The sequence below is a fragment of the Sphingomonas melonis genome (genome assembly GCF_013409985.1).
Taxonomy (GTDB): domain Bacteria; phylum Pseudomonadota; class Alphaproteobacteria; order Sphingomonadales; family Sphingomonadaceae; genus Sphingomonas; species Sphingomonas melonis_A.
On the sequence record NZ_JACCBY010000001.1, the window covers coordinates 220636 to 276558 of the forward strand.

Annotated in this window: 53 protein-coding genes, 1 tRNA gene and 1 pseudogene (2 of these 55 cut by a window edge); 20 read left to right on the plus strand and 35 right to left on the minus strand. The window is 68.0% G+C overall.

Features of this window, described 5'->3' with window-relative positions; genetic code table 11:
• Positions 1 to 41, plus strand: partial view of an MAPEG family protein gene (locus HD841_RS01150; RefSeq protein ID WP_179507059.1) — the final stretch only. The gene continues 481 nt to the left of window position 1, outside the view; only the last 41 of its 522 coding nucleotides appear in the window; the start codon falls outside the window, past its left edge; it ends in the stop codon at positions 39 to 41.
• 147 nt (positions 42 to 188) lie between these two features.
• Here HD841_RS01150 and HD841_RS01155 read toward each other — a convergent pair whose 3' ends face one another.
• Both HD841_RS01155 and HD841_RS01160 read right to left on the minus strand, forming a co-directional pair.
• Positions 189 to 653, minus strand: coding sequence for a DUF4126 domain-containing protein (locus HD841_RS01155; protein ID WP_179507060.1), 465 nt, complete (start codon positions 651 to 653; stop codon positions 189 to 191).
• Between the two features lie 133 nt (positions 654 to 786).
• Positions 787 to 1212: an organic hydroperoxide resistance protein gene (locus HD841_RS01160; protein WP_179507061.1), complete on the minus strand. Its 426-nt coding sequence runs from the start codon at positions 1210 to 1212 to the stop codon at positions 787 to 789.
• 116 nt (positions 1213 to 1328) lie between these two features.
• Between HD841_RS01160 and HD841_RS01165 the strand changes: the two genes are divergently transcribed.
• Complete coding sequence (locus HD841_RS01165) at positions 1329 to 1787, plus strand: MarR family winged helix-turn-helix transcriptional regulator (RefSeq protein WP_179507062.1); 459 nt, start codon at positions 1329 to 1331, stop codon at positions 1785 to 1787.
• Between the two features lie 10 nt (positions 1788 to 1797).
• Here the strand turns inward: HD841_RS01165 and HD841_RS01170 are convergent, their stop codons facing one another.
• Entirely contained in the window at positions 1798 to 2028 is a 231-nt protein-coding gene (locus HD841_RS01170; RefSeq protein ID WP_179507063.1) for a hypothetical protein, read from the minus strand.
• A 123-nt stretch (positions 2029 to 2151) separates the two neighbouring features.
• On the opposite strand from HD841_RS01170, the gene HD841_RS01175 reads away from it, so the two are divergent.
• Positions 2152 to 2520 (plus strand): nuclear transport factor 2 family protein, encoded by a 369-nt coding sequence (locus HD841_RS01175; RefSeq protein ID WP_179507064.1) that lies wholly within the window; start codon positions 2152 to 2154, stop codon positions 2518 to 2520.
• Between the two features lie 54 nt (positions 2521 to 2574).
• On the opposite strand, the gene rpsU is transcribed toward HD841_RS01175, so the two are convergent.
• Together rpsU and HD841_RS01185 are read right to left on the minus strand one after the other, a co-directional pair.
• Positions 2575 to 2775 carry a 30S ribosomal protein S21 gene (gene rpsU / locus HD841_RS01180; RefSeq protein ID WP_037535892.1) on the minus strand — a complete coding sequence of 67 codons (201 nt, stop codon included), beginning with the start codon at positions 2773 to 2775 and terminating at the stop codon, positions 2575 to 2577.
• A gap of 34 nt (positions 2776 to 2809) precedes the next feature.
• Positions 2810 to 3694, minus strand: coding sequence for a hypothetical protein (locus tag HD841_RS01185; RefSeq protein ID WP_179507065.1), 885 nt, complete (start codon positions 3692 to 3694; stop codon positions 2810 to 2812).
• Positions 3695 to 3930: 236 nt separating this feature from the next.
• Between HD841_RS01185 and HD841_RS01190 the strand changes: the two genes are divergently transcribed.
• Complete coding sequence (locus HD841_RS01190; RefSeq protein ID WP_179507066.1) at positions 3931 to 7173, plus strand: PAS domain S-box protein; 3243 nt, start codon at positions 3931 to 3933, stop codon at positions 7171 to 7173.
• 211 nt (positions 7174 to 7384) lie between these two features.
• On the opposite strand, the gene HD841_RS01195 is transcribed toward HD841_RS01190, so the two are convergent.
• A tRNA-Gly gene (locus HD841_RS01195) sits at positions 7385 to 7459 on the minus strand.
• 153 nt (positions 7460 to 7612) lie between these two features.
• Between HD841_RS01195 and HD841_RS01200 the strand changes: the two genes are divergently transcribed.
• From HD841_RS01200 to HD841_RS01210, 3 genes and pseudogenes are all read left to right on the plus strand, one after another.
• Entirely contained in the window at positions 7613 to 8386 is a 774-nt protein-coding gene (locus HD841_RS01200; protein ID WP_179507067.1) for an ImuA family protein, read from the plus strand.
• Positions 8280 to 9848, plus strand: coding sequence for a Y-family DNA polymerase (locus HD841_RS01205; RefSeq protein ID WP_218845341.1), 1569 nt, complete (start codon positions 8280 to 8282; stop codon positions 9846 to 9848). Before HD841_RS01200 ends, HD841_RS01205 begins: the two co-directional genes overlap by 107 nt.
• 22 nt (positions 9849 to 9870) lie before the next feature.
• A pseudogene (locus tag HD841_RS01210) lies at positions 9871 to 13205 on the plus strand (error-prone DNA polymerase).
• 107 nt (positions 13206 to 13312) lie between these two features.
• Here the strand turns inward: HD841_RS01210 and HD841_RS01215 are convergent.
• Positions 13313 to 14218, minus strand: coding sequence for a prephenate/arogenate dehydrogenase family protein (locus tag HD841_RS01215; protein WP_179507068.1), 906 nt, complete (start codon positions 14216 to 14218; stop codon positions 13313 to 13315).
• Positions 14218 to 15309 (minus strand): histidinol-phosphate transaminase, encoded by a 1092-nt coding sequence (gene hisC, locus HD841_RS01220; protein WP_179507069.1) that lies wholly within the window; start codon positions 15307 to 15309, stop codon positions 14218 to 14220. Before hisC ends, HD841_RS01215 begins: the two co-directional genes overlap by 1 nt.
• A gap of 61 nt (positions 15310 to 15370) precedes the next feature.
• Here hisC and metX point away from each other — a divergent pair, with 61 nt between their 5' ends.
• The 4 genes from metX (at position 15371) to HD841_RS01240 (ending at position 17987) form a co-directional block, all read left to right on the plus strand.
• Positions 15371 to 16486 carry a homoserine O-acetyltransferase MetX gene (gene metX / locus HD841_RS01225; protein ID WP_179507070.1) on the plus strand — a complete coding sequence of 372 codons (1116 nt, stop codon included), beginning with the start codon at positions 15371 to 15373 and terminating at the stop codon, positions 16484 to 16486.
• Entirely contained in the window at positions 16483 to 16914 is a 432-nt protein-coding gene (locus HD841_RS01230; protein WP_179507071.1) for a GNAT family N-acetyltransferase, read from the plus strand. The genes metX and HD841_RS01230 overlap by 4 nt, the downstream gene beginning before the upstream one ends.
• Positions 16911 to 17498 (plus strand): methionine biosynthesis protein MetW, encoded by a 588-nt coding sequence (metW, locus tag HD841_RS01235; protein WP_179507072.1) that lies wholly within the window; start codon positions 16911 to 16913, stop codon positions 17496 to 17498. Before HD841_RS01230 ends, metW begins: the two co-directional genes overlap by 4 nt.
• 87 nt (positions 17499 to 17585) lie before the next feature.
• On the plus strand, positions 17586 to 17987 hold the full coding sequence (locus tag HD841_RS01240) for a response regulator (RefSeq protein ID WP_179507073.1): 402 nt from the start codon (positions 17586 to 17588) through the stop codon (positions 17985 to 17987).
• A gap of 46 nt (positions 17988 to 18033) precedes the next feature.
• Here the strand turns inward: HD841_RS01240 and HD841_RS01245 are convergent, their stop codons facing one another.
• The 6 genes from HD841_RS01245 to HD841_RS01270 form a co-directional block, all read right to left on the minus strand.
• Positions 18034 to 19506 carry a PAS domain-containing protein gene (locus HD841_RS01245; protein WP_179508046.1) on the minus strand — a complete coding sequence of 491 codons (1473 nt, stop codon included), beginning with the start codon at positions 19504 to 19506 and terminating at the stop codon, positions 18034 to 18036.
• 116 nt (positions 19507 to 19622) lie between these two features.
• Positions 19623 to 20195 (minus strand): single-stranded DNA-binding protein, encoded by a 573-nt coding sequence (ssb, locus tag HD841_RS01250; protein ID WP_179507074.1) that lies wholly within the window; start codon positions 20193 to 20195, stop codon positions 19623 to 19625.
• Positions 20196 to 20213: 18 nt separating this feature from the next.
• The gene (gene feoB / locus HD841_RS01255; RefSeq protein ID WP_179507075.1) at positions 20214 to 22076 is read right to left on the minus strand and encodes a ferrous iron transporter B; all 1863 of its coding nucleotides are present in this window, start codon (positions 22074 to 22076) and stop codon (positions 20214 to 20216) included.
• A 2-nt stretch (positions 22077 to 22078) separates the two neighbouring features.
• The gene (locus tag HD841_RS01260; protein WP_179507076.1) at positions 22079 to 22354 is read right to left on the minus strand and encodes a FeoA family protein; all 276 of its coding nucleotides are present in this window, start codon (positions 22352 to 22354) and stop codon (positions 22079 to 22081) included.
• A gap of 216 nt (positions 22355 to 22570) precedes the next feature.
• Entirely contained in the window at positions 22571 to 23224 is a 654-nt protein-coding gene (locus tag HD841_RS01265; protein ID WP_179507077.1) for a COQ9 family protein, read from the minus strand.
• Positions 23221 to 24171, minus strand: coding sequence for a DMT family transporter (locus tag HD841_RS01270; RefSeq protein ID WP_179507078.1), 951 nt, complete (start codon positions 24169 to 24171; stop codon positions 23221 to 23223). The genes HD841_RS01265 and HD841_RS01270 overlap by 4 nt, the downstream gene beginning before the upstream one ends.
• 51 nt (positions 24172 to 24222) lie before the next feature.
• On the opposite strand from HD841_RS01270, the gene HD841_RS01275 reads away from it, so the two are divergent.
• Positions 24223 to 25296 carry an alkene reductase gene (locus HD841_RS01275; RefSeq protein WP_179507079.1) on the plus strand — a complete coding sequence of 358 codons (1074 nt, stop codon included), beginning with the start codon at positions 24223 to 24225 and terminating at the stop codon, positions 25294 to 25296.
• 216 nt (positions 25297 to 25512) lie between these two features.
• Here HD841_RS01275 and HD841_RS01280 read toward each other — a convergent pair whose 3' ends face one another.
• From HD841_RS01280 to HD841_RS01295, 4 genes are all read right to left on the minus strand, one after another.
• Entirely contained in the window at positions 25513 to 25938 is a 426-nt protein-coding gene (locus HD841_RS01280; RefSeq protein WP_179507080.1) for a hypothetical protein, read from the minus strand.
• A gap of 5 nt (positions 25939 to 25943) precedes the next feature.
• Complete coding sequence (locus HD841_RS01285; RefSeq protein ID WP_179507081.1) at positions 25944 to 26378, minus strand: TIGR01244 family sulfur transferase; 435 nt, start codon at positions 26376 to 26378, stop codon at positions 25944 to 25946.
• Between the two features lie 88 nt (positions 26379 to 26466).
• On the minus strand, positions 26467 to 28239 hold the full coding sequence (gene recQ, locus HD841_RS01290) for a DNA helicase RecQ (protein ID WP_179507082.1): 1773 nt from the start codon (positions 28237 to 28239) through the stop codon (positions 26467 to 26469).
• Between the two features lie 49 nt (positions 28240 to 28288).
• Positions 28289 to 30133, minus strand: coding sequence for an ABCB family ABC transporter ATP-binding protein/permease (locus tag HD841_RS01295; protein WP_179507083.1), 1845 nt, complete (start codon positions 30131 to 30133; stop codon positions 28289 to 28291).
• 96 nt (positions 30134 to 30229) lie between these two features.
• Here HD841_RS01295 and HD841_RS01300 point away from each other — a divergent pair, with 96 nt between their 5' ends.
• Positions 30230 to 30460 carry a hypothetical protein gene (locus HD841_RS01300; protein ID WP_179507084.1) on the plus strand — a complete coding sequence of 77 codons (231 nt, stop codon included), beginning with the start codon at positions 30230 to 30232 and terminating at the stop codon, positions 30458 to 30460.
• A gap of 376 nt (positions 30461 to 30836) precedes the next feature.
• On the opposite strand, the gene HD841_RS01305 is transcribed toward HD841_RS01300, so the two are convergent.
• The 3 genes from HD841_RS01305 to HD841_RS01315 are packed head-to-tail and all read right to left on the minus strand — an operon-like array spanning position 30837 to position 32881.
• Entirely contained in the window at positions 30837 to 31784 is a 948-nt protein-coding gene (locus HD841_RS01305) for a phytoene/squalene synthase family protein (RefSeq protein WP_218845388.1), read from the minus strand.
• Positions 31774 to 32355 (minus strand): LOG family protein, encoded by a 582-nt coding sequence (locus HD841_RS01310; protein WP_179507085.1) that lies wholly within the window; start codon positions 32353 to 32355, stop codon positions 31774 to 31776. Before HD841_RS01310 ends, HD841_RS01305 begins: the two co-directional genes overlap by 11 nt.
• Positions 32356 to 32398: 43 nt before the next feature.
• Positions 32399 to 32881: a winged helix-turn-helix transcriptional regulator gene (locus HD841_RS01315; protein ID WP_179507086.1), complete on the minus strand. Its 483-nt coding sequence runs from the start codon at positions 32879 to 32881 to the stop codon at positions 32399 to 32401.
• A 157-nt stretch (positions 32882 to 33038) separates the two neighbouring features.
• Between HD841_RS01315 and HD841_RS01320 the strand changes: the two genes are divergently transcribed.
• On the plus strand, positions 33039 to 35141 hold the full coding sequence (locus tag HD841_RS01320) for a RelA/SpoT family protein (RefSeq protein ID WP_179507087.1): 2103 nt from the start codon (positions 33039 to 33041) through the stop codon (positions 35139 to 35141).
• Between the two features lie 281 nt (positions 35142 to 35422).
• Here HD841_RS01320 and HD841_RS01325 read toward each other — a convergent pair whose 3' ends face one another.
• The 3 genes from HD841_RS01325 to HD841_RS01335 all read right to left on the minus strand — a co-directional run bounded on the left by HD841_RS01325 (position 35423) and on the right by HD841_RS01335 (position 37785).
• Positions 35423 to 35770 carry a hypothetical protein gene (locus HD841_RS01325; protein ID WP_179507088.1) on the minus strand — a complete coding sequence of 116 codons (348 nt, stop codon included), beginning with the start codon at positions 35768 to 35770 and terminating at the stop codon, positions 35423 to 35425.
• The gene (locus HD841_RS01330; protein WP_179507089.1) at positions 35767 to 36009 is read right to left on the minus strand and encodes a hypothetical protein; all 243 of its coding nucleotides are present in this window, start codon (positions 36007 to 36009) and stop codon (positions 35767 to 35769) included. Before HD841_RS01330 ends, HD841_RS01325 begins: the two co-directional genes overlap by 4 nt.
• Positions 36010 to 36141: 132 nt before the next feature.
• Positions 36142 to 37785 (minus strand): pentapeptide repeat-containing protein, encoded by a 1644-nt coding sequence (locus tag HD841_RS01335; protein WP_179507090.1) that lies wholly within the window; start codon positions 37783 to 37785, stop codon positions 36142 to 36144.
• Between the two features lie 467 nt (positions 37786 to 38252).
• On the opposite strand from HD841_RS01335, the gene HD841_RS01340 reads away from it, so the two are divergent.
• From HD841_RS01340 to HD841_RS01350, 3 genes are read left to right on the plus strand one after another with little or no spacing between them, the layout of a single operon-like run.
• Positions 38253 to 39146: a tetratricopeptide repeat protein gene (locus HD841_RS01340; RefSeq protein WP_179508048.1), complete on the plus strand. Its 894-nt coding sequence runs from the start codon at positions 38253 to 38255 to the stop codon at positions 39144 to 39146.
• Positions 39143 to 39772: an LON peptidase substrate-binding domain-containing protein gene (locus HD841_RS01345; RefSeq protein ID WP_179507091.1), complete on the plus strand. Its 630-nt coding sequence runs from the start codon at positions 39143 to 39145 to the stop codon at positions 39770 to 39772. The genes HD841_RS01340 and HD841_RS01345 overlap by 4 nt, the downstream gene beginning before the upstream one ends.
• Entirely contained in the window at positions 39769 to 39942 is a 174-nt protein-coding gene (locus HD841_RS01350) for a Trm112 family protein (RefSeq protein ID WP_179507092.1), read from the plus strand. Before HD841_RS01345 ends, HD841_RS01350 begins: the two co-directional genes overlap by 4 nt.
• Positions 39943 to 40011: 69 nt before the next feature.
• Here the strand turns inward: HD841_RS01350 and HD841_RS01355 are convergent, their stop codons facing one another.
• The 7 genes from HD841_RS01355 to HD841_RS01385 form a co-directional block, all read right to left on the minus strand.
• The gene (locus HD841_RS01355; RefSeq protein ID WP_179507093.1) at positions 40012 to 42009 is read right to left on the minus strand and encodes an acetyl-CoA carboxylase biotin carboxylase subunit; all 1998 of its coding nucleotides are present in this window, start codon (positions 42007 to 42009) and stop codon (positions 40012 to 40014) included.
• An 86-nt stretch (positions 42010 to 42095) separates the two neighbouring features.
• Complete coding sequence (gene bioB / locus HD841_RS01360; RefSeq protein ID WP_179507094.1) at positions 42096 to 43085, minus strand: biotin synthase BioB; 990 nt, start codon at positions 43083 to 43085, stop codon at positions 42096 to 42098.
• Positions 43082 to 45235 carry a methylmalonyl-CoA mutase gene (gene scpA / locus HD841_RS01365; RefSeq protein WP_179508049.1) on the minus strand — a complete coding sequence of 718 codons (2154 nt, stop codon included), beginning with the start codon at positions 45233 to 45235 and terminating at the stop codon, positions 43082 to 43084. Before scpA ends, bioB begins: the two co-directional genes overlap by 4 nt.
• A 37-nt stretch (positions 45236 to 45272) precedes the next feature.
• The gene (gene mce, locus HD841_RS01370) at positions 45273 to 45704 is read right to left on the minus strand and encodes a methylmalonyl-CoA epimerase (protein ID WP_179507095.1); all 432 of its coding nucleotides are present in this window, start codon (positions 45702 to 45704) and stop codon (positions 45273 to 45275) included.
• The gene (locus tag HD841_RS01375; protein WP_179507096.1) at positions 45701 to 45913 is read right to left on the minus strand and encodes a hypothetical protein; all 213 of its coding nucleotides are present in this window, start codon (positions 45911 to 45913) and stop codon (positions 45701 to 45703) included. Before HD841_RS01375 ends, mce begins: the two co-directional genes overlap by 4 nt.
• On the minus strand, positions 45910 to 46200 hold the full coding sequence (locus HD841_RS01380; protein WP_179507097.1) for a hypothetical protein: 291 nt from the start codon (positions 46198 to 46200) through the stop codon (positions 45910 to 45912). Before HD841_RS01380 ends, HD841_RS01375 begins: the two co-directional genes overlap by 4 nt.
• 44 nt (positions 46201 to 46244) lie before the next feature.
• Positions 46245 to 47771, minus strand: coding sequence for an acyl-CoA carboxylase subunit beta (locus tag HD841_RS01385; protein ID WP_179507098.1), 1527 nt, complete (start codon positions 47769 to 47771; stop codon positions 46245 to 46247).
• A 95-nt stretch (positions 47772 to 47866) separates the two neighbouring features.
• Here HD841_RS01385 and HD841_RS01390 point away from each other — a divergent pair, with 95 nt between their 5' ends.
• Positions 47867 to 49273, plus strand: a complete 1407-nt coding sequence (locus tag HD841_RS01390; RefSeq protein WP_179507099.1) for a helix-turn-helix domain-containing protein — start codon at positions 47867 to 47869, stop codon at positions 49271 to 49273.
• Between the two features lie 55 nt (positions 49274 to 49328).
• The gene (locus HD841_RS01395) at positions 49329 to 50567 is read left to right on the plus strand and encodes an NAD(P)/FAD-dependent oxidoreductase (protein ID WP_179507100.1); all 1239 of its coding nucleotides are present in this window, start codon (positions 49329 to 49331) and stop codon (positions 50565 to 50567) included.
• On the opposite strand, the gene HD841_RS01400 is transcribed toward HD841_RS01395, so the two are convergent.
• Positions 50468 to 51844: a glycosyltransferase gene (locus HD841_RS01400; RefSeq protein ID WP_306455760.1), complete on the minus strand. Its 1377-nt coding sequence runs from the start codon at positions 51842 to 51844 to the stop codon at positions 50468 to 50470. The genes HD841_RS01395 and HD841_RS01400 overlap by 100 nt on opposite strands.
• A gap of 34 nt (positions 51845 to 51878) precedes the next feature.
• Between HD841_RS01400 and HD841_RS01405 the strand changes: the two genes are divergently transcribed.
• A complete protein-coding gene (locus tag HD841_RS01405) occupies positions 51879 to 52673 on the plus strand; it encodes a DUF72 domain-containing protein (protein ID WP_179507101.1) in 795 nt (264 codons plus the stop codon).
• Between the two features lie 119 nt (positions 52674 to 52792).
• On the opposite strand, the gene HD841_RS01410 is transcribed toward HD841_RS01405, so the two are convergent.
• From HD841_RS01410 to HD841_RS01420, 3 genes are all read right to left on the minus strand, one after another.
• Entirely contained in the window at positions 52793 to 54649 is a 1857-nt protein-coding gene (locus HD841_RS01410) for a methyl-accepting chemotaxis protein (protein ID WP_179507102.1), read from the minus strand.
• Between the two features lie 139 nt (positions 54650 to 54788).
• Complete coding sequence (locus HD841_RS01415; RefSeq protein WP_257015169.1) at positions 54789 to 55745, minus strand: hypothetical protein; 957 nt, start codon at positions 55743 to 55745, stop codon at positions 54789 to 54791.
• Positions 55742 to 55923, minus strand: the 3' portion of a protein-coding gene (locus HD841_RS01420) for a uroporphyrinogen-III synthase (protein WP_179507103.1). 508 nt of this gene lie beyond the right edge of the window; 182 of the gene's 690 nt are visible here — the last part of the coding sequence; its start codon lies off the right edge, out of view; the stop codon is at positions 55742 to 55744. Before HD841_RS01420 ends, HD841_RS01415 begins: the two co-directional genes overlap by 4 nt.

The following is a 55923-nucleotide window of genomic DNA, read 5'->3' on the forward strand; positions in this document are numbered from 1 at the left end:
TCGCCGCGCTGCTGATGGCGGCGATCGCCGCGCTACGCTGAGCCTGGGTCAGGCCCGCCGCTGGCGGAAGGCGAGCGCGCTCAGCACCGCGATGATGGACGCGGCACCCGCACCATAGAGCATCACCCAGCCGAACCCCTGCACCAGCGCCGTCCGCGCGACCGCCAATGTCGGCTGAACGGCGGGACTTAGGCCTTGCCGGACACCAGTCTGGGATTGGCGATCGCCAGGCCGGCGCCGAAGACGATCGCGTCCTCGACGAAGCCGGTGGTGGTCTGGCCATAGCGGCGCATCGCAGCACAGCGCAGCTGCCAGCCGAAATAGGAGGCGGCGAGCGCACTGCCGACCGCCACCGCGGCGCCGAGCACCTTCTTGTCACGTGGCGCCAAAGCGGCACCGGCATAAGCGGCGGTGACGCTGCGCACCGCCAGCCCGATCGGCACGATGCGGTCGGGCGCCGTCTTCATCTTGTCGCCCGCCATTTCCGCGGCGGCGAACGCGGCAGTGCCGGCGGCGATGACCGGGTTGCGCAGCAGCGACTGCAACGGCAGATCGGCCGATATCTCCTTGCGGCGGGTCGCGGTGGCGATCACCGCCAGCGGAGTGATGCCACGCTGGCCGGCGACCAGACCGATGAGGAACGAACGGATCATTGCTTGTGCCTTCCGAAACGGAGTCACACGCTACAATCCACGCGATCGCATCCGTATCCCGCAACAGCGGCGGCGCCCGGCCTATTCGACCTCCATCGCATGGCGCGGAGGATAAGCCGGGCGCCGTCCGCGCTCAGACGAGCGTCAGGCCGACGTCGACGTTGCCGCGGGTCGCGTTCGAGTACGGGCAGATCTGATGCGCGGTCTCGACCAGCTGCTGCGCCTGCTCGCGCTCGACGCCGGGCAGCGACACCTGCAGGTCGGCGGTGATGCCGAAGCCGCCTTCCGAACGCGGGCCGATGCCGACCTTGGCGGTGACCGTCACGTCGTCGGGCACCTTGACCTTGAGCTCGCGACCCGCCGCCTTCAGCGCACCGATGAAGCAGGCCGAATAGCCCGCGGCGAACAATTGCTCGGGGTTGCTGCCGTCGCCGCCGGCGCCGCCCAGCTCCTTGGGCGTCGACAGCTGGACATCGATCTTGCCATCGTCCGAACGGGCATGGCCGTCGCGCCCGCCGGTGGCGGAGGCGGTGGTGCTGTACTTGACGTCGACCGACATGATGATTCTCCTGGTTGCTTATCGCGATAAGCATTTAGGCGAGGCGCCGTCATCCGTCCAGAACTATTTGTCGCGATAAGCATTTTTGTGCTAGGCGACCGGTGAGGAGAGTGACGATGCCCGGCCCGCTGCCGCTCGATGAACAGCTGTGTTTCTCGCTATATGCCGCGACGATCGCAATTAACCGCGCCTACAAGCCGGTGCTCGATCGCCTCGGCATCACATATCCGCAATTCCTGGTGCTCCAGGTGCTCAGCGGTGCGGAGGAGGGGGTGCCGATCGGTACGATCGCCGAGCGGCTGGCGCTCGAACCGAGCACGATCACGCCGCTGGCGAAGCGGCTCGAGGTGGCGGGGCTCGTCACCCGGCTGCGCAATCCCGCCGACGAGCGGCAGGTTCGTGTCCGCCTCACCGACAAGGGCCGGGATTGCTGGCGCGAGACCGGCTGCCTCGCGCCGATGATCGTGGAGCGTACCGGGATCAGCCGCGAACGGCTCGCCGCGCTCAATGCGGAAGTGACGGCGTTGCGGCGTGCGCTGGTTTCCGATCCGGCGGCGGCGCCCGCCACCGCCTGACCGGCAAACGTCAGGCGCGCGGCTCGGCGCGCGCGCCGGCGATCATCCGCCGAGCAATCGCCCGTACGGCTTCGTCGTCCTTGCTGCCGTCGCCGGCGGGATCGCCGAGATGGTCGAGGCTGCGCTCCATCACGTCGAGCAGGCCGGGATGGCGATCCTCGACATATTCCATCAGCTTGAACAGCAGATGTTCGGTGGCGATCTCGCGCTGGCGGGTGCGAATGGCGGTGTCGTCGGTCATGAAGCCTCCTGTGAGAGAGGCGCAACGCATCATCGCGCGGTTGGTGACGCGCGTCGCGTTGCCGATTGCGCGGAACATTCCGCGCCCCGCGCCGCTTCCCCCTGACTTTTCGGGAGAAATGCGATGGACGACAGCCGTTTGTGGAGCTTCGAGCAGAGCCTGTGGACCGAGGGTCCAGACAATTACCGCGAGAAGGTCGACCCGGAGGTGGTCATGGTGCTGCCGCGCCCGCCGTTCGTACTGCGCGGCAACGATGCGATCGACGCGGTCGCCGATACGCCGGTATGGGACGCGGCGACGCTGAGCGAGCGGCAGGTCTCACGGCCGCAGGAGGGCCTGATCGTGATCGGCTATCACGTCCACGCCGAGCGTGACGGTGAGGCCTATGAGGCGCACTGCACCTCGACGATCCGCCGCCTCGAACACGAGGTGTGGCGAGTCGTTCAGCATCAGCAGAGCCCGGTGCTCGCCAAGGCGGTCGCGAACGGCTGACGCACCACCGCCGTCCGGCCGGGGCCGGACGGCGGTACCATCATCCGATCGGGATCAGCGGTCGCGTTCGGCGCGCTTGCGGTCGGCCTTGCGGGCACGGCTCACGGCGGCGGCATGCTCGCGCGCGCGCTTCTCCGACGGCTTCTCGTAATGCCGGCGGAGCTTCATCTCGCGGTAGACACCCTCCCGCTGGAGCTTCTTCTTCAGGGCGCGGAGGGCTTGATCGACATTATTGTCGCGAACGATGATCTGCATGGAAGGTCTTTGCTTTCGGTGGGCACCAATGCGCCTAATTGAAGTTCTTGCGCGCCAGCGTCAACCGTGGATCGTGGCAGAATCGGCAATTCGGCCCGACAAAGGCGGCTTTTGCGGCGGTTTTGCCCTTTAACTGCCAGTCGAGCCAGTTGGTTGCGACGATTGCCCCGAGTCCGCCATGCGGCTGCATATAGGTGCCACCGTGGCCGACGGGGATGTTGACCAGCGCCGCGGGAACGCGGGTGATTCGCGCGAAATCGTCGGTGCCGTTCGCCGCGGCGATGTCGGTCGGGCCGCCGAGCACATAGAGTATCGGTCCATGCAGCCCGGCGAGCAGCGCCTTGTCGGAGACGATTCCACCGATCGGATTGGCGCCGTCCGGAAAGAAGCCGCTGTTCATGATGACCGCGGTCCTGACCCGTGGGTCCTGCGCGGTCGCCAGCGCCTGTAGCCCGCCGCAGCTCCATCCCGACGCCGCGACCTGATCGACCGCGATATGGCCGCGCAGCGGACTGCCGGCGCGGCCGTTCTCGCGCTGCGCCCAGTCGATCGCGTCCGCCAGCAGGCGAGTCGGCGTCGCCACGGTCAGCTTGGCGCCGGGCTGCGCAGCAGGCTGGGGCGCCGCTGCCGTAGCGGGCAGGCGGCCCGACGCGATGACGAGATAGCCGTGCGAGGCGATCTCCAGCAGGTGATTGCGCGAGCTGGTGCCATCCGCACTGCACCCGCCATTGCCCCACACGTAGATGCCGAGCCGCTCGCCCTTCAGCTTCGACAGATCGGCGGGGCGGTAGACGACATGATCGGGCAAATCGGCGCGCGTCTCGAACAGCGCGGGATAGCGGCCGCTGCCGCGTTCGGGAGTCTGGGCGGGAAGGGCGCTGCCGGCGAGCAGCGCGGCGACGGCGAAGAACAGGCGCATGATCGACCCCGACGGGATGGAGTAACGGTCGGCACGGTGCCGTCCGGGCGGCCGATTGGCCAGCGAAAACACGGGCAAGTTTCTGCAATTGGCCAAGTATTTGGGCGCGTACCGATTGGGGCCGGTCACCACGCATCGCGACCATTGCTGCCATTGGACCATTTCGGTACATGATCTGTGGCGGTCGCTGACCGCTCGTGCCGCTCAGGGCTGGATCATCGACAGAAATGGACGCCATGAACGAGCGGGAGACGCGAAGGGTCGCAGCCCTGGCCCGCTATGCGGTGATGGATTCGCCGCCCGAGGCATCATTCGACGAACTCGCCGCGCTGACCGCGCAATTGTGCGACGCGCCGATCGCCGTGGTCAATCTGATCGGTGCCGACCGCCAGTTCTTCAAGGCGGAGGTCGGCCTCGGCGTGCGGTCGACGCCGCTGGAAAGCTCGTTCTGCGCCAAGGCGTTGCTGGAGGAGGACCTGCTTGTCGTCCCCGACCTGACGCGCGACGACCGCTTCGACTGCAATCCCCTGGTCACCGGCGAACCGCACATCCGTGCCTATGCCGGCGCGCTGCTGAAGACCGAGGAGGGGCTGGCGATCGGGACGCTCTGCGTGCTCGACCATCGCCCCCGCCCGTTCACCGCGCTCCAGCAGACGACGCTGGCCGTGCTCGCGCGGCAGGTGATGGCACAGCTCGACCTGCGCCGTGCGGTGGCGGATCGCGACCGCCGCTACGACCAGTTGCGCGCCAGCGAGGAGCGGCTTCAGCTCATCCTCGACAGCGCGCGCGACTATGCGATCATCACCACCGACACCGATCGCCATATCACCAGCTGGTCCGCCGGCGCGGAGGCGACGTTCGAATGGACCGAACCGCAGGCGATCGGCCGGCGGCTCGACGAGCTGTTCGTTCCCGACGACCGCCGCGCCGGCCTGCCGGCGCGCGAATGCGCCACCGCGCTCGCGACCGGCTGCGCGCCCGACGTGCGCTGGCATTTGCGCGCCGACGGCACGCGCGTGTTCATGACCGGATCGACGCACCCGATCATCGAGCGCGACGGTCGCCATACCGGCTTCCTCAAGATCGCGCGCAACGAGACGCGCGAGCGCAGCCAGGCCGAGGAACTGGCGCGGACCCGGATCGAGCTGATCGACAGCGAGGATCGGTTCCGCAACATGGCCGACCATGCGCCGGTAATGATGTGGGTCACCGATCGCGATGGCCGCTGCACCTATCTCAACCGCCGCTGGTACGATTTCACCGGCCAGAGCGCCGACGAGGCGGGGGGATCGGGCTGGCTCGACGCCACCCACCCCGACGACCGGGCGGCGGCGGCGGCGATCTTCCGCCGCGCGCATGATGCCCGGCAGCCGTTCCGGCTCGACTATCGGCTGCGCCATGCCGACGGCGCCTATCATTGGGCGATCGATGCCGCTTCGCCGCGCTTCGGCCCCGGCGGCGAGTTCCTCGGCTATATCGGCTCGGTCATCGACATCCACGACCGGCGGGAGGCCGAGCAGCGGCTCGCCGACAGCGAGGCGCGCTACCGCACCCTGTTCGAATCGATCGAATCGGGCTTCTGCGTCGTCGAGGTGGCGCCCGGCAGCGCGGACACGCCGACCGATTATCGCATCGTCGAGGCCAATCCCGCTTTCTATCGCCAGACCGGCTTCCGCAAGGCGATCCACGGCCGCTGGCTGCGCGAATCGATGCCCGAGCTCGAGGAGCATTGGTACGACATCTACGGTCGTGTCGCCGCGAGCGGCGAGCCGGTGCGGTTCGAACAGGGGTCGGCGGCGCTCGGCCGCTGGTTCGACATCGCGGCCTTCCGCGTCGGCGCGCCCGACGATCGTCGCGTCGCGGTGCTGTTCAACGACATTTCCGCCCGCCGCAGCGCCGAAGAGGCGCTGACGCGGCTCAACGCACGGCTGGAGGACGAGGTTGCCGAGCGTACCGCCGAGCGCGACCGGATGTGGGAATTGTCGCCCGACCTGATGCTGGTGATGGACGGCACGGGCGTGATCCGCCGCGCCAATCCGGCCTGGACGCGGATGCTCGGCTATCAGGCGGACGAACTGGTCGGCCATCACGTCCGCGACTTCATCGTCGCCGAGGATCATGACGAGACGATCGGCGCCTACGAACGCGCCGCGGCGGGCGGCAAGTCCGACATCGAGAATCGCTATCGCCACAAGGACGGCTCGATCCGCTGGATCTCCTGGGTGGCGGCGCCGGCGGGCGACATGACCTATGCCTCCGGCCGCGACGTCACCGCTGAGCGGGAGCAGGCGGCGGCGCTGGCGCAGGCCGAGGAACAGCTCCGTCAGGCGCAGAAGATGGAGGCGGTGGGCCAGCTCACCGGCGGCATCGCGCATGATTTCAACAATCTGCTCACCGGCGTCATCGGATCGCTCGACCTGTTGCAGCGGCGGCTCGCGCGCGGCGAAACCGACAAGGTGGAGAAATATGCCACCGCCGCGATCACCTCGGCGAACCGGGCGGCGGCGCTGACGCACCGGCTGCTCGCCTTCTCGCGCCGGCAGCCGCTCGACCCCAAGGCGGTCGATGCCAACCGGCTGGTCACCGGCATGGACGAACTCCTCCGCCGCACGATCGGCGAGAGCATCGCCCTGGAGATGGTGACCGCGATCGGCCTGTGGCGAACGCGCTGCGACCCGCATCAGCTCGAAAGCGCGATCCTCAACCTGGCGATCAACGCGCGCGACGCGATGCCCGACGGCGGCACGCTGATCATCGAGACGTGCAACGCGACGCTCGACGAGGCGGCGGTCGCGCAACTGCGCGAGGTACGGCCGGGCGAGTATGTCTGCGTCTGCGTCACCGATACCGGCACCGGCATGTCGCCCGAGACGATCGAGCGCGCCTTCGAACCCTTCTTCACCACCAAGCCGATCGGCCAGGGCACCGGCCTCGGCCTGTCGATGATCTATGGCTTCGCCCGCCAGTCCGAAGGCTATGTCCGCATCTATTCGGAGCTCGGCCGCGGCACCGCGATCAAATTGTATCTGCCGCGCCATCATGGCGAGGCCGAGGTTGCGGACGCCGTGGGCAACGGCCCCGACGACGCGCATCGGGCCGAGGAGGGCGAGGTGGTGCTGGTCGTCGAGGACGAGACCGCGGTGCGCAACCTCGTCGTCGAGGTGTTGCAGGACCTCGGCTATCGTGCGGTCGAGGCCTCCGATGGCCCGACGGGGCTGAGCCTGCTGCAATCGGCGATGCGCGTCGACCTGCTCGTCACCGACATCGGCCTGCCCGGGCTCAACGGCCGCCAGGTCGCCGACGCCGCCCGTCAGCAGCGCCCCGAGCTGAAGGTGCTGTTCATGACCGGCTATGCCGAGAATGCGACAATCGCCAACGGTTTCCTGGAACCTGGCATGCAGATGATCACCAAGCCCTTCGCCATCGATGCCCTCACCGCGCGCATCCGCGGAATGATCGAAGGCACGTCAGGCACTTAGCTGCGGCGGCGGCAACGACCGTGCGTTCACCGCGCCGGGCGAATCGCGGAGGTTTCGAGGGATGAGCGTGCGATCCGATCGCGTGCTCGTTCATGGAGGCGGTCAAGACAGAACGCATGGACTCACGACCAGCCGAGGGGCGGATCGGACACGTTCCGATGCAATGATGATAAGGCCGATCGATCTGATCGGCAGTTCTCGCTTGGAGAACTGGAGCGGGCGAAGGGATTCGAACCCTCGACCCCAACCTTGGCAAGGTTGTGCTCTACCCCTGAGCTACGCCCGCTCTGGCGCCGTGTGCCGGTTGCTCTTGCGAGCCACCGTTTGGGTGAGGCGCGCCACTAGCAGCGCTTGTCGGGGGCTGCAACAGCAATCGTACAAAAACAGCAACACGATTTCGGCTTGGCGACTCGACCACTAGAACATTACAAGAACATATATGAGCGACTCGTCCGCCCTGATCGCCCGTCTGCGGCGCATTGCCGCCGGCGACGGTGCCATGCAAGCCGTCGCGGCACCGGTCGACGGGTGGCTGGCGCAGGGGCTCACCAAGGCGCAACTGCATGAAATCTATGCGGTCGAAGAGGGCGATGGGCCGAGTGGCGCGGGATTCGGCATCGCCGTGTCGCTGGCCGCGGGGGCGCTGCCGCTGCTGTGGCTGCGGACCGAGGCGTGCGAACGGTCGCAGGGGCGGCTGCATGCATCCGGACTGATCGAACTCGGCCTGTCCGCCGATTCGCTGGTGCTGGCGATCGTCGCCGACGAATCGGCGCTGCTGCGCGCCGCGGCGGATGCGGCGCGCTGTCCGGGGCTGGGGACGGTGCTGGTCGAGAGCGTCGGCCGCGCGCCCGGGTTCGACCTCACTGCGACGCGGCGGCTGATGCTGGCCGCCGAATCGTCGGGCGTCACCGTGCTGTCGCTGCGGATCGGCGCCGAACCGACCGCGAGCGCGGCGGCGACGCGCTGGGGCGTAGCGGCGGTGCCGTCGACCGCGCTCGATCAGGGGGCGGGCGAGGGCGCGCCGGGCTTCGCCGCCTTCGATGTCGAATGTCTGCGCCGGCGCGGCGGCCCCGCGGGGCAGCGCTGGCGCGTGGAGTGGGATCGTGATGCCAAAAGTTTTCGTGGAGCGTCGCTATCTGGCGCTGGTCTTTCCGTGGCTCCCGGTCGAGCGGCTGCGCGCCACCCGGCCGCACCTGTTCGCCGGACGGGGTGAGACGCCGGTCGCCTTCGTCGAGACGATCGGCAATGCGGTGCGGCTAACGGCGACCGATCTCGCCGCGGCGCGCGCTGGGCTGGAGCCGGGGCTGAGCCTCGCCGATGCGCGTGCGCGGGTGCCCGAACTCGAGGTGTTCCCCGCCGATGCGCATGCCGACATGGACTGGCTCGAACGGCTGGCGGATGGCTGCACCCGCTACAGCCCGACGGTGGCGCTGATGCCGCCCGATGCTTTGGTGATCGATATCGCCGGCTGCGCGCATGCCTTCGACGGCGAGCGCGCGCTGGCGGCGGATGTCGAGGCGCGGATGGCGCGACGCGGCATCCTGGCGCGCCACGCCTTCGGCGACACGCCCGAGATCGCGCGGGCGCTCGCGCGCTATGCCGGTGCGCCGGCGCCCGACGAGACGCGCGCGGTCAAGCGGCTGCCGGTGGCGGCGCTGGAGCTGGATGCGGATGTGACGGTGGCGCTGACCCGCGCCGGGCTCAAGACGGTGGGCGAGGTGATGGCGCGGCCGCTGGCGGGGATCGCCGCGCGCTTCGGCGAGGAGGCGGCGACCGCGGTGCGGCGGCTGGCGGGCGACTACAAGGCGCCGGTCAAGGCGCGGGTGCGGGTCGCGCCGATCGCGGTCGAGCGCCGCTTCGCCGAGCCGATCGCGCGCACCGATTACGCGCTGGAGGTGCTCGAGGATCTGGCGGCGGAGGCGGCCGGCACGCTTGCCGAGCGGCATCAGGGCGGGCGGAGGTGGGAGGCGCGGCTGTTTCGCGCCGACGGCCATATCCAGTCGCTGCGCGTCGAGACCGGGCAGCCGACGCGCGATGTCGCCCTGCTGATGCGCCTGTTCGCCGAGCGGATCGACAGCCTTTCCGATCCGCTCGATCCCGGCTTCGGCTACGATCTGGTGCGGCTCGACGTGGCGCTCGCCGAGCGGCTCGACGCGGCGCAATTGCGGCTGGAGGGCGGTGCGGCGACGCGTGAGACGGGCGCGGGCGAAGGGCAGGTCGCGCAACTCGTCGACCAGCTTTCGACGCGGCTGGGGCGCGGCCGGGTGCGGCGGTTCGGATCGCGCGACAGCCATATCCCCGAACAGGCCGAGCTGATGCTGCCCGCCACCGCCGACGCGCCGGCAAGCGCCTGGCCGGCGACCGAGGCGGGCGAGCCGCCGCTGCGCCCGATCTATCTGTTCGATCCGCCGCAGTTGATCGAGAGCGTGATGGCCGAGGTGCCGGACGGCCCGCCGCACCGCTTCCGCTGGCGACGGCGCGTCCATGAGGTGGCGCGCTCGGAAGGGCCGGAGCGAATCGCCGGCGAATGGTGGCGCCGCCACGACGCCGCGATCCCGACGCGCGATTATTACCGCGTCGAGGACCGCCGCGGCCGCCGCTTCTGGATCTTCCGCCACGGGATGCACGACGAACAGGCGCATCCGCGCTGGTATCTGCACGGGCTGTTCGCGTGACTATGCGCGACGGCGATCGCGCATGACCGCGTTCGCCGACCTCGTCGCGGCGACCAATTTCTCATTCCTCGACGGCGCGAGCCACGGCGAGGACATGATCGCGCAGGCGATCGCGCTGGGTCATGCCGGCATCGGTATCGCCGACCGCAACACCGTTGCAGGGGTCGTCCGCGCCCATAAGGCGCTACGGTTGGCGCGCGAGCGCGCGGTGGAGGGGGGCTTTCCCGATATCGACTTCAAGCTGGCGGTCGGTGCGCGCCTCGTCTTCGCCGACGGCACGCCCGATATCGTCGCCTATCCGCGCACCCGGCACGGCTGGGGGCGGCTGACGCGGCTGCTGACCACCGGCAATCTGCGCGCGCAGAAGGGCGATTGCATCCTCGGCTTCGGCGATCTGCTGCGCCATGGCGACGATCTGCTGCTGATCGTGCTCGCCGCGTCGAGCGCACGACCGGTGCAGCCGCGCGACGGCACGATGCTGCCACCGCCGCGCAGCGACCCGGGACTCGGCGAGACGCTGCGCCGATTGGTCGAGGCGGCGCCCGATCGCGTCTGGCTCGGGGTGACGATGCCGCGCTTGGGCCGCGATCGGCGGCGACTGCATCAGCAGGCGCGGTCCGCGCAGGCGGCGGGCGTGCCGTTGCTCGCGACACCGACGCGCTCTATGCCGAACCCGGTGACCGGCCGCTGCACGATGTGCTGACCTGTATCCGGCTCGGGACGACGATTCGCGGCGCCGGGCGGCGGCTCGCCGCCAACGCCGAACGCCATCTCAAGACCGGGACGGAGATGGCGCGGCTGTTCGCCGACATGCCGCAGGCGGTGGCGGAGAGTCTGCGCCTTCTCGACCGGATCGAATTCGCGCTGACCGATCTCGCCTATGAATATCCGCACGAGCCGGTGCCGATCGGCTGGGACGCGCAGGGCTGGCTCGAACACATCACCTATGAAGCGGCGCGCCAGCGCTTTCCCGAGGGCATTCCTGATCGGCTGCAGGCGCTGCTGAAAGAAGAACTGCCGCTGATCGCCGAGCGTCGCTACGCTTATTATTTCCTCACCGTCCACGACATCGTTCGCTTCGCGCGCAAGGAGTGCGATCCGCCGATCCTGTGCCAGGGGCGCGGGTCGGCGGCCAATTCGGCGGTCTGCTGGCTGCTCGGCGTCACCTCGGTCGATCCGATGCGCTACGACCTGTTGTTCTCGCGCTTCGTCTCCGCCGAGCGCGACGAGCCACCCGATATCGACGTGGATTTCGAGCACGAGCGGCGCGAGGAGGTGATGCAATATATCTACCGCCGCTACGGCCGGCATCGTGCGGCGATCGCGGCGACCGTCATCCATTATCGGCCGCGCAGCGCGGTGCGCGAGGCGGGCAAGGCGCTCGGCCTGTCGGAGGATGTGACGCAGCGGCTGACCAGCACCGTCTGGGGCAGTTTCTCCGACCGGTTCGAACCGCGACGGTTCGACGAGACCGGCTTCAGCCTCGCCAACCCGGAGATCGCGCGGCTGCGCGAGACGGTCGACAGATTGCTGAAATTTCCCCGCCATCTGTCGCAGCATGTCGGTGGCTATGTGCTGACCCAGGGGCGATTGGACGAGACGGTGCCGATCCACAATGCCGCGATGGAGGACCGCACCTTCATCGAATGGGACAAGGACGATATCGACGAACTGAAGATCATGAAGGTCGATATCCTCGCGCTCGGCATGCTGACCTGCATCCGCAAGGCGTTCGACCTGATGGAACGCCATGGTCTTGGCAGCCACGATCTCGATACGATCGCCGTCGACGAGGATGCGCGCGTCTACGACATGCTCTGCAAAGGCGACAGCATTGGCGTGTTCCAGGTGGAGAGCCGGGCGCAGATCAACATGCTGCCGCGGCTGCGCCCGCGAAAATTGTACGATCTGGTGGTGCAGGTGGCGATCGTCCGGCCGGGGCCGATCGAGGGCGACATGGTCCATCCCTATCTGCGTCGCCGCGCCGGCAAGGAGGTGGCGGAATTTCCCTCGCCCGATCCCGAGTACGGCCCTCCCGACGAGCTGCGCAACCTGCTGCGCGAGACCTATGGCGTGCCGCTGTTCCAGGAACAGGCGATGAAGCTCGCGATCGTCGCCGCGAAGTTCACGCCGGGCGAGGCGAACCAGTTGCGCCGGGCGATGGCGACCTTCCGCAAGGTCGGCGGGATGGAGAATTTCGAGGAAAAGCTGATCGGCGGCATGGTCCGCCGCGGCTATGCCCGCGATTTCGCGGAGCGCTGCTACAAGCAGATCGAGGGGTTCGGCAGCTATGGCTTTCCCGAGAGCCATGCGCTGTCGTTCGCGCGGCTGGTCTATGTGTCGTCGTGGATCAAATGCTTTCACCCGGCGGTGTTCGGTTGTGCGATCCTCAATTCGCAACCGATGGGTTTCTATGCGCCCGCGCAATTGGTGCAGGATGCGCGCGCGCATGACGTCGTCGTGCGGCCGATCGACGTCAACGCCAGCGTCTGGGACAATGCGCTCGAGCGGATGGACGATGCCGGGCTCGCGATCCGGCTCGGGTTCCGCCAGATCGATGGCTTTCGCAAGGATTGGGCGGAGCATCTCGTCGCCGCGCGCGGCGCGGGGCCGTTCGCCAATGTCGAGGCGGTGGCGGCGCGCGCCGGCCTGCCCAAGCGCGGGCTCAACCTGCTCGCCGATGCCGATGCCTTCGGGTCGATCGCGCTCGGCCGCCGCGATGCCCTGTGGGAGGTGCGGCGGACGCCGCCGAAGCAGCTCGCATTGTTCGCCGCCGCCGAGGCGCCGGAGCTGGGTGAGGAGGTCGATGCGCAGCTTCCCGCGATGCCGGCGAGCGAGGAGGTCGCGGCGGATTACCAGACGACGCGATTGTCGCTGAAGGACCATCCGATGCGCTTCCTGCGGCCGCTGTTCGCGGCCGAGGGGATCGTCTCCAGCGCGCAGGCGGGGCGGCTCAGGGACGGGCGGCGCGCGCGGATCGCCGGCGTGGTGCTGGTCCGCCAGCGGCCGGGCAAGGGCAATGCGATCTTCGTGACGATCGAGGACGAGACCGGCATCACCAACGCGCTGATGTGGGCGCGCGATTTCGAGGCCAACCGGCGCGCGGTGATGGCGGCGCGGCTGCTGGTGCTCGAAGGCGTGATCCAGCGCAGCGAGGAAGGCGTGATCCATCTGATGACGGTGAAGGCGTACGATCGCAGCGCCGAACTGCGACGGCTGTCGTCGGATTACAGCGCCGAGACGCCGCTGCTGCCGGTCGACGAGGTGATCCGGCCCAAGCCGACGATGAGCCGCGACCCGCGCGGCCAGCATCCGCGCGACGTGCGCATCATGCCGCCGTCACGCGATTTCCATTGAGGAGGGCGAAGAACCAACCCAAACCGTTCGTGCTGAGCCTGTCGAAGCACGGTCGGGTCTTACCTGCCCTTCGACAAGCTCAGGGCTAACGGTGGAGATGGGCGATCCTAATGGCTGCGCCCGAAGTCCGGCTTGGCGTCGTCCTGGCCCTGTTCGATGATCGAGCGGCGGATCGCGCGGGTGCGGGTGAACAGGTCGAACAACTGGTCGCCGTCGCCCCAGCGGATCGCCCGCTGGAGCATCGTCACATCCTCGGTCAGCCGCTGGAGGATCTCCAGCACCGCCTCGCGATTGTTGAGGAAGACGTCGCGCCACATCACCGGATCGGACGCGGCGATGCGCGTGAAGTCGCGGAAGCCACCCGCGGAGAATTTGATGACCTCGCTCTGCGTCACCTCTTCGAGATCGCTGGCGGTGCCGACGATCGAATAGGCGATGAGATGCGGCACATGGCTGGTCACCGCGAGCACGAGGTCGTGGTGGCGCGGCGTCATGATCTCGACCTGCGCGCCGAGCGCTTCCCAAAAGGCGCGCAGCCGCGCGACGGGCGCCTCGGCCGTGCCCTCTTCGGGGGTGAGGATGCACCAGCGGCCGCGGAACAGCGTCGCGAAGCCCGCCTCCGGGCCGCTATGTTCGGTGCCGGCGACGGGATGGCCGGGAACGATCGTCGCGTCGGGCAGCACCGCGCGCAGCGCCGCGAGCACGCTCGCCTTCGAGCCGCCGACATCGCTGACGATCGCCTCGGCGGGCAGATCGTCGGCGAACTCCGCCGCCACCGCGCCCATCGCGCCGACCGGCACGCACAGCATGACGAGATCGGCATCGATCACCGCCGCGCCGGCGCTGTCGGCGATATCGTCCGCCAGCGCGATCCGCTCCGCGATCGCGCGCACCTCGGGATCGGCGTCATAGCCGGTGATCCGCACCGTCGGCATCGCCTGCCGCACCGCGCGCGCGACCGACGAGCCGATCAGCCCGAGCCCGACGATCGTCACGCGCGCGAACGGCAGCATCAGGCGCGCTCGGTCTCGGCGCGCAGCACCGCGACGACATCGCGCATCTCCGCTTCGGTGCCGATCGTGATCCGCAACGCCTGCGGCAGGCCCTGGCCGGGCAGCCAGCGCGTCGCATAGCCTGCCGTCATCAGCGCCTTGTAGGCGTCCTCGGCGGTCAGCAGCCTTTCGAACAGCACCAGCACGAAATTGGCCTTGCTCGGCACCGCGCGCAGCCCGGGCAGCGCATCGACCTGCTCACTGAACCAGGCGCGCCATTCGCGATTGTGGCTGCGGCTGCATTCGACGAAGCCGGCGTCGCCCAGCGCGGCGATCGCCGCGGCCTGCGCGCCGATGCTGAACGCGAAGGGCGCGCGGATGCGGTGCATCGCGTTGATGATCTCGGGCGAGGCATAGCCCCAGCCGACCCGCTCCGACGCGAGCCCGAAGATCTTCGAGAAGGTGCGCGTCACCAGCACGTTGGACGCGGTTCGCGCCAGCTCCAGCCCGCCGTCGTCGTCTTCGGGGTCGAGATATTCGGTGTACGCCTGATCGAGCACCAGCAGCACCGATTCCGGCAGGCCGGCATGCAGCCGCGCGATCTCGTCCTTCGTGCTGTAGGTGCCGGTCGGGTTGTTGGGGTTGGCGACGAACACGATCTTGGTCTTCTCGGTCACCGCGGCGAGGATCGCGTCGACGTCGGTCGCATAGTCGCGGTCGGGCACCACGACCGGGATCGCGCCGACCCGCCGCGTCGCGATCTCATAGACCGCGAAGCCGTAGCGGACGTGGATGATCTCGTCGCCCGGCCCGGCGAAGGTGCCGGCGGCGAGGTGGAGCACCTCGTCCGAGCCGGTGCCATAGATCAGCCGCTCCGCCTCGACGCCGTAATGCGCGGCGAGCGCGGCGCGCAGGTCGATCGCGGCGGCATCGGGGTAGCGTTCGAGATGGTCGGCGGCGTCGCGATAGGCGGCGCGTGCCGGCTCGGGCGTGCCGAACGGATTCTCGTTCGACGACAGCTTGACGACCTTGCGGCCATCCTCGCTGGTGGCGCGGCCGGGGACATAGGGCGCGATGCCCAGGATCCAGGATTTGGGGGCGGGTGCGGTCATGCGCACGGCCTTAGCGGGCGCGTGCTTGCGTTGACAAGAAGAGCGCCGTAGCGACCCGGTGATGACCGGGGACGACCGTTTCGGATGCAACCGCCACGTCACGCTGCCCGGGCCGCTGCGCCTCGACGGCGGCGTGCTGCTGTCGCCGGTCGAGATCGCCTATGAAACCTATGGCAGCCTCGCTTCCGATGGCGGCAATGCGATCCTCGTCTGCCATGCGCTGACCGGCGACCAGCACGTCGCCTCGACGCATCCGCGCACCGGCAAGCCGGGCTGGTGGACGCGGATGATCGGGCCCGGCAAGCCGATCGATCCGGCGCGCGACTTCGTCATCTGCGCCAATGTCCTGGGCAGCTGCATGGGCTCGTCCGGCCCCGCGAGCGTCAATCCGGCGACGGGGCGGCCGTGGGGGATGGCCTTCCCGGTCATCACGATCCGCGACATGGTGCGCGCGCAGGCGATGCTGCTCGACCATCTCGGCGTCGGCCGGCTGAAGGCGATCGTCGGCGGCTCGATGGGCGGCATGCAGGCGCTGAGCTGGACCGCGACCTTCCCCGAGCGGATCGATGCGGCGGTGATCATCGCCTCGACCGCGCGTCACACCGCGCAGAACATCGCGTTCCACGAGGTCGGGCGGCAGGCGATCATGGCCGATCCCAATTGGCAAAGCGGCGATTATTACGGCGGCGAACCGCCCGCGGCGGGCCTCGCGGTGGCGCGGATGGCGGCGCACATCACCTATCTGTCCGAGGCCGGACTCACCGAGAAGTTCGGCCGTCGTTTGCAGGCGCGCGAGGCGAAGAGCTTCGGCTTCGACGCGGATTTCCAGGTGGAGAGCTATCTGCGCCACCAGGGCCTGAGCTTCGTCGACCGGTTCGACGCCAACAGCTATCTCTACATCACCCGTGCGATGGACTATTTCGACCTTGCCGAGGAACATGGCGGGCTGCTCGCCAACGCCTTCCGCGCCAGCCGCGCGCGCTTCTGTCTGGTCAGTTTCGACACCGACTGGCTCTATCCGACGGTGGAGTCGCGCAACATCGTGCAGGCGCTGAATGCCGCCGGTGCACCGGTCAGCTTCGTCGAACTCTCGAGCCCCTATGGCCATGACGCCTTCCTGCTCGACGCGCCCGAGATGAACCGCGTGGTCGACGGCTTCCTGCGGGGCGGACGATGATCGCGCTCGACGACGACAAGGCGCGGCTGGACGTGGCGCGCATCCATGGCTGGCTGGCATCGAGCTATTGGTCGCCGGGCATCGCGCGCGATCTGGTCGAGCGGGCGATCGCCGGCTCGCATTGCCTTGGCGCCTATCGTGATGGCGAGCAGGTCGGCTTCGCGCGTGCCATCACCGATCACGCCACCTTCGCCTGGATCGCCGACGTCTGGGTCGATCAGGCGGTGCGCGGGCAGGGGCTGGGGCGTCGCATGGTCGGCTGGTTCGTCGATCATCCCGCCTTCGCCGGTATCCGCCGCATCGGTCTCGTCACCGCCGACGCGCATGGCGTCTATGCCAAGCTCGGCTTCCATGCGCCGCTGCGTCCCGATCGTTATATGGAGCGGCTGTCACCCGAGGCGGCGGCGATGCTGCGGGACGCGCCATGACGCTGCGCCCCGACCTGGCGGTGATCGCCGACCATGTCGCACCGGGGAGCCGCGTGCTCGACGTCGGCTGCGGCGATGGTGCGCTGATGGCGGCGCTCCGCGACACGCGCGGCTGCGATGCGCGCGGACTGGAGATCGATGCCGGCAACGTCGCCGCCGCGGTCGCGCGCGGCCTGTCGGTGATCCAGGGCGATGCCGATATCGATCTCGCCGGCTATCCCGACCAGAGTTTCGATTACGCGATCCTCAGCCAGACCTTGCAGACCGCGCGCGCGCCCGACGTGGTGCTCGACCAATTGCTGAGGATCGGGCGGCGCGCGTTCGTCAGTTTTCCCAATTTCGCGCAATGGCGGGTGCGCCTGTCGCTGCTGTGGGGCGGGCGGATGCCGGTGACGCGGCAATTGCCCGAACAATGGTATGACACGCCCAACATCCACCATGTCACGATCGACGATTTCCGTGCCTTCCTGAAGCAGCGGGAGGTCGTGGTGGAGGGCGCCTGGTTCCTGTCCGGCGATCGGCAACGCAGTTCGGCGGCGGCGAATCTGCTCGCCCAGCATGCCGTGTTCCTGCTGCGGCGCTGAACACAGCATGTCGAATATCGACATTCTTATGGTAAACACCGGAACTATCCGCCCCAACGGCGGTTTGGCCTAGCCAAGCCAGGACGCATGATGACCAAGACTGCCTTGATTGTTGAAGACGAGATTTTCGTAGCCTTGGACCTGGAGCGGATCCTGCTCGATGCTGGCTATAGCGTCGCAGCGATCGCCGCGGACAGCGCCAGCGCGATCGAGGCGGCACCCGGTTGCGGCTTCGCCTTCGTCGACGTCAATCTGCGCGACGGGCCGACCGGCCCCGGCATCGCCGAGCGGATGGCGCGCGATTATGGCGTCAAGGTCGTGTTCGTCACCGCCAATCCGGCGCAGATCGATCGCGGCATGGACTGCGCGCTCGGCTATATCCGCAAGCCGTTCAGCGAAGCGGCGATCCTCGCGGCAGCCGCCTTTGCGACCGAGGGCGAGAAGCCCGCCAACGACGACATCGTCATGCTCGGCGCCGATATCGCCTGACATCTGCGGCGTGCTCGGGCGGGTCGCCCGGCAGCCCGTCCCGCCCTCAGTTGCGCCGGAACGCCGCCAGGGGCACGGTGATCGTCATCACCAGTCCCTCCACCTGCCAGTCGCGAGTCACCGTGCCGCCGAGCTGACGCACCGCCGACAGTTCGATCAACTGGCTGCCGAAGCCGTTCGGCCCATCGGGAGCCGTCACGGCCGGGCCACCGCGCTCGGTCCAGCACAACGTCGCATGATCGGCGCTGCGCGTGACTGTGATGCCGATCGTCCCGCTCTCGGTGGAGAGGGCACCATATTTGGTCGCGTTGGTGGCCAGCTCGTGGAACAGCAGCGCGAGCGGCGTCGCCGAGCGGTCATCGATCGCGATCTCGTCGCCGGTCACCGTGATCGGCGGCTGGTCGCCGCGCTGATAGGGTTCGAACAGCTCGGCGAGCAGCCCGTGCAGGCTGTCCTGCTGTACCGAGGGGCGCGATTGCGGGCTGTGCGGCCGTACGAAATCATGCGCGCGACCGAGCGCGGTGATCCGCTGGCGCAGATCGGCCGCGATCGGTGCGAAGGCGGGCTGACTGCGCGCCGCGAACGAGATGAGTCCCGAGATCACCGAGAAGATGTTCTTGATCCGGTGGGACAGTTCCTGGCTGATCACCTCGCGCTCGTGCAGCGCCAATTTCTGTTCGTGGATGTCGGTGCAGGTGCCGAACCAGCGCGTGATCCGCCCCTCGCCGTCGCGGATCGGCAGCGCCCGGCCGAGCACCCAGCGATAGGTGCCGTCGAAATGGCGCAGGCGATATTCGATCTGATAGGGCTCGCCGGTCTCGAGCGAGTGGCGCCAGACGTCCCAGGCACGCGTCTGGTCCTCGGGGTGGAACACGTCGTTCCAGCCTTCGCCATCGGTCGATCCGGGGGGCGTGCCGGTGAACTCGTACCAGCGCGCATTGTAATAATCGTGATAGCCATCGGGCAGCGTCGACCAGACCATCTGCGGCATCGTGTCGGCAAGCGTGCGGAAGCGATCCTCGCTGTCGGTAAGCTGGCGACGGGTCGCGCGCTCGGTGGCGCGCCAGGCGGCCGCGTCGCGGCTGTCGCGCAGCCGCGCCATGACGTTGTCGGCCAGCGTCGTCAGCCCCTGGATCTGCAACTTGCTGAGCCCCTGGCGGGCGACGGTGTCGATGACGCACAGCGAACCCAGCGGAATGCCGTCGTCCGACACCAACGGCGCACCGGCGTAGAAGCGCAGATGCAGGTCGCCGGTGACCAGCGCATTGTCGATAAAGCGGGGGTCCTGCGTCGCGTCGGGGATCACCATGATCCGCTCCTCCAGCATCGCATGCTGGCAGAAGGACATTTCGCGCGGCGTTTCCGAGACTTCCAGGCCGGTGCGCGACAGGAAGGTCTGCTGCGTCTCTTCGACCAGGCTGACCAGCGCGATCGGCGTGCCGCATAGCGCGGCGGCGAAGTCGGTGATCTGTTTCAGCGATGCGCTGTCGCGCAGCGATTCGAGGTCATAGGCCTGCATCGCGGCGATGCGCGTCGCCTCGTCGACGCGCCAGCCGGGCGCGACCGGCGCGGGCGCCGGTGGGACCGGCGGCACGCCGCAATGCAGTATCGGACCGGTGGGTGGCGTGGGATCGCTCAGAACGGCACGTCGTCGTCGAGATCGTCGGCGAAGCCCCCACCCTGGCCGAAGCTGCCGCCGCCGCGGTTGCCGCCGCCCGCAGGTGCGCTGCCGCCACGGCTGCCGCCGCCACCATAGCCGCCGCCCGACGAACCGCCGCCGAAATCGTCGCCGCCGGCCCAGTCATCGCCGCCGCCGGCACCGCCGCGACCGCCACCGCCGCCGCCCTGGCCGCCGCCGGGACCGTCGAGCATCGTCAGCACGCTGTTGAAGCCCTGCAACACGATCTCGGTCGAATATTTGTCGTTACCCTGCTGATCCTGCCATTTGCGGGTCTGCAGCGCGCCTTCGATATAGACCTTCGAGCCCTTGCGCAGGAAGCGTTCGGCGACATTGGCGAGGCCTTCGTTGAAGATCGCGACCGAATGCCATTCGGTCTTTTCCTTGCGCTCGCCGGTGTTCTTGTCCTTCCAGGAATCGGACGTGGCGATGCGCAGGTTGACCACCTTGCCGCCATTCTGGAACGACCGCGATTCGGGGTCGCGCCCCAGGTTGCCGACGAGAATGACCTTGTTGACGCTACCCGCCATGAAATGCCCCGAAAATGCCTAGAGGCCGGCGAACACCGCCAGCCAATATGTGATTCCGGCCATGATGTAGGCGGCGGCGAACAAATAGCCAACCATGAACAGCGGCCATTTCCAGCCGTTGGTCTCACGGCGGGTCACCGCGATCGTGGAAATGCACTGCGGGGCGAAGACGAACCACATCAGGAAGGCGAGCGCGGTCGGCAGCGTCCAGCGGCCGCGGATCTGGTCGGTGATGCGGTCGGTGCCGCTGCCTTCCTTGTCGTCGATGGCATAGACGGTGCCGATCGCCGATACCGCCACCTCGCGCGCCGCCATCGCCGGCAGCAGCGCCAGCGCGATGTCGCGGTTGAAGCCGATCGGCTTGACGACATATTCGATGCCATGGCCGATCCGCCCGCCGATCGAATAATCGACCGGGCTGACGCCGCTGCCCTCGGGCGGCTTGGGAAAGCTGAGCAGCAGCCACAGCACGACGGTGGTCGCGGCGATGATCGTGCCGGCGCGCTTCAGGAAGATCACCGCGCGCTGCCACAGGCCGAGCAGGACGTCGCGGACCAGCGGCACCTGGTATTTCGGCATCTCCATCATGAACCCGGACGACGCCCCCTTGGTGACGGTCCGGCGCAGCACCAGCGCGGCGGCATAGGCGCCGGCGATGCCGATCACGAGCAGCCCGAACATGACGACGCCCTGCAAGCGCACGAAAGGCGCGATCAGGGTATTGGGGATCATCGCGCCGATGATCAGCGTGTACACCGGCCAGCGGGCGCTGCACGTCATCAGCGGCGCGATCAGGATGGTGGTCAGCCGGTCCTTCTCATCCTCGATAACCCGCGTCGCCATGATGCCCGGCACGGCGCAGGCGAAGCTCGACAGCAGCGGGATGAAGGCGCGGCCCGACAGGCCGACGGTCGCCATCAACCGATCCATCAGGAACGCCGCGCGGACCATATAGCCCGAGGATTCGAGGATCAGGATGAACAGGAACAGGATCAGGATCTGCGGCAGGAAGACGATCACCGCGCCGACGCCGGCGATCAGCCCATCGGTGAGCAGAGAGCGGAAGAAGCCGTCGGGCAGGCTGGTCTTTATCGCATCTTGCAGGGTCGCGAAGCCGGCATCGATCGCGTCGGCCGGTACCGCCGCCCAGGTGAACACCGCCTGGAACATGACGAACAGGATGGTGACGAGCAGCAGCGGTCCGGCGATCGGATGCAGCGCCACCGTGTCGAGCATATGCGCCCAGCGTCGGCCGGCGGTTTCCGAAACAGTTGCCGCGGTGGCGATCTGTCGCGCGCGCCGCTGCAACTGGACGATGTCGTCCTGCGTACCGGCGGCGGCGTCGCGGATGCGCGCCTTGCCGCCGCCACCCACCGCGTCGGCGACCGCGGCGCGCAAGGCGTCGAGCCCGCGCCGGCGGACCGCGACAGTCGGGATCACCGGCACGCCCAGTTCGCGTTCGAGCACCGCGGCGTCGAGCGTCAGCCCGTCGCGCTCGGCGAGATCGACCATGTTGAGCGCGACGACCACCGGCAGCCCGAGTGCGATCAGCTGGAGCGTGAAGCGCAGATGATTGTCGAGATTGGCGGCGTCGACCACGACGACCAGCACGTCGGGCAGCCGTTCGAGGCTGCTCGCCCCGGTGACGACGTCACGGGTGACGCGCTCGTCGGGGCTGGAGGGTTCGAGGCTGTAGGCGCCGGGCAGGTCGATCAGCTCGACCGGGCGCCCGTCGTCGAGCACCAGCCGGCCCGAATGGCGCTCTACCGTGACGCCGGGATAATTGCCGACCTTCTGCCGCGCGCCGGTCAGCGCGTTGAACAGCGCGCTTTTGCCGGCATTGGGATTGCCGACCAGCGCCACCAGCGGAGCGGCATGCACGATTATTCGGCGGTGGCGGGAGCCACATGCACCGCGCCGGCGACGCCGCGGCGCAGCGCGACGGTCATGCGGCCGACCCGGCAGGCGATCGGGCCGCTGCCGAGCGAGGCGCGATGCAGCACCTCGACCGGCACGCCTTCATCGAAGCCCAGTTCGCGCAACCGTCGCGCCTCGGGCACCGCCAGGCGGGTCCAGTCGATCGCAGCCACGGTCGCGCGCTGACGACACGGGAGCGACACGAGGTCGAGGGCAGGAACGACGGTACGCGACATATCCATGATGCGACTGATTATCATTTACCCACGGGGGAGTAAAGCGGGCGCGGGAGTAAATGTCGGGGACGGCGGCGACCGCCAATTCCTCCCTCGCTTCAACGGGGGAGGGGACGACCGCAGGCCGTTGGTGGCGGGGGCGTTCCCGCAAGCGCCGAGCTTACCGTATCCCCCCATCCCCGCGTCGCGACCACCTCCCGCGACGGGGGGAGAAATGCGATGTCACGCCGCCGGGTAGCGCAACCGGCCGATAAACCGCGACAAACTCGGCCGATGTTCATAGCGCTTGGTGAAGGCCGCCTTGGTCTTCTCGAAGCGCATGATCCCGTCGATCCGCCGCGCGAGGAAGGCGCGGGTCTCCGCATGGCCTTCGCTGTCGTCATCGAGGAAGACGGTCGTCGTCGCCGCATAGACGCCGAGCAGGATCGTGCGCTTGGTATAATGATTGTAATCCGTCGCCGTATCGCCGGCCAGCCGCCACATCAGATCGACGCTGCGCCAGCCCAGGCGAGTCGCGCGGGCGACATGCTGTGGCAGCGCGAGGATCGCACGCGCGCGGCGCAGCGATTCGCGATTGGGCGCGACGATCGCCAGCCGCGCCTCGACCAGGGCGGTGATCCGGGCGCGGATCTTCATCGCCGCCAGCGCCTCTGGCGGCAGATCGGCGGCCATCTGGCGGTCGATCGCCGCGAACCAGGCGTCGATCATCTCCACCGCGCCGCCCGAAAAGGCGAGCCGCGCGACGTCGCGGTCGATGCCGGCTCCGTCGGCCGCCATGTCGCGCGCGGCATCGCCCCAGCCATCGAATGCGGCGTTGGCGGCGATCCCCTCGGCGAGCGCCGCGCGGATCTCGTCGAGCGTCAGGTCCTGCGTCATGCTTCTACCTCCTGCACGGCTGTCTCCTGCGCCCGCCGACGCGACGGCGCAACCTCGGCGCGCCGGACCAGCACCAATGCCAGCGCGACCAACGCGACGCCGACCCAATCCGGTCCCTGCAATCTCTCGCCATATTCGACCCAGCCGATCGCTCCCGCCACCACCGGCTGGATCAGCAACCCGATGCCGATCACCAGCGGCGACAGGCGGCCGAGCGCGAAGATCATGCAGCCTTGGCCGATCACCTGGCTGACCAGCGCCAGCCCGAGCAGCGGCGTCCATTGCTGAGGCATCACCTGTTCGTGCAGCAGCAGCGCGAAGGCGAGCATCGGCAGCGCGGTCGCCGCGCTCGCCAGGGCCAGCGCCGGCAGCGGCCGCATCGCCCGCCGGATACGCGCCATCACCACGATGTACAGCGTGTAGAGGATGCCGGCGAGGATGCAGAGCAGGTCGCCGGCGAGGTTGCGCGAGTCGAGCTGATAGGATCGCCCCATCAGCAGCGCCGCCCCGAGCGCGGCGAGCAGCAGCGCGATCCCCTGCATCCGCGTCGGCCAGGCCCTGGCGACGAGGAAGCCGTAGAGCGGATAGATCAGGATCGCCGAATTGCCGAACAGCGTTGCATTGGCCATCGTCGTGCGGACTATACCGAGGTGCCAGCTGCCGAGGTCCGCGGCAAAGGCGACGCCGCCGACCGCGAGCATGATCCACAGCCCGGCGGTCATCCGCACCGGTCGCCCGCCGCTCGCCAGCGCCAGTCCGGCGAGGAAGGGGATGGCGAGCGTGATCCGCCAGAATCCGGCGGCGACCGGCCCGACATCGGCGAGGCGGACGAACCACGGCCCGAAGGCGAGCGCGACATTGGCGACGACCAGCGCCGCGAACGCGATCCCCGGCGCCTCCCAGGTTGCCGCCGCGACAGTTTTTCTTGGGGGCGGCGCCTGATGCATGCCGCCCTGTAGCGCCCTATCTCCCGTCCGTCAGGCCATTTGGGAGCTTCTATGCCGAGCCTTTTCGAACCGATCCAGTTAGGCGATATCCACGCCGCCAACCGCGTGCTCATGGCGCCGCTCACCCGCGGCCGCGCCACCGACGACCATGTGCCTACCGACATCATGGTCGATTATTATCGCCAGCGCGCCGGCGCCGGCCTGATCATCACCGAAGGCACCGGCGTCAGCCGCCAGGGGCTGGGCTGGCCGAACGCTCCGGGCCTCTGGACCGACGCGCAGGTCGAGGCATGGAAGCCGGTGACCGCGGCGGTGCACGAGGCGGGCGGCAAGATCGTCGCGCAGATCTGGCATATGGGCCGGCTTGCCCGCCCGGACGTGATCGGCATGACGCCGCTGTCGTCCTCGGCGACGCGTGCGCCCTATCACAAGCCCGAAAATCCCTATGCCGAGGCGCAGGCGGCGACGCTCGACGACATCAAGCGCGCGCAGGACGAATATGCCGATGCCGCGACCAACGCGCTGCGCGCCGGGTTCGACGGCGTCCAGATCCATGGCGCCAATGGCTATCTGATCGACCAGTTCCTGCGCGACAACACCAACCTGCGCGACGACGATTATGGCGGCAGTCCGGAGAACCGCATCCGCTTCATGCGTGAAGTGGTGGCGCGGGTGACCGACGCGGTCGGCGCCGGCCGCACCTCGATCCGCCTGTCGCCCAACGGCGAGACGCAGGGCGCCGACGACAGCGATCCCGCCAGCGTCTTCGTGCCCGCCGCCGCGGCGCTCGACGCGCTCGGCATCGGCTTCCTCGAACTGCGCGAACAGGCGCCCGACGGCACCTTCGGCAGCACCGACGTGCCCAAGCTCAGCCCGCAGATCCGCCAGGTGTTCAAGCGCCCGCTGATCCTCAACCAGGATTATACGCTGGCGCAGGCGCAGGCCGATCTCGACTCCGGGCTGGCCGACGGCATCGCCTTCGGTCGCAAGTTCATCGCCAACCCCGATCTGGTCGAACGCCTGCGTCGCGGCGCCCCGCTTGCCGAGGACAATCAGGCGACCTGGTATTCGAAGGGGCCGGAAGGGTACATCGATTACCCGGCGCTCGAGACCGAGGCGGCGTAACCCAATTCCTCCCTCGCTTCGGCGGGAGTGCAAGGTTGGATTGCCCACCGGCGATCCAAGATCATGCCGGCGGCCTGATCAACCTTGCACTGGGGACCGCCCGGCCCAGCCGGGTGGCGGAGGGGGCGTCGCTGCATACGACGCAGTTCGCCGTTTCCTCCCCCTCCGTCAGGCCTCTGGCCTGCCACCTCCCCCTGGCGGGGGAGGAACAGAGCGCTACCGCCCGAGATGCGGCACGAGCCGCTTGAGATCGGCCGGCGCCAGCCGCCGCACGTCGAGCGCGTCGACCCCTGCGACCAGCACCGCGCCGAGCCGCCGCTCGCCGGTGTCGATCAGGATGCCCTCCGCGGTCGACCGCAGCGCACCCCAGGACACTTCGCGAACCGCGATTCCCGCGCCCTGACGCGTCATCACCGCGACCCGCCCGGCGCGGTCGACCGCCAGTGCGCCGCCGCCGTCGGCCCCGACCACCGCACCCTGCGTATCGAAGCCGGACAGCGCGCGCTCGGCGGCCTCCGCCGCCTCCTCGGGGCTGACGATGCGCGGCTTGCGCCGGCCGCGCAGCGCCAGCACGACGCCGAGCGTCACCGCTATCGCGACCACCGCCGCACCGACCGCGATCCAGATTTCCCGATCGGTCACGTCCGTCACGCTCCGCCGGCGAGCGCGTCCAGCGTCGGCTTCATGCCGGCAAGGTCGTAGCCCGCACCGCGCGCCTGCGCGACGAGCAGCTCGGGGTCGCGCCCCGCCTTGGCCGCGGCGAGCGCCCACAGGTTGCAGCTGCGCGTCCCCGACCGGCAATAGGCGAGCACCGGCCCGTCGGCCGCGGTCAGCGCCGCCGCCATCGCGTCGATCTGCGGGTGCGAGAAGCCGGCATGCGTCACGGGGATCGCGCTATAGGCGAGGCCCGCCGCCTCCGCCGCGGCGCGGATCGTGTCGCCGCTCGGCTGACCGCCTTCCTCGTCGTCGGGGCGGTTGTTGACGATCGCGACGAAACCCGCCGCCTTGATCGCCGCGATATCCTCGGGAGCGATCTGCGGGGCGACGCTGATCCGGTCGTTGATGCTGCGAATGTCGGCCATCCGGTGGCATTACGCGATCAGCCGTGGCGCGTCAGCTATTTTGGTCGCGATCGAACCGATTGCACAGACTTTTTTAAGCAAGAACGGCTCAGCCGTGCGACCGGATCACGTCGAGGAAGGCGTCGCCATAGGCATCGAGCTTGCGCGCGCCGATGCCCGACAGGTGCATCAGCTCGGCGCGGCTGGTCGGCCGCTGCGCCGCCATCTCGCGCAGCACCGAATCGTGGAAGATGACGTACGGCGGCACCCCCGCCTCCTTGGCAAGGTCGCGCCGGCACGAGCGCAGCGCCTCGAACAGCGGATTGTCCGCCGGATTGGCGGCGACGCCGGCATCGCGCTTGCGGCCGCCGCGCGCGCGCTTGGGCGGCACGACCAGCATCACCTGCTGCCCTTCCTTGAGGATCGGCCGCGCGCCGGGGCCGAACTCCAGCCCGCCATGCGCATTGGTGCGCAGCGCGTCGCGCAGCAGCAGCGCGCGCGCCACCGGCTTGATCAGCGCCGCCTCCTCGCCGTCGACGATCCCCCAGACCGACAGCGACTCATGCCCGCGATCGACGCTGCGCTCGGTCGACTGGCCGAGCAGCACCTGCTCGACATAGCCGGCCCCGAACATCTGCCCGGTGCGGAACACCGCCGACAGGAACTTCATCGCGGTCTGCGTCGCGTCGACCGCATCGGGACTGCCAAGGCAATTGTCGCAATTGCCGCAATCCTCCTGCCGGTCCTCACCGAAATGCTTGAGCAGGATGCGGCGGCGGCAGCCCGCGGTCTCGACCAACGCGCCGAGCGCTGCCAGCCGCGCGCGCTCGCCCGCCTGCCGCTCGGGCTCGACCTCGCCGATCCGCTGGCGGGCGCGGGCGAAATCCTCCGCGCCCCAGAACAGATGCGCCACCGCCGGGTCGCCGTCGCGCCCGGCGCGGCCGGTCTCCTGATAATAAGCCTCGATCGATTTGGGCAGGCCGGCATGCGCGACGAAGCGGACGTCGGGCTTGTCGATCCCCATGCCGAACGCCACCGTCGCGCAGATCACCATATCCTCAGACGCGACGAAATCGGCCTGATTCTTCTGGCGGATGTGCGTCTCGAGCCCGGCATGATAGGCGCGGGTCGGCCGTCCGGTGCGGCTCAACGCCTCGGCGAGCTTCTCGGTCGCGGCGCGGGTCTGCGCATAGACGATGCCGGGGCCGGGGGTGGCGGCGATGACGTCGGCGATCTGCTTGGTGGTGTTCGCCTTGGGAGTGATCGCATAGCGGATATTGGGCCGGTCGAACCCCGAGACGATCAGCCCGTCCGCGGGAATGCCGAGCTGCTGCAATATGTCGCTGCGGGTATGCGCGTCGGCGGTCGCGGTCAGCGCCAGCCGCGGCACCTCGGGAAAGGCGTCCATCAGCGGCGCGAGCAGCCGGTAATCGGGGCGGAAATCGTGACCCCATTCGCTGACGCAATGCGCCTCGTCGATCGCGAACAGGCTCAGCTTTGCGCTCGCCAGCAGCTCGCGGAAATGGCCGGTCGAGGCACGTTCGGGTGCGATATAGAGCAGGTCGAGCTCGCCGGCGCGGAAGCGCGCGATCGATTCGGCGCGATTCTGGTCGGCGCTGGTCAGCGTCGCGGCGCGGATGCCGACCGCCTCGGCGGCGCGCAGCTGGTCGTGCATCAGCGCGATCAGCGGCGAGACGACGACGCACGTCCCCTCCATCATCACCGACGGCAATTGGTAGCAGAGCGACTTGCCCGCGCCGGTCGGCATCACGCCGAGCGTCCGCTGCCCCGCCAGCACGCGGCTGACGACATCCTCCTGCACGCCACGGAACGCAGGGAAGCCGAAGACGCGCGACAATGTAGGCAGGGGATCGGGGATCATCACCGCGCCATGTAGGGGCAGGGGCCGCCAGCGTCGACCCGCGCCCGGCTCATTCCGCCGCGAGCGCGCCCTCGCTGGCGCCCGGCACATCCTCGTCCTGCTCCTGCGCCTGGCGCGCCCACATTTCGGCATAGACGCCGCCCAGCCGCAGCAGCTCGGCATGCGTGCCGCGCTCGGCGACATGGCCGCCGTCGAGTACGACGATCTGGTCGGCATGGATCACCGTCGACAGGCGGTGCGCGATGACGATCGTCGTGCGGCCGCGCTCGATCGCTTCCAGCGTGTCGAGGATCTCCGCCTCGGTGCGGCTGTCGAGCGCACTCGTCGCCTCGTCGAGGATCAGGATCGGCGGGTTCTTGAGCAACGTGCGCGCGATCGCGACGCGCTGCTTCTCGCCGCCCGACAGCTTCAGCCCGCGCTCGCCGACGCGCGCGTCATAGCCCTCGGGCTGGCGCTCGATGAAGCCGGCGATCGCCGCGCCCGATGCGGCCGCCTCCACCTCGGCACGGCCGGCGCCCTCGCGGCCGTAGGCTATATTGTAGCCGATCGTGTCGTTGAACAGCACCGTGTCCTGCGGGACGATGCCGATCGCGGCGCGCAGGCTCGCCTGCTGGACGTCGCGGATGTCCTGGCCGTCGATCGTGATCCGCCCCTCGGCGACGTCGTAGAAGCGGTACATCAGCCGCGCGAGCGTCGACTTGCCCGCGCCCGACGGCCCGACCACCGCCAGCGTGCTGCCCGCGGGCACGTCGAGGTCGAGACCCTTCAGTATCTCGCGATCGGGATCGTAGCCGAAGCGTACGCCCTCGAAACGAACATGGCCCTTGGCGATCTTCAGCGGCTCGGCGCCGGGGGCGTCGACGACCTCGGCCGGCGTGTCGATCAGCGCGAACATGCTCGCCATGTCGATCACGCCCTGGCGGATCGTACGATAGACCATGCCGAGCAGGTCGAGCGGCCGGAACAGCTGCGACAGCAGGGTCGAGACGAAGACGACGTCGCCCGCCGAGAAGCTGCCGCGGCTCCAGCCCCAGGCGACATAGGCCATGCCGGCGCCGAGCATCAGGTTGGTGATCAGCGCCTGACCGACGTTGAGCCAGGCGAGACTGTTCTCGGACTTGGTCGCCGCCGCCGCATAAGCGGAGATCGCCGCGTCGTAGCGGCGCGCCTCGCGCTCCTCGGCGCCGAAATATTTGACCGTCTCGAAGTTGAGCAGCGAATCGACGGCATGCGCGACCGCGCCGGTGTCGAGGTCGTTCATCTGCGCGCGCAAGGCGTTGCGCCAGTCGGTCACCTTCTGCGTGAACAGGATGTAGATCGCGACCATCGCCACCGTCGCCGCGACCAGCGGCCAGCCGAAGCTGTGCCAGAAGATACCGAGCACCATCACCAGTTCGAGCAACGTCGGCGCGATGTTGAACAGCAGGAAATAGAGCATCGTGTCGATGCTCTTGGTGCCGCGCTCGACCACCTTGGTGACCGCGCCGGTGCGCCGTTCGAGGTGGAAACGCAGTGACAGGCCGTGGAGGTGACGAAACACGTTCGCCGCCAGCCGCCGCGTCGCATCCTGCCCAACGCGCTCGAATACCGCATTGCGGAGGTTGTCGAACAGCGTCGTCGCGAAGCGCGCGGCGGCATAGCCGACGACCAGCAGGATCACGATCGTCGCGACGCCGCGGTCGCCGATCGCCATCCGGTCGACCGCATATTTCAGCGTATAGGCGGCGCCGAACACCTGGACGATCTTACTCATCACGACGAGCGTCATCGCCCCGACGATGCGCGCCTTCAGCCCCGTCTGACCCGCCGGCCACAGATAGGGCAGGAAGCGGCGGAGCGTCGGCAGCAGGGGCTGGTCGGCGCGGGTATGGCTGGTCGGATCGGCTGGAGGCATCGCGCCCTATGTAGGCCCGGCACCCCGCGGGGGAAAGCAAGCCGACGGAACATAGTGCCGCCCTCGCGGATTTTACTATCCGGAAGCGAGGCGATTATGGAACCGCTGTTCTACGTCATGGCGATCATGGGCTGCGCGGACGGCAATGTCCAGTGCACCGAAGCACGGGTCATCCCGACACATTATACGTCGATGGCGCAATGCCGCGAGGCGCTGCCCGAGCAACTCGCGCGGAATACCGATGTGCCGTATCCGATGATCGGCGCGGCGTGCCGCACGGCGGGTGCGCAGGTGGCGAAGGCCGAGAGCAAGACCAAGCGGTCGTAACGTCATTCCTCTCTCGCAAAGCGGGGGGGGGGGCTGCCCGGCTTAGCCGAGTGGTGGAGGGGACGTTTCCTCTAACGCAAACTGCGCCGTATATTTGCCCTTCGTCAGGCCTTCGGTCTTGCCCCCTCCCTCTCGTGGGCCGGGCGATCGCCTCTGCCTGAGGCGGTGAGGTTCGGTCGACATCCCCATTAGGTTCGTCACCCCGGACTTGTTCCGGGGTCCACCCAGCCGCAAGAGAATGGTGTCCAATCAAGCCGTTCCCCTCGCCGCAGAGTGGACCCCGGAACAAGTCCGGGGTGACGGGGTGAGCTTGGAAGCCGGCGCGCTCGAATAACGGTTCAAAGGCGACAGCCCTGCGCCCCTAGCGGCAGAGACGCTATCTGGGCCGCCGCCACAAGCCCGGATCGCGCGGCACCTCGACCAGCGCCATCCGCCCCCTCGCCTCCACCGCCGCCCGGGCGATGAAGCGCAGCTTCTCCCCCTTCGACGTCGTCACCCGCGCATCCCACGCTCGCTCGCCGCGCGCCGCGACCTTGCGGCCGATCGCGCCATAGATCTGCGCCGCCGCCAGCACCGCCCAGGCCGAGCGGAACGACAGCGCCCGCGTTCCTATCCGCGCGCTCGCCTCGAACTGCGCGGCGTGATCGGTCAGCCGCCGCGCGAGGATCGCCAGCGCCGGTCGATGCTCCGCCGCCATCACCGCATCCGGTGCGATCCCCATCTCCCCCAGCCAGTCGGTCGGCAGATAGCAGCGCCCGGCCTGAGCATCTTCGTCGATATCGCGCGCGATATTGGCGAGCTGGAATGCCAGGCCGAGGTCGCACGCCCTGTCGAGAACCGCATCGTCGTCGGGCGACACCCCCATGATCACCGCCATCATGCAGCCGACCACCCCGGCGACATGATAGCAATAGCGCAGCAGATCATCCTCGGTCCTCGGCCGCCAGCCATCGCCGTCGAGCCGGAACCCCTGGATGAGGTCGTGCGCGAACCGGGGCGGCAGCCGGGTCTCTGCGGCGACGACGCGCAGCGCGTCGAATGCGGGCACGCCGATTACCCGTCCGGCGAGCGCCGCGTCGGTCAGCGCCGCCATCGCCGCGATCCGTTCGGGCGCGTTCTCGACCACCGACATGGTGTGGCCGTGATCCTGGCCGTCGGCGATGTCGTCGCAGGCGCGGCACCAGGCGTAGAGCAACCACGCGCGTTCGCGCGTGGCGTGGTCGAACAACAGGCTCGCCGCGGCGAAGCTCTTCGAGCCGCGCGCGATCGATTCGTGCGCGGTGGCGACGATCGCGTCGCGCGTCGGGCCGGGGCTAGAGGTCAGACGTCTTCATCCGGACGATCGGCTGCGTCGGCACGTGCGCGGCCATCTTGGCGAGCAGCCCGTCGAGCGTGTCGTCGACGATCAGCAGGTCGCGATGCTGCGGGCGCAGGAAGCCGACCTCCGCCGACTTCTCCCAGAAGGCGATGAGGTGGTCGTAATAGCCCGCGACGTTGAGCAGGCCGACCGGATCGGTGTGATAGCCGAGCTGCGCCCAGCTCAGCGCCTCCCACAGTTCGTCCATCGTGCCGGTGCCGCCGGGGATGGTCACGAAGCCGTCGGCGAGATCGGTGAACAGCGCCTTGCGCGCATGCATGCCGGCGACGACGTGCAGTTCGGTGAGGCCGCGATGCGCCACCTCGGCATCGACCAGCGCCTGCGGGATCACGCCGATCACCTCGCCGCCCGCCGCCAGCGCGCCATCGGCCACCGCGCCCATCAGTCCCAGCCGGCCGCCGCCATAGACGACGCAGATGCCGCGCTCCGCGAGCGTTCGTCCGATCGCGCGGGCCGATTCGATATAGACCGGATCGGTGGGGGTGGCAGAGCCGCAATAGATGGCGAGGCGTTTCATGGCCGTGCCGCTACGCCAGCGCGCGCCGGGGGACAAGCCGCTCTCATTCGGCGGCGTTCGCGCGCACGTCCTCGGGCAGCGCCCAGATCAGGTCGCCCTGGCCGAGGACCCGGCCGTCATGCGCCTGGACCGCAACCGGCGCGATCGGCCGCCGGTCGCGCGTGTCGACGAGGATCGGGAAGGCGGGCTCGCCGAGTTCCCAGCGTTCGCCCCATTGCCGCAGCGCGACCATCGTCGGCAGCAGCGCATGGCCCTTGTCGGTCAGCGTATAGCGGATCTTGCGGCGATCCTTGGGCAGCGGCTCGCGCTGCAGGATGCCGTGGTCGACCAGCCGCGCCAGCCGGTTGGCCAGGATGTTGCGGGCGATGCCGAGTTCGGCCTGGAACGCCTCGAAATGATGCAGGCCGTTGAAGGCGGCGCGCAGGATCAGGAACGACCAGCGCTCGCCCATCGCTTCCAGCGCCGCGGGCAGGCTGCAGCCGCGCAGCGATTCCCGCAATCTCGCCGGCTGTGCCGGTGTCGTCATGATGATCCTCTCTCAGCAGGAACGGCCTTAGCGGATATCGGCGCGGACCGCGACGCCGCCGTTGCCGGCCTGCGCGCGGGCACCGTCCGGTCGAAATAGTTCGCCGGGTCGTAACAATATGTTGCAAAGCGGCACGACCCTACCCCATGTGGTGCGCGTGCTACGGCAATATGAACTGGTCGACCGCGTGCTCGACTATGACCCGGATGCGGACGAGGCGCTGCTCAACCGCGCCTACGTCTTTTCGATGCAGGCGCATGGCAGCCAGAAGCGGGCGAGCGGCGATCCCTATTTCAGCCATCCGATCGAGGTGGCGGGTATCCTCACCGACCTGAGGCTCGACGACGAGACGATCGCCACCGCGATCCTCCACGACACGATAGAGGATACCGTGGCGACCCCGGAGGAGATCACCCGGCTGTTCGGCGGCAATGTCGCGCGGCTGGTCGACGGCGTCACCAAGCTCAGCAAGATCGAGGCGCAGACCGAGAACGAGCGCGCCGCCGAGAATCTGCGCAAGTTCCTGCTCGCGATGTCGGACGACATACGTGTGCTGCTGGTCAAGCTCGCCGACCGGCTGCACAACATGCGCACGCTCCATCATATCGCCAAGCCCGAGAAGCGGCGGCGCATCGCGAAGGAGACGATGGACATCTACGCGCCGCTCGCCGAGCGGATCGGGATGTACGAGTTCATGAAGGAGATGCAGACGCTCGCCTTCGAACAGCTCGAGCCGGAAGCATACGAATCGATCAGCAAGCGGCTGGAGCAGCTCAAGACCGGCGGCGGCGACCGGATCGCCAAGATCGCCTCCGGCTTGAAATTGCTGCTGGGGCGCGCCGGCGTCGAGGCCGAGGTGACGGGCCGCGAGAAGCATCCCTATTCGATCTGGCGCAAGATGAGCGAGCGCCACATCAGCTTCGAGCAACTGTCCGACGTGATGGCGTTCCGCGCCATCGTGCCGACGGTGGAGGATTGCTACCGCACGCTCGGCATCATCCACCGGCGCTGGCCGATGGTGCCGGGGCGTTTCAAGGATTACATCTCGACCCCGAAGCGCAACGGCTATCGCTCGCTGCACACCAGCGTGATCCACGCCGACAATGCGCGCATCGAGATCCAGATCCGCACCGCCGACATGCATGCCGAGGCCGAGTTCGGCCTCGCCGCGCACTGGGCGTACAAGGAAAAGAAGGTCCGCGCCGACAGCCAGCACAGCTGGATCGCCGACCTCGTCGAGATCCTCGAGACCGCAGGGTCACCCGAGGAGCTGCTCGAACACACCCGCATGGCGATGTACCAGGATCGCATCTTCGCCTTCACGCCGAAGGGCGAGCTGATCCAGCTGCCGAAGGGCGCGACGCCGATCGATTTCGCTTATGCGGTCCACACCGACCTCGGCGACCAGGCAGTCGGCGCCAAGATCAACGGCCGCGTCGTGCCGCTGTCGACGGTGATCGAAAACGGCGACCAGGTGCAGGTGCTGCGGTCCAAGGGGCAGGTGCCGCAGCCCGGCTGGCTCAATTTCGCGATCACCGGCAAGGCGCTCGCCGGCATCCGCCGCCATCTGCGCCATCGCGAGCGCGACGAGCTGATCGCGCTCGGCCGCAAGCTGTACGACGATATCGTCCGCCGCCTGCCCGCGCAGCTCGGCACCGATGCGCTCGACCATGCCCTGTCGCGGCTCAACCTCGGCGACGAGGCGGCGCTGATGACCGCGATCGCGCGGCGGACGATCTCGGACCATGCCGTGATGGAGGCGCTGATGCCGGGCTCCGCGGGGGCCGATGTCGGGCTGATCGCGCCGCAATCCACCGCGATTTCGATCAAGGGGCTCACCCCCGGCGTCGCCTTCGACCTCGCCGAATGCTGCCATCCGGTGCCCGGCGACCGGATCGTCGGCCTGCGCCGTCCCGACGCGGGGATCGAGGTGCATGCGATCGACTGCCCGGTGCTTGCCGAGCTTGCCGAGCGCGGCACCGACGAGACCGACTGGGTCGATGTCGACTGGGGCGACAAGAGTGACGGCGCGGTCGCGCGCATCGGCGTGCAGGTGAAGAACGAGCCCGGCGCGCTCGGCGTCGTCTCGACGATCATCGGCGCGCACCGCGCCAACATCATCGCGCTGCGGCTCGATACGCGCGATTCGATGTTCCACACCAACGTGATCGACGTCGAGGTCCACGACATCCAGCAATTGATGCGACTGATCGCGGCGCTGCGCGCGGCGGATGCGGTGAATTCGGTGGAGCGGGTGTGATCCTTCGATACGATCCGCTGCCGAAGTTCGGCGGATCTATCGTTCTTGCACTATAGTTGGCGTTCCGAACATCTTTAACGCACTTAGGCTTCCGCAAATGTCGACGGCATTTAGAATGCCGTCGACAAGTTTAATTACTGATTTGTCTCTTGGCCTGGCTCTACAGTCAACGACCAATTGTAGTAAGCGGTTTGAGTTATAGAACATTTGGGGTATGGATTTCCCGCATATCGGCTTGAAACTGCGCGAGATTTTTTCGCAGTCTCTGACAGAAAGCTAAGTCAGAAATGACATGTCTTAGTGTTCTTATCATCCGTCGTAAACGAGGCGTCAAATTCCAGCTCCGTATATCTCCCATGGCCTGCATAGTTCATTCGCAGTCTGCCACTCGATCCTTTGCCCGGCGCGACCGTATCTGCGATGCGATCGACGATGGTCCCGTCGTCGCGTTCCGTTCCATAACGCCCGGACCATGTGAGGTTCGAAACCGTCACCGGTAAAGTCGTGTTGTTGACGAGCGTTATCCAGATGTTGGCATTCGAGGTCGTCTGACAAGCCGCGATCGAGGGTGTGCACATCGCCGCGATCAATGCGCATGCGGCGATGATCCATCGTTTTGCAAACGTCATTTCACTTCTCCCTTCTCCAATTGCATCCGCCGCAGCTTCTCTGCTAATTCCGGCCAGATGTTCCGAAACAGCTTGTTGATGTCATAATCTTCTCGATCGACGTGGACGAGAAGATCTCCCCAATAGTTAATCGTTGTGCCACGGAGTGCGCCGGCACTTAGGAGTGCCCCGCGTATATCCATATTGTGGAATTGCGTACCGGCAAACTTCGCGCCACGGAAACCGGTATTCTCGACCATCCCATTCGTAGAAGCCGCCGATCCTGACCGGAAGGGGGTTTCCATAAGTGGCACACGGTAGGCGTGCCACCGGGAATGGCGTCGTCCGGCAGGGGAGATAAAGGCTTTTCGCCGCTTTTGACCCGACAGGATCTACGCCTGTTGTAACGGCGTATCCCAATCATGGCGTGCTTTGAGAAGCGCGGCCTCGGTCGACAATTCGGTAAGGCGCGCAACATATTGCGGATCTAATGCGCGCTTCTGGCCGAGTGGGGCTTTTGATCCCTGGATATTCCACCGCTGCGCGCGGTACGACGGTGTCAGATACGCAGTATATTGCCGATCATTGTCGCGACGGGCACGATATTGACGCAAATCTTCTAAAACTTTACGCGCGATTTGGTCTCGCGCATCCGCCGTCTTGGTCGATATCTTGCGGACAGGATTGCCCGGCGCTGGCTGATCGTCGGTCAAAACCACGTCAATCCGGCATTCCCGGTATAAAGTATGGCTTCCCATTTCTGCCAGATTTGCCTGCCATTCAGGCCAGATATTGCGAAACAGTTTTCCTAGATTATAGCTGTCACTTCCAATATGTGTGTTTTCACCCAACCAGTTAAAGACGGTGGCGCCACGAAACACACCATCGCTCACCAAGGCTTTGGCCATTTGCATGTTGCAAAAGGAAGCATTGTTGAAATTTGCACCCCGGAAATCGGTGCAGGCGACCATATCGCCGGGGGTCATGGTCGATTGGTTGCCATAGGCTCCCCTGATTTTCGGGCCATCGCTTGTGAATTTCGCGCCTGAGAAGTCGCAGCCGGAAAAGTCGATGCCAGCCATATCGCAATTTGAGAAATACGCTTTGCGAAAGCTTCTGTTTTTCGTCGACAGATCGGCGTTCCTGATCGACATGTTTACAAAGCTCAGTCTGGTGTCGCTATCGTGGAACGATGCACCATCGATGTTCGACCGGCAAAACCCGATCGATCCGCCAACGATGTGACTGAAATTTGCGTCCGATGCGTCTGCGCCACCAACCCATAAGCCTCCTATGACCCCCCGGAAGTCGGCTCGTTTCATGCTTCCATCGGTAAAGGAAATTCCTTCGATGCGATCTTCGTTGCGAGCGTTTCTGAGACACAGATCGTCCGCGATAAAATGACTTACCGTCATCGAGTGCTTGAAAATAACATCGGAGAAATCGGCTCTGGTCCAATTGACATTTTTGACGACGTAAGATTTTTCGTAGACGTACGTGGCGGTGGGCGGCAGCTGAAAGTTTCCATCAAACGTCGCGCCGGTGAACTTCGCCTCGGTAAAGTTTCCGTTGTCGAGATCGGTCTGGTCGAAGCTTGCCTTGGTGAAGCTGGCGCCGGTGGCGGTGACGCCGTGGAGATTGGTGTTGCTGAATTTGGCGCCGTCGAATTTCGCGCCGGTCAGCGTCGCGCCGCTGAGGTCGATCCCCGACAGATCCTTGCCGGTCAGATCGGCACCGGTGAGATCGGCGCCACGCAGATCGAGCTTGGTGAGATCGACCGTGCGCAAATCCTGGCCGTGCAGGTCCAGCTTGGGCGGTGGTGGTGGCGCCTTTGCAGGCGTCTGGCCGGTCTTGGCAGCGCCTTGTTCGGTCAGCACCACGGTTGCGGCGTTGCCGGAGAGACGCTTGATTCCCTGCGCGCCGGGTTTGGCGTCGGCCGCCGCGGTCTTGGTCGTATCGGCGGGTGGGGCGGTCTTCGGTTTTGAAGAATCGCCCGTTTGCACCGGCGTCGTCGTCGCACTGTTGCTGATGATCATCGCGTACGATCCCTTCGCGCATCCACCTACCGATCATTATAGATGAGAGATAAGGCATTGTCCGGGTCGAGACGAAGACTCCGATACAAGTAATGGGAAGAATGCGACTCTTCTTTGCTTCGTAGAATGCGGCGGAGAGCCGTCTCTCTATCGCTCGATTCCATCGTTGATCAGATCTGATCGAGTCTCGCCAGCGGAAAGTAGATTTCATTTGTGCGACCATGAGCAAATCTGCGCAGTTCTTGCCGGCCGTTTATGCCGTTGCTGGATCCAAGGCAGCCGGACGATATCGCCAGACCGATGTGGCGCGCGACCGGGGCGCGCGAGGGGAATGTGGTCCGGTGGTCGAACGGGTGCAACCACGGGCGTGATCGGATAGAGGTCGCTTAACACCTTGGCGCGGACGTGCCGCTGCCCCACATGGGCGGCTACCGATTACGAAGGAGCATGACTTGGCCACGCTAGGAATGTCGCCCGCCGACAAGCAGGCGATCGAGGCTTTCCGCCGCGACGTCGTCGAACCGTCGATGACGTCCCTCGTCATCATCGATTTCTGGGCGGAATGGTGCGGGCCGTGCAAGGCGCTGGGGCCGACGCTGGAGAAGGTCGCCGCCGCTTATGCCGACAAGGGCGTGGTGCTCGCCAAGATCGACACCGACAAGAACCAGTTCATCGCCGCGCAATTCCAGATCAAGTCGATCCCGACGGTCTATGCGATGTTCCAGGGCCAGCTCGTCGCCGACCTGACCAGCGCGCGCACCGAATCGCAGCTGCGCGTCATCCTCGACCAGTTGCTCAAGCAATTGCCGATTCAGCCGCCGGGCGCCGAGGCGGACGCCGAGATCGAGCCGCTGATCGCGATGGGCGAAGAGGTGCTGGCAAGCGGCGACGCCGAGCGGGCGCTGTCGATCTTCGATCAACTGTTCGAGATGGCGCCCGACAATCCCGCCGTCCTGTCCGGCCGCATCCGGGCACTGGTCGCGGCGGGGCTGACCGACGATGCGCAGGCGGCAATCGACGCCTTGCCTGCGGATGTCAGGGATGCCGGCATCGACCGCGCCAAGGCTGCGCTCGCGCTGGCGCAGAGCGCGCCGCCGGTGGAGGATTTCGCCGGTCTCGCCGCCGAGGTCGCCGCCAACCCGGACGATCACGAGCGCCGCTTCGCGCTCGCCAACGCGCAGATGGCGGCGGGCGACCGCGATGCCGCGGCGGACAATCTGCTCCACATCGTCGCCGCCGATCGCGGCTGGAACGACGGTGCCGCGCGCCAGCAGCTGCTCAAGTTGTTCGAGGTGGTCGGGCTGGAGGACCCTTGGGTTTCGGCGCAGCGCCGCCGCCTGTCCGCGATCCTGTTCGGATGACCGACGCCCCGACCATCCTCGGGCGCCTGTCGATCTTCCCGCTGCCGGGGGCGTTGCTGTTCCCCGGCATGCACCTGCCGCTGCACATCTTCGAACCGCGCTACCGCGCGATGGTGAGCGACGCGATGGTGCGCGACCAGCGGATCGGCATGATCCAGCCGATGCACGGCAGCAGCCGCAACGATGCGCTCTACGCCATCGGCTGCGTCGGCAAGATCGCCGAGGTCGAGGCGCTCGACGACGGTCGCTACAATCTGGTGCTGGAGGGCGTCGCGCTGTTCCGCGTGCTGCGCGAGCTGGAGGTGACGACGCCGTTCCGCCAGGTCGAGGCGGAACTGTTGCCCGCGATCGAGGACGACAGGCTGTCGCTGGGGCGCCGCTCGTCGCTCGAACTCGAATCGCGCCGCTTCGCCGATGCGCAGGGGTATAGCGTCGACTGGGAAGCGGTCAGCCGGCTCGACGACGAGAGTCTGGTCAACGGCATCGCGCAGATCGCGCCGTTCGACGCCGCGGCGAAGCAGGCGCTGCTCGAAGCGCCCACGATCGAGACGCGCGCCGAGCTGATCATCCAGCTGATGCAATTCTTTGGCCGGCATGACGGCGAGGACCGGGTGACGCTGCAATGAGTGCGACGATCGATCCGTGGCTGCTCGAGCGGCTGGTCTGCCCGGTGACGCGGCAGCCGCTGCGCTACGACGCCGAGCGGCAGGAGCTGGTGTCGGACGCGGCGGGCCTCGCGTATCCCATTCGCGACGGTGTGCCGGTGATGCTGGAAGAGGAAGCGCGACGGCTCTGAGGGGACCGAAAGCCCCCCCCCGGTCGTCCGCCTGCGGAACCCGGGCTTGGGCTCCGTACGAACGGTCGCTCATTCCATCTCGAGGATCACCTGGTCCACCGCCAGGCTGTCGCCGGTCGCCGCCGACACCGTCTTCACCCGCCCCGATTTTTCGGCGCGCAGGATGTTTTCCATCTTCATCGCCTCGACCACGGCGAGCGGCTGCCCGGCCTCGACCGCGTCGCCGGCCGCGACGTCGAGCCGGACGAGCAGCCCCGGCATCGGCGCGATCAGGAAGCGTGACAGGTCGGGCGGCACCTTCTCGATCAGATGCTGCGCATAGGGCGCGGCATGCGCGGGCAGCACGCGCGCGACATGGCTGGCGCCGCGCGTCGTCAGGCGGAAGCCGCTGCGCACCGGCGCGATGCGGACGGTGAGATGCTCGTCCTCGCCGATCTCGGCTTCGACCATCCGGTCGCCCGGCGTATATTCGAGCGCGATGTCGAGCGCGTCGCCGTCGACGACGATGCCGTCCGTCGCGATGGCGACGTCATGGTCCTCGCCGTCGATCCGCACCGCCCAGGCCGAGGGCGGCGGCAGGCGCCGGCCGAGCTGGCCGTCGATCCGCCGCGCGCGATCCGCATGCGCGGTCGCGGCAAAGGCGGCGATCGCGGCGAGCGTGCGCGTGAGGTCGGCGCCGGCGGGCGCGCCGTGGAAGCCGTCGGGATATTCCTCGGCGATGAAGCCGGTGGTGATCGCCCCCGAGCGGAAGCGCGGATGCTGCATCAGCGCCGAGAGGAAGTCGATATTGGTCCCCGGCCCCTCGATCTCGAAGGCGTCGAGCGCGGCGATCTGCGCGTCGATCGCCGCCTCGCGCGTCGGCGCCCAGGTGATCAGCTTGGCGATCATCGGATCGTAGAACATGCTGACCTCGCCGCCCTCGGCGACGCCGTCGTCGATGCGGACGCGGGCGTCCTGATCCTCGCCGGGCTGGGGCGGATTGTAGCGCACCAGCCGCCCGATGCTCGGCAGGAAGCCGCGATAGGGGTCCTCGGCATAGACGCGGTTCTCGATCGACCAGCCGGTGATGCCGACCTGATCCTGGGTGATGCCCAGCGGCTCGCCGGCGGCGACGCGGATCATCTGTTCGACGAGATCGAGCCCGGTGATCTCCTCGGTCACCGGATGCTCGACCTGCAGCCGCGTGTTCATCTCGAGGAAGTAGAAGCCCTGGCCGCTGGTATCCGCGCCCGAGACGATCAGCTCGACCGTGCCGGCGCTGTAATAGCCGACCGCGCGGGCGAGCGCGACCGCCTGTTCGCCCATCGCCTTGCGCATCGCCGGCGTGACGAAAGGCGAGGGCGCCTCCTCGACCACCTTCTGGTGGCGGCGCTGGATCGAGCATTCGCGCTCGTTGAGGTAGAGGATCGTGCCGTGCTGGTCGCCCAAGACCTGGATCTCGATATGGCGCGGCGATTCGATGAACTTCTCGATGAAGACGCGATCGTCGCCGAAGCTCGCCAGACCTTCGCGCTTGGTCGCCTCGAAGCCTTCGCGCACGTCCTGCTCGCTATACGCCAGCCGCATGCCCTTGCCGCCGCCGCCGGCCGACGCCTTCATCATCACCGGGTAGCCGATGTCGGAGGCGATGCGCACCGCCTCGTCGGTATCGGCGATCTCGCCGAGGAAGCCGGGGACGACGTTGACCCCCGCCGCCTTGGCGAGCTTCTTCGATTCGATCTTGTCGCCCATCGCCGCAATGGCGTTCGGCGGCGGCCCGACGAAGGCGATCCCCGCCTCGGCGCAGGCGCGCGCGAAGCTCTCGCGTTCGGAGAGGAAACCGTAGCCCGGGTGGATGCAATCGGCGCCGGTCTCGCGCGCGGCGAGCAGGATCAGCTCGGCCTTGAGATAGCTCTCCGCCGCCGGCGCCGGCCCCAGCCGCACCGCCTCGTCCGCCATCAGCACATGGGGGCTGCGCGCATCGGCATCCGAATAGACCGCGACGGTGGCGATCCCCATCCGCTTGGCGGTGCGCATGACGCGGCAGGCGATCTCGCCGCGATTGGCGACCAGGATTTTCTTGAACATCCTCAACTCTCCTCCCGCTTGGCGGACGGCCGGGAGCCGGTCCGCCTGCGGGTTTGATGGTTTTCGGGGGAGCGCCCCCCGGCGGGCTATTCGGCCGCCACCCGCATCGGCTCGGCGCTTTCCATCGGCGTCAGGCCGAGCTTGGCGAACAGCGCGGCGTCGGCGCTGTCGCCGGCGTTGCCGGTGGTCAGCAATTTGTCGCCGGTGAAGATCGAATTGGCACCGGCCATGAAGCACAGCGCCTGCGTCGCCTCCGACATCGATTCACGGCCGGCGGACAGGCGCACCATGCTCAGCGGCATGGTGATCCGTGCCACCGCGACGGTGCGGACGAACTCGATCTCGTCGATCCGGGCCATCGGCGTGTCCGCCAGCATGTCGCCGAGCGGCGTGCCCTTCACCGGCACCAGGGCGTTGACCGGCACGCTCTCGGGATGACGCGGCAGGGTGGCGAGCGCATGGACGAAGCCGACACGGTCGGCGCGCGTCTCGCCCATGCCGACGATGCCGCCGCAGCAGACGTTGATCCCGGCGTTGCGGACGTTCTCCAGCGTGTCGAGCCGGTCCTGGAAGGTGCGCGTCGTGATGACGTTGCCGTAATTCTCGGGCGAGGTGTCGATATTGTGGTTGTAATAGTCGAGCCCGGCGGCGGCGAGCTGCTGCGCCTGTTCCGGCTCCAGCATGCCGAGCGTCATGCACGTCTCCATCCCCATGGCGCGCACGCCCTCGACCATCGCGACGATCGCCGGCATGTCGCGCGGCTTGGGGTTGCGCCACGCCGCGCCCATGCAGAAGCGCTGCGATCCGGCCGCCTTTGCCGCTGCCGCAGCGGCGAGCACCGCGTCGACCTGCATCAGCTTGGCCGCCTTGAGCCCGCTGTCCGACGAGGCGGATTGCGAACAATAGCCGCAATCCTCCGGGCATCCGCCGGTCTTGATCGACAGGAGCGTGCACAGCTGCACCTCGGACGGCGCGTGATGCGTGCGGTGGACGGTCTGCGCCTGGTACATCAGTTCGTCGAACGGCAGGTCGAACAGCGCGGCGATTTCGTCGCGGGTCCAGTCGGTACGGGTCATTCTGGGGAATCCTGTGGCGGCATATTGTGACCGAGCAGCCGTAGCACATCCTCGGCAGCGGTGATGAGATTGGTGCCGGGACCGAAGATCGCCTGCACGCCGGCATCGCGTAAGCCCTGATAGTCCTGCGCGGGGATGACGCCACCGGCGATCACCTTGATATCGGCGCGGCCGGCGTCGCGCAGATGGCCGATCAGTTCGGGGATCAGCGTCTTGTGCCCGGCGGCGAGGCTGGACGCGCCGACGACGTCGACGTCCTTCTCGACCGCGAGCGTCGCGGCTTCCTTGGGGGTCTGGAACAGCGGCCCCGGCACCACCTCGAAGCCGAGATCGCCGAACATGCTGCTGACCAGATTGGCGCCGCGATCGTGACCGTCCTGTCCCATCTTGGCGACGAGCATCCGCGGCTTGCGGCCCAGCCGCCGTTCAGTGGCGGCGACGCCGTCCTCGAGTCGCCGCCAGCGCGCATCGTCGGCATAGGCGCCGCCGTAGATGCCCTTGACCGGGGTCGGCTGCGTGCCGAAGCGGCCGAATACGTCCTCCATCGCGCTGCTGATCTCGCCGAGCGTCGCGCGGGCGCGGGCGGCGTCGACGGCGAGCGCGAGGAGGTTCTCGGAGCCGCGCGCGCCCTCACGCAGCGCATCGAGCGCCGCGCGGCACGCCGCCTCGTCGCGGCTCGCCTTGACGCGTTCGATGCGGCGGACCTGCGCCTCGCGCACCGCGACATTGTCGACGTCGAGGATGTCGATCGGGTCCTCGTCGGCCTTGCGGTATTTGTTCACCCCGACGATCACGTCCTCGCCGCGGTCGACCCGGGCGGCGCGCGCGGCGGAGGCTTCCTCGATCATCGCCTTGGGCCAGCCCGCCGCGACCGCCTTGGCCATGCCGCCCTCGCGCTGGATGCGCTCGATGATCTCCCACGCGCCGTCGACGAGGCTCTGGGTCAGGCTCTCGACATAATAGCTGCCGCCGAGCGGATCGACGACCTTGGTCATCCCGGTCTCTTCCTGGATGACGATCTGCGTGTTGCGCGCGATCCGCGCAGAGAAATCGGTGGGCAGCGCGATCGCCTCGTCGAGCGCATTGGTGTGCAGCGACTGGGTGCCGCCGAGCATCGCCGCCATCGCCTCGATCGTCGTGCGCATGACGTTGTTGTACGGGTCCTGCTCGGTCAGCGACACGCCCGAGGTCTGGCAATGCGTGCGCAGCATCTTGCTGCGTTCGTCCTTCGCGCCGAGCTCGGTCATCGCACGATGCCACAGCACGCGCGCGGCGCGCAGCTTGGCGATCTCCATGAAGAAATTCATGCCGATCGCGAAGAAGAAGCTCAAACGCCCGGCGAATTGGTCGATGTCGAGTCCGGATGCGACGCCGTATTTCACATATTCCATGCCGTCGGCGATGGTGAAGGCAAGCTCGTGGAGCTGCGTCGCCCCCGCCTCCTGCATGTGATAGCCGCTGATCGAAATGCTGTTGAACTTGGGCATCTCGCGGCTGGTGTAGCCGAAGATGTCGCTGATGATCCGCATGCTCGGCTCGGGCGGGTAGATATAGGTGTTGCGGACCATGAACTCCTTGAGGATGTCGTTCTGGATGGTCCCGTCGAGCAATTTGCGGTTGACGCCCTGTTCTTCTCCCGCGACGATGAAGAAGGCGAGGATCGGGATCACCGCGCCGTTCATCGTCATGCTGACGCTCATCTGGTCGAGCGGGATGCCGTCGAACAGGATCTTCATGTCCTCGACGGTGTCGATCGCGACGCCCGCCTTGCCGACGTCGCCGGTGACGCGCGGATGGTCGCTGTCATAGCCGCGATGCGTCGCCAGATCGAAGGCGACCGACAGCCCCTTCTGCCCGGCGGCGAGATTGCGGCGGTAGAAGGCGTTCGATTCCTCGGCGGTCGAGAAGCCGGCATATTGGCGGATCGTCCACGGCCGGCCGGCATACATCGATGCGCGCACGCCGCGGGTGAACGGCGCGAAGCCGGGCAGGCCCGGATCGACGGGCGCATCGGCGGCGGTGTAGAGCGGCTTGACGGCGATGCCCTCGGGCGTGTGCCAGATGAGGTCCTTGCCCTTCACCTCCTTCGCGGCGGCGGCCTGCCAGTCGGCGAGGCTCGGCTGCGGCGTCGGTTCGGGTGCGGCGGGCAGGGCAGGGGCGACGCCGCTGTCCTCGCCGGTATTGACCTCAATGTCCGGCACGTGGCGTCTCCATCAATTCGACCAGCACACCGCCCATGTCCTTGGGATGGACGAAGACGATCGGCGTGCCGTGTGCGCCAATCCGCGGTTCGCCGAGCACGCGTGCGCCCTTGGCGGTGAGATCGGCGATCGCGGCGTGGATGTCGGCGACTTCGAAACACAGGTGATGCTGGCCGCCGGCAGGATTGCTGCGCAGGAAGCCGGCGATCGGCGAGCTTTCGTCATAGGGCTCGATCAGCTCGATCTGCGTATTGGGCGTGTCGATGAAGCACACTTTCACCCCCTGCGCGGGCAGGTCGAAGGGCTCGCCGATCGCGGTCGCGCCGAGCAGGGTGCGATACGTCTCGATCGACCGCGCGATCGACGGCGTCGCGATGCCGACATGGTTGAGGCGGCCCAACGGCGCGCGGTCCGTCATTCCTCGATCCGCCGCTGCCGCGTCGCCAGCGCGGCACCCTCGATCACGCCTTCGAGCCGGCTGACCCGATCGCGCAACGCGGCATGCGCTTCGGCCAGTGCCGCGAGCCGTCCGCTCTGACTGGTGACCATGTCCTTGAGCTGGCGTACGTCTTCTTGCAGCAAAAGGACGTTGCGAAGCGCCTTCATCGTCTCGCCGATGAAACTCATTGCCGCGGTCCTTCGCCGGAGAGTACCGCATCGACCACGGCGTTCGCACGATGGATGTTGGCGATCGCGTCCTTGATGTCGGCGCGCATACGGGGAACGGCCTCGTTCACCTCGCGGACCAGCGCCGCGAGTTGCTGTTCGTCTTCATCCGCTGCGGCCTGCGCGATATATATCGCCGACGCCTCGCGCACGACATGACCGACGGACATGCCGCTGTTGCGCGCGAACGCATCGAGCGCCGCCTTGTGATCGGGGGTGGTCAGAAAGGTCACGCGTTCGGTCCGCATGAGTCTTCTCCTTCACATGTGCTTATAATGTTCAGGAGAGGGGCTCACAACGGGATGTTGTCGTGCTTCTTCCACGGGTTCTCCAGCGCCTTGCCCTTGAGCTTGCGCAGGCCCAGCGCGATGCGGCGGCGGGTGGAATGCGGCTGGATCACCTCGTCGATGAAGCCCTTGCTCGCCGCGACGAAGGGATTGGCGAAGCGCGCTTCATATTCGGCGGTGCGCTCGGCGATCTCCTCGGGGGTGCGGCCGCGGAAGATGATCTCGACCGCGCCCTTGGCGCCCATCACCGCGATCTCGGCGGTCGGCCAGGCATAATTGAGGTCGCCGCGCAGATGCTTGGAGGCCATCACGTCGTATGCGCCACCATAGGCTTTCCGCGTGATGATGGTGATCTTCGGCACGGTCGCCTCGGCATAAGCGAACAGCAATTTGGCGCCGTGCTTGATGATGCCGTTATGCTCCTGCGCGGTACCCGGCAGGAATCCCGGCACGTCGACGAAGGTGACGATCGGAATATCGAACGCGTCGCAGAAGCGGACGAAGCGCGCCGCCTTCTTCGAGCTGTTGATGTCGAGCACGCCGGCGAGCACCATCGGCTGGTTGGCGACGACGCCGACCGTGCGCCCCTCGATCCGGCCGAAGCCGGTGATGATATTGGCGGCATGCGTCGGCTGCGTCTCGAAGAAGTCGCCCTCGTCGACCGTCTTCCGGATCAGCTCGTGCATGTCATAGGGCTGGTTGGCCGAGGCCGGCACCAGCGTGTCGAGGCTCGGCTCGAGCCGGTCCCAGGCGTCGGCGGTCGGCCGTTCGGGGACGCTCTCGCGGTTCGATGCGGGCAGGAAGTCGATGAAGTCGCGCGCGGCGAGCAGCGCCTCGATATCGTTCTCGAACGCATTGTCGGCGACCGAGGTCTTGGTCGTGTGCGTCACCGCACCGCCCAGGGCCTCCTGCGTCACCACCTCGTTGGTCACCGTCTTGACCACGTCGGGGCCGGTGACGAACATATAGCTCGAATCCTTCACCATGAAGATGAAGTCGGTCATCGCCGGGGAATAGACCGCGCCGCCTGCGCACGGGCCCATGATCAGGCTGAGCTGCGGCACCACGCCGCTGGCGAGGACGTTGCGCTGGAACACCTCGGCATAGCCGCCCAGGCTGGCGACGCCCTCCTGGATGCGCGCGCCGCCCGAATCGTTGAGGCCGATCACCGGCGCGCCGACCTTGAGCGCGGTGTCCATCACCTTGCAGATCTTCTGCGCATGGCGTTCGGACAGCGAGCCGCCGAAGACGGTGAAATCCTGGCTGAAGACATAGACCAGACGGCCGTTGATCGTCCCCGATCCGGTGACGACGCCGTCGCCCGGGATCACCTGGTCCGCCATGCCGAAGTCGACGCAATTGTGCTCGACGTACATGTCGATTTCTTCGAACGACCCTTCGTCGAGCAGGATTTCCAACCGCTCGCGGGCCGTCAACTTGCCCTTGGCGTGCTGCGCCGCGACCCGCTTCTCGCCGCCGCCCGCTCTGGCGGCGGATCGGCGGCGTTCGAGTTCGGTCTGCGTGGATGACATACACTCTCCTGGCCCTTCTTCGCCGGTCCTGGCCCATGCCCGCAACTGTGGTTTTGCAAAATTGCAACGGAGCAGTTTGCAAACTAAGGGGCGGCATGGCCCAGCAACCGCCCCGTGCGCGTATCTTCGCCGGCGACCGGGTGCGCGATCTGCGTGCGCGGCTGTCGCTCAGCCAGACCGCGCTCAGCCGGCGGATCGGCATCTCGACCAGCTATCTCTCGCAGATCGAGAGCGGCGACCGGCCGATCACCGGCGGCGTGCTCGGCGCGCTGGCGCGGGCGTTTCCGCTCGACTGGGTCGAGATCGCGCCCGAGGACGACAGCGTCGCGCTGGTCGGCGCGCTGGAGGCGGGGACCGACCCGTCGGTGCCGGCGGCATTGCTCGACGAGGGCGATGTCCTGCGCGGGCTCAAGCAGCAGCCGCTGCTGGCGCGGCGGATGATCGCGCTCCACGCCGCGCTGCGCCGGTCGCAGGAGCAGTTGCGCGTGCTCGACGACCGCGTCGATGCGCAGGGGAGCCAGCCGCACCTGCTGCCGTGGGAGGAGGTGCGCGACTGGTTCCAGGGCATGGGCAATTACATCGATCCGCTCGATCGCTTCGCCGAGGCGCTGGCGGACGCTCTGCCGCCGGGGCGGGCGCTGGTCGACCGGTTGCAGGCGGCGCACGCGGTGCGGGTGATCGACGACGGCATCGCCGCCCCGCTGCGCGCCTATGACGCCGCGGCGGGAACGCTGACGATCGACGGCGCGCAGCCGATCGAGACGCGGCATTTCCAGCTCGCGCACCAGCTGATCCGGCTGGAGGCGGCGGCACTGATCGAGGGGATCGTCGCCGGCGCGCCGCTGCGCTCCGATGCGGCGCGCGAGTTGCTGCGCGTCGGCCTCGCCAATTATGGCGCGGGCGCGCTGCTGATGCCCTATGCCCGCTTCCGTGCGGAGGCGCGTACGCGGCGCCACGACGTCGATGCGCTGCGCCAGCGGTTCGGGGTGAGCTTCGAACAGGTGTGCCACCGCCTGTCGACCTTGCAGCGGCCCGGCCTGCCCGGCGTGCCGTTCTTCTTCTGCCGGATCGACATGGCCGGCAACATCACCAAGCGCCATTCGGCGACGCGGCTGCAATTCGCGCAATATGGCGGCGCCTGCCCGCTGTGGGTGGCGCATGAGGCGGTGGCGATCTCCGACCGGATCCTCGTCCAGGTCGCCGAGATGCCCGACGGCGCGCGCTACGTGTCGATGGCCAAGGGGCTGGTCAAGGCGACGTCGAGCTACCGCCGCATGCCGCGCCGCTATGCGGTGGTGCTCGGTTGCGAGGTCGAACATGCCGCCGCCTTCATCTACGGCGACGGGCTCGACCTCGCCGGCGCCGACAGCGCGACGCCGATCGGCCCGTCCTGCCGCATCTGCCCGCGCCGCGACTGCGACCAGCGTGCCTTCCCGCCGGCAGGACGCGAGCTGCTCGTCGATCCCGACCGCCGCTCGATCGTGCCTTATGGTTTCGACTGAGCGCGGGGGTTTCCCGACATCGGCGTCTCGGGCAGGAGGGGCAAAAGCGGAGGATATGAGCGTGCAGTCCCAGTATGACGTCGTCATCGTCGGTGCCGGCCATGGTGGCGCGCAGGCGGCGATCGCGTTGCGCGCCGCCAAATTCGCCGGCAGCATCGCGATGATCGGCGACGAGCCCGAACCGCCCTACGAACGTCCGCCGCTGTCCAAGGACTATCTGTCCGGCGACAAGCCGTTCGAGCGCATCCTGATCCGCCCGGCCGGCTTCTGGGACGAGCGGCAGGTGGCGATGCGGCTCGGCCGCCGCGTCGTTTCCGTCGATGCCGCGGCGCAGACCGTCACCACCGACGATGGCGCGTCGATCGGCTATGGCCAGCTGATCTGGGCGACCGGCGGCAGTCCGCGGCGGCTGACCTGCTCGGGCCACGACCTCGCCGGCGTGCATGCGGTGCGCACCCGCGCCGATGTCGACCGGATGATCGTGGAACTGCCCGGCGTCAGCCGCGTCGCGGTGATCGGCGGCGGCTATATCGGGCTGGAGGCGGCGGCGGTGCTCGCCAAGTTCGGCAAGCAGGTCACCGTGCTCGAAGCGCTGCCACGCGTGCTCGCGCGCGTCGCCGGCGAGCCGCTGTCGCGCTTCTACGAGGCGGAGCATCGCGCGCATGGCGTCGACGTGCGGCTCGGCGTCACCGTCGCCTGTATCGCCGAGGCGGGGGGCAAGGCGTGCGGCGTCACGCTCGCCGACGGCGAGACGGTGCCGGCGGAGATGGTGATCGTCGGCATCGGCATCGTCCCCGCGGTCCAGCCGCTGCTCGACGCCGGTGCGGCGGGCGGCAATGGCGTCGACGTCGACGCGCAATGCCGCACCAGCCTGCCCCACGTCTTCGCGATCGGCGATTGCGCGACGCATGCCAATGCCTTTGCCGACGGGGCGCGCATCCGGCTCGAGTCGGTGCAGAACGCCAACGATCAGGCGAATGTCGTCGCCAAGGCCATCGCCGGCGCGCCGATCGACTATCATGCGATACCCTGGTTCTGGTCGAACCAATATGATCTGCGGCTGCAGACCGTCGGCCTGTCGACCGGCTATGACGATATCGTCGTGCGCGGCGACATCGCCAGCCGCAGCTTCTCGCTGATCTACCTGCGTGGCGGACGGGTGATCGCGCTCGACTGCGTCAACGCCACCCGCGACTATGCGCAGGGGCGCGCGCTGGTGCTCGCCGGCGCGGCGCCCGATGCCGCGCGGCTCGCCGACGCGAGCGCGCCGCTCAAGGCGATCCTCGCGGACTGAGCCTCGCGCACCGCCGTGACGATCCGCTCGACCGCGATGGCGGTCGGGCGCTCGCCGCGGACCGTCACGGCGACCGCGGCGGCGCGCTGCGCCATCGCCGTGTCGTCGAGCAGCGCGCGCAGGGCGGGACCGGCGGCCTGCCCGCAGAAGGCGGCCGGTCGCATCGTCCGCCCGATACCGAGCCGTGCGACCCGCGCGCCATTGTCGAACTGGTCGCCGAAGAAGGGCAGGACGAGTTGCGGCACGCCGGCGCGCATCGCCTGGCCGGTGGTGCCGATGCCGCCGTGGTGGACGACCGCGGCGGCGCGCCCGAACACGTGCGAATGCGGGGCGTAGCCGAGCCGCAGCACGTCGCCTTCGTCGCAGGCGTCGCCCGCCCGGCCGGTCAGCAGCACCGCGCGCTGCCCCACCGCTCGGGCCGCGGCGGCGGCGGTCTCGTAGAAGCGGCCGGGTGCGCGGACGAGGAACGATCCCAGGGTGAAGGCGATCGGCGGCGGTCCCCGATCGAGGAAGGCGACCAGCGCCGGATCGGCGGCGTGGCCATCCTCGCCGGCACCGTCGAACACCGGGAAGCCGATCGCCTCGCTACGCGCCGGCGCATCCGGCTGCACCGCGGCGAGCAATGGCGAATAGCAGCACAAGGTCCTGCCCTGCGCGGGGGCGGGATCGAACAGCGGCGCGCGCCGGCTCGGCGGCAGGCCGTGCGCCCGCCGCACCGCCTCCACCCCGCCGCCGTAGCGCGCCCGCACCGCCGCTTTCACCGCCGCGAGCAGCGCGCGGTTCCACGCCCGCCCGAGCGGCCCGCCGGGGGCGTGGACCAGCAGCGCACATTCGGGGGTCTGCGGCGGGTCCCAGGCGGAGAACAGCGCCATCGGCTGGAGGTTGATCGCGACCAGCGGCAGCCCGCGCTTCTCGGCGACGATCCCCGCCGCCAGCGCGAACAGCGAGCCGACGATGACGTCGGCGCCCTGCGCCAGCCGATCGAGCGCCGCGGTGCTGTCGGCGAGCGACGGCAGGATCACCGCGTCGAGCACGAAGCTGCGCTGGGTGATGACGCGCTGCGCCGCGGTCGCCTCGTCCACCCCCAGCCGCGTGCAGATGTCCGCGAAGCTCGGCAGGATCGCCGCCGCCGCCAGCCCCGCCGCCTGGACCGTCTCGACATGGTCGGCGGGGACCGCCAGCACCACCTCGACCCCGCGCGTCGCCAGCGCCCGGCCGATCGCGATGAAGGGGTGGAGGTCGCCGAGCGACCCGATCGTCATCAATATCGCCTTCATCGTCACGTCCCTGCCGCGATGGTATGATGGTTCCATGACAATCCGAATCGGGATCGGCGGCTGGACCTACGAGCCGTGGCGCGGGACCTTCTATCCCGCCAAATGGCCGCAGAAGCGCGAGCTGGAATATGCCGCGTCGCAGCTGAGCGCGATCGAGATCAACGGCACCTATTATTCCAGCTTCAAGCCGGCGAGCTTCGCCAATTGGGCGGCTGCGGTGCCCGACGGCTTCGTCTTCGCGGTCAAGGCGTCGCGCTATTGCACCAACCGCAAAGTCCTGGCCGAGGCTGGCGAATCGATCGAGCGCTTCGTCGGGCAGGGGATCGTCGAACTCGGCGACCGGCTTGGCCCGATCCTGTGGCAGTTCATGGCGACCAAGGCGTTCGACGCCGACGACATGGCCGCGTTCCTCAAGCTGCTGCCGGATCGCCACGCCGGCGTGCCGCTGCGCCATGCGGTGCAGGTGCGCCACGCGAGCTTCGCCGATCCCGCCTTCGTCGCGATGGCGCGCGCGGCGAATGCCGCGATCGTCTACGCCGATTCCGCCGACTATCCGGCGATCGCCGACGTCACCGCCGACTTCGTCTATGCCCGGCTCGAAGCGGCCGAGGAGCAGAACCCGGCCGGCTATACCGATGCGGCGCTCGACGGCTGGGCGCAGGCGGCGCGCGTCTGGCAGGCGGGCGGCCAGCCGGACGGATTGCCCTATGTCACCGACGCCGCGCCGCCCGAGACGCAGCGCGAGACGTTCGTGTTCTTCATCAACGGCGCGAAGGTGCGTGCGCCGCAGGGGGCGATGGCGCTGATCGAGCGGATCTCGCAGGCATGAACCGGTTCTCCGCCGCGGCCTGATGAGCGAACCGGTCGCGCCTCGTCACTTCGGCCACAGGCGATAGCGCCGCGCCGCCCGCGGGAAAGCAGGGCGCGGCTGCGCCGAGCAAGACCGGATCAGAACTGCGACCAGTCTTCCTCGTTGGCGGCGGCCGGAGCGAGGCTGGCGCGGCCGGAGCGCGCATTCGCCGCAATCCGCGCACCGGCCTGAGCGGCGCGGCTCTGGAGCCGATGAACCACCGTCGCCGCCGATGACGGTGCGGTGCGGCTCGCCAGGCGGAAGCGGCCGATCTGGCGCGACATCTTCTCGGTCTCCTCGGCAAGGCTGCGTGCCGCGGCGGTCGCTTCCTCGACCATCGCCGCGTTCTGCTGGGTCACGCCGTCCATCTCGCCGACCGCGATATTGACCTGCTGCAGACCGGTGGCCTGCTGTTCCGCGGCCGAGGCGATGTCCGACACCAGCTCGCTGATCTCGCCGATCCGCCCCGTGATGCGCGTCAGTGCCTCGCCTGCCTGCCCGACCAGCGTCACGCCGGCATCGACCTGCTCGGCCGACGCGGTGATCTTGCTCTTCACGTCCTTGGCGGCATCGGCCGAGCGCTGCGCCAGCGCGCGCACCTCGCTGGCGACCACGGCGAAGCCCCGCCCCGCATCGCCGGCCCGCGCCGCCTCGACACCGGCGTTGAGCGCCAGCAAATTGGTCTGGAACGCAATGCCGTCGATGACCGAGATGATGTCGCTGATCTCGCTCGACGAGCGCTCGATCCCGTTCATCGCGTCGACCGCGCGGCGCACGACATCGCCCGATTGCTCGGCATCGGTCCGCGCGTCGCGCACCACGCCATTCGCCTTGACCGCATTGGCCGCCGTCTCGCGGACCGTCGTGGTGATCTCGTGCATCGCCGCGGCGGTTTCCTCCAGGCTCGCGGCCTGCTGCTCGGTCCGGTGCGACAGGTCGTCCGACGCCTGGCGGATGCCGCTGGCGCCGGTGCTGATCTCCTCGGCGCTGGTGTTGACCGCGCCCAGCGTGTCGCCGACCGATTGCATCGCCGTGTTGAAATCGTCCTTCAGCTTGGCGAACGGGCCGGTCAGATCGCTCTCGATCCGTGCCGTCAGGTCACCGCGGGCGAGCGCATCGAGGCCGCTGCCGACGCTGGCGACGATCAGCGCCGTCTGCTCCTGCTTCGCACGCTCGGCGGCGGCGAGCTGGTCGCGGAACGTCACCATCGCATTGGCGAGCACGCCCACTTCGTCGCGCCGGTCGTCCACGGCCACGTCGGCGGATAGGTCACCCGATGCGAGCCGCCGCATGGTGGTGGTCATCGACGCCAGCGGCGTGGCGATACCCCGGATCAGCGAGACGAGCATCAGCAGGGCAAGCGCCAGGACCGAGATCGCAATGGCGATCGTGATATTCCTGGACCAGGAATAGGATGTCGCCGCCGCCGCCATGCGCTCGTCCATCAGCTTGACCTGAGCGTCCTGCATCTTGGCGGCGTCGTCGTTCGCCCGATCGAACGTCGCCATGCTGCGGCGGAAGCTCTGCAGCGCCTGCTCGCGCTGGTTGTCGCGCGACAGCTGCAGCGTCATGCGCGACATGGTCCTGTATTCGGCCCAATGCTCGCGGAAGACACGGAATGCAGCAATGGCGCTCGGCGCCGTGAGAACACGGTCGAGATAGGCAAGGTTCTTGTCGACGACGGCGAGCTTGGCTTTCGCCAGGTCGCCGGCGCGGCGCACCTGCTCGGGCTCGCTGGACAGAATGCTCATCGCTTCGGCGATGCGATAATCCGACGTGGAGGTGTTGATCGTCGCGATCGCGATGAGCTTGTCACGACGATTCTGACCGACTTCCTTGAGGCTGTCGTTCAGGTTGCTCTGGCCAAAGATCGACATCGCGCCGAGGACGATGAGCGAGGCGATCAGAACGCCGAAGCAGGTCAACAGCTTCGCGCTGATCTTCAAATTCTTCATGGTCAAACCGATCGTCTCTCTGGATGCGGAGACAGGGTAGGCGAAGAATCTTTCGTATCGGTTAGCGTCGAGGTTGCGTTATATCAATGTCGGCTTCGGACCGGCCGCTATGCGCCGGTCGTCGGAGGTGTCGACGGGCTTACATCCCGACCGACGTTGTCGCTTCCTCGTTGCCGGTCGCATTGGGCATCGCGGGCAGTTCCGCGGCGGGCGCGGGGGCCGCGGCGGCGACGGTCGGCTTGCTTGCCTGGCCCATGATCGCGGCGCTCTCGATCTGGTCGAGCGCATGGCGGGCGCTGACGTAGCGGTCGGCGGCCTGCATCCAATTGCCGGCATCGCCGGCGCCGGGCAGCCGCGAGACTTCCGCCCGTGCCGCCTCGACCTGCCCGCCCTCGAGCAGGCGGCGCGCGCGGGCGAGCCGGTCGCCGGGGCGCGTCGATGGCGTGCCCGCCTTGCGCAGCACTACCAGCCCGCCGATTTCGCGGCGCAGGCTCGACCACCAATCGTCGCTGCTCACCGTCGCGATCTCCGCGCCGATCGCCTCGAGTCCCTGGCGCAGCGACTCCAGCGTCACCGGCTGGTGCGATGCCTCGATCACCGCCGCCACCGCGCGCGGCTGCACCGTGCCGAAGCGGTTGCGCAATTGCTCCTCGAGATAGCCGAGCCCGACGCCGCGATCGAGCGCGCGCCGCGCCGCGAAGGCGACCAGCAGCCCCTCGGCCCGCCCGGCCTGTGCCCCGGCCGCCGCGGCATCGCTGGCCACCGCCGCGGTACGCGCTTCCAGCGCGGTCAGCTGCCCGGCGAGCGTCGCCTCGCGCGAGGCGAGCGCGGCGGGATCGAGCGCCGTCGTGGCCGCCTGGCCATTGGCGTTGAGTGGTTGCGCCGGATTGAAATTGGCCGGGTCGGGCTGCGCCGACGACGTCTGCGCCTGTTCGGCGGTGGTTCCCCCGAGCCAGTGCATGCGCTTCATCAGATAGCCGGTCAGCAGGGCGCCGGCGATGAAGGCGAGGGCGATGATCGCCAGGAACACGCCGGTCCGCGGCCCGCGCACGGGTGTCGCCCCGCGCTTGGGATCGATCGGCTCATAGTCGCTCATGGCTCCTTATCTCCGGCCCCTGCCGCAGGGTCAATCGTCCGTGCGAGCGCCAGCGTGCACAAGGCGGCGTCGGTGGGTGTGCCCGCGGCCTCGGCGAGCGCCCAGCCGGTGCCGGCGGCGGCGAGGACGGCGCGGCTCAACGCTGCGATTCCCGTGGCTTGCCTGTCGGCGATCAGCG

Coding starts and splice junctions, on each gene's coding strand:
- HD841_RS01155 (WP_179507060.1), bottom strand. CDS start 653: ATGATCCGTTCGTTCCTCATCGGTCTGGTCGCCGGCCAGCGTGGCATC.
- HD841_RS01160 (WP_179507061.1), bottom strand. CDS start 1,212: ATGTCGGTCGACGTCAAGTACAGCACCACCGCCTCCGCCACCGGCGGG.
- HD841_RS01165 (WP_179507062.1), top strand. CDS start 1,329: ATGCCCGGCCCGCTGCCGCTCGATGAACAGCTGTGTTTCTCGCTATAT.
- HD841_RS01170 (WP_179507063.1), bottom strand. CDS start 2,028: ATGACCGACGACACCGCCATTCGCACCCGCCAGCGCGAGATCGCCACC.
- HD841_RS01175 (WP_179507064.1), top strand. CDS start 2,152: ATGGACGACAGCCGTTTGTGGAGCTTCGAGCAGAGCCTGTGGACCGAG.
- rpsU (WP_037535892.1), bottom strand. CDS start 2,775: ATGCAGATCATCGTTCGCGACAATAATGTCGATCAAGCCCTCCGCGCC.
- HD841_RS01185 (WP_179507065.1), bottom strand. CDS start 3,694: ATGCGCCTGTTCTTCGCCGTCGCCGCGCTGCTCGCCGGCAGCGCCCTT.
- HD841_RS01190 (WP_179507066.1), top strand. CDS start 3,931: ATGAACGAGCGGGAGACGCGAAGGGTCGCAGCCCTGGCCCGCTATGCG.
- HD841_RS01200 (WP_179507067.1), top strand. CDS start 7,613: ATGAGCGACTCGTCCGCCCTGATCGCCCGTCTGCGGCGCATTGCCGCC.
- HD841_RS01205 (WP_218845341.1), top strand. CDS start 8,280: ATGCCAAAAGTTTTCGTGGAGCGTCGCTATCTGGCGCTGGTCTTTCCG.
- HD841_RS01215 (WP_179507068.1), bottom strand. CDS start 14,218: ATGCTGCCGTTCGCGCGCGTGACGATCGTCGGGCTCGGGCTGATCGGC.
- hisC (WP_179507069.1), bottom strand. CDS start 15,309: ATGACCGCACCCGCCCCCAAATCCTGGATCCTGGGCATCGCGCCCTAT.
- metX (WP_179507070.1), top strand. CDS start 15,371: ATGACCGGGGACGACCGTTTCGGATGCAACCGCCACGTCACGCTGCCC.
- HD841_RS01230 (WP_179507071.1), top strand. CDS start 16,483: ATGATCGCGCTCGACGACGACAAGGCGCGGCTGGACGTGGCGCGCATC.
- metW (WP_179507072.1), top strand. CDS start 16,911: ATGACGCTGCGCCCCGACCTGGCGGTGATCGCCGACCATGTCGCACCG.
- HD841_RS01240 (WP_179507073.1), top strand. CDS start 17,586: ATGATGACCAAGACTGCCTTGATTGTTGAAGACGAGATTTTCGTAGCC.
- HD841_RS01245 (WP_179508046.1), bottom strand. CDS start 19,506: ATGCAGGCCTATGACCTCGAATCGCTGCGCGACAGCGCATCGCTGAAA.
- ssb (WP_179507074.1), bottom strand. CDS start 20,195: ATGGCGGGTAGCGTCAACAAGGTCATTCTCGTCGGCAACCTGGGGCGC.
- HD841_RS01260 (WP_179507076.1), bottom strand. CDS start 22,354: ATGGATATGTCGCGTACCGTCGTTCCTGCCCTCGACCTCGTGTCGCTC.
- HD841_RS01265 (WP_179507077.1), bottom strand. CDS start 23,224: ATGACGCAGGACCTGACGCTCGACGAGATCCGCGCGGCGCTCGCCGAG.
- HD841_RS01270 (WP_179507078.1), bottom strand. CDS start 24,171: ATGCATCAGGCGCCGCCCCCAAGAAAAACTGTCGCGGCGGCAACCTGG.
- HD841_RS01275 (WP_179507079.1), top strand. CDS start 24,223: ATGCCGAGCCTTTTCGAACCGATCCAGTTAGGCGATATCCACGCCGCC.
- HD841_RS01285 (WP_179507081.1), bottom strand. CDS start 26,378: ATGGCCGACATTCGCAGCATCAACGACCGGATCAGCGTCGCCCCGCAG.
- recQ (WP_179507082.1), bottom strand. CDS start 28,239: ATGATCCCCGATCCCCTGCCTACATTGTCGCGCGTCTTCGGCTTCCCT.
- HD841_RS01295 (WP_179507083.1), bottom strand. CDS start 30,133: ATGCCTCCAGCCGATCCGACCAGCCATACCCGCGCCGACCAGCCCCTG.
- HD841_RS01300 (WP_179507084.1), top strand. CDS start 30,230: ATGGAACCGCTGTTCTACGTCATGGCGATCATGGGCTGCGCGGACGGC.
- HD841_RS01310 (WP_179507085.1), bottom strand. CDS start 32,355: ATGAAACGCCTCGCCATCTATTGCGGCTCTGCCACCCCCACCGATCCG.
- HD841_RS01315 (WP_179507086.1), bottom strand. CDS start 32,881: ATGACGACACCGGCACAGCCGGCGAGATTGCGGGAATCGCTGCGCGGC.
- HD841_RS01325 (WP_179507088.1), bottom strand. CDS start 35,770: ATGACGTTTGCAAAACGATGGATCATCGCCGCATGCGCATTGATCGCG.
- HD841_RS01330 (WP_179507089.1), bottom strand. CDS start 36,009: ATGGTCGAGAATACCGGTTTCCGTGGCGCGAAGTTTGCCGGTACGCAA.
- HD841_RS01335 (WP_179507090.1), bottom strand. CDS start 37,785: ATGATCATCAGCAACAGTGCGACGACGACGCCGGTGCAAACGGGCGAT.
- HD841_RS01340 (WP_179508048.1), top strand. CDS start 38,253: ATGTCGCCCGCCGACAAGCAGGCGATCGAGGCTTTCCGCCGCGACGTC.
- HD841_RS01345 (WP_179507091.1), top strand. CDS start 39,143: ATGACCGACGCCCCGACCATCCTCGGGCGCCTGTCGATCTTCCCGCTG.
- HD841_RS01350 (WP_179507092.1), top strand. CDS start 39,769: ATGAGTGCGACGATCGATCCGTGGCTGCTCGAGCGGCTGGTCTGCCCG.
- HD841_RS01355 (WP_179507093.1), bottom strand. CDS start 42,009: ATGTTCAAGAAAATCCTGGTCGCCAATCGCGGCGAGATCGCCTGCCGC.
- bioB (WP_179507094.1), bottom strand. CDS start 43,085: ATGACCCGTACCGACTGGACCCGCGACGAAATCGCCGCGCTGTTCGAC.
- mce (WP_179507095.1), bottom strand. CDS start 45,704: ATGACGGACCGCGCGCCGTTGGGCCGCCTCAACCATGTCGGCATCGCG.
- HD841_RS01375 (WP_179507096.1), bottom strand. CDS start 45,913: ATGAGTTTCATCGGCGAGACGATGAAGGCGCTTCGCAACGTCCTTTTG.
- HD841_RS01380 (WP_179507097.1), bottom strand. CDS start 46,200: ATGCGGACCGAACGCGTGACCTTTCTGACCACCCCCGATCACAAGGCG.
- HD841_RS01385 (WP_179507098.1), bottom strand. CDS start 47,771: ATGTCATCCACGCAGACCGAACTCGAACGCCGCCGATCCGCCGCCAGA.
- HD841_RS01390 (WP_179507099.1), top strand. CDS start 47,867: ATGGCCCAGCAACCGCCCCGTGCGCGTATCTTCGCCGGCGACCGGGTG.
- HD841_RS01395 (WP_179507100.1), top strand. CDS start 49,329: ATGAGCGTGCAGTCCCAGTATGACGTCGTCATCGTCGGTGCCGGCCAT.
- HD841_RS01400 (WP_306455760.1), bottom strand. CDS start 51,844: ATGAAGGCGATATTGATGACGATCGGGTCGCTCGGCGACCTCCACCCC.
- HD841_RS01405 (WP_179507101.1), top strand. CDS start 51,879: ATGACAATCCGAATCGGGATCGGCGGCTGGACCTACGAGCCGTGGCGC.
- HD841_RS01410 (WP_179507102.1), bottom strand. CDS start 54,649: ATGAAGAATTTGAAGATCAGCGCGAAGCTGTTGACCTGCTTCGGCGTT.
- HD841_RS01415 (WP_257015169.1), bottom strand. CDS start 55,745: ATGAGCGACTATGAGCCGATCGATCCCAAGCGCGGGGCGACACCCGTG.